Source organism: Dyadobacter sp. CY327 (assembly GCF_021390415.1).
Lineage (GTDB): Bacteria > Bacteroidota > Bacteroidia > Cytophagales > Spirosomataceae > Dyadobacter > Dyadobacter chenhuakuii.
In genome coordinates, this window is record NZ_JAJUXJ010000003.1 from 115,344 (window position 1) to 173,014 (window position 57,671).

General features: G+C 42.5%; 55 protein-coding genes, 1 tRNA gene and 1 pseudogene (1 of these 57 only partly in view). 38 read left to right on the forward strand and 19 right to left on the reverse strand.

Annotated features, from left to right (window positions below):
• The 8 genes from LZG74_RS11305 to LZG74_RS11340 all read right to left on the reverse strand — a co-directional run.
• Positions 1–308, reverse strand: partial view of a hypothetical protein gene (locus LZG74_RS11305; RefSeq protein ID WP_233796691.1) — the 5' portion only. It extends 328 nt beyond the left edge of the window; only the first 308 of its 636 coding nucleotides appear in the window; its start codon is at positions 306–308; its stop codon lies off the left edge, out of view.
• A 779-nt stretch (positions 309–1,087) separates the two neighbouring features.
• The gene (locus tag LZG74_RS11310; protein ID WP_233796692.1) at positions 1,088–2,272 is read right to left on the reverse strand and encodes a hypothetical protein; all 1,185 of its coding nucleotides are present in this window, start codon (positions 2,270–2,272) and stop codon (positions 1,088–1,090) included.
• A 170-nt stretch (positions 2,273–2,442) separates the two neighbouring features.
• Positions 2,443–3,444, reverse strand: coding sequence for a LuxR family transcriptional regulator (locus LZG74_RS26345; RefSeq protein WP_304488683.1), 1,002 nt, complete (start codon positions 3,442–3,444; stop codon positions 2,443–2,445).
• 5 nt (positions 3,445–3,449) lie between these two features.
• A complete protein-coding gene (locus tag LZG74_RS11320; RefSeq protein ID WP_233796693.1) occupies positions 3,450–4,019 on the reverse strand; it encodes a GNAT family N-acetyltransferase in 570 nt (189 codons plus the stop codon).
• Between the two features lie 193 nt (positions 4,020–4,212).
• Complete coding sequence (gene mobC, locus LZG74_RS11325; RefSeq protein ID WP_233796694.1) at positions 4,213–6,207, reverse strand: conjugal transfer protein MobC; 1,995 nt, start codon at positions 6,205–6,207, stop codon at positions 4,213–4,215.
• Between the two features lie 12 nt (positions 6,208–6,219).
• Positions 6,220–7,512, reverse strand: a complete 1,293-nt coding sequence (locus LZG74_RS11330) for a relaxase/mobilization nuclease domain-containing protein (protein WP_233796695.1) — start codon at positions 7,510–7,512, stop codon at positions 6,220–6,222.
• The gene (locus tag LZG74_RS11335) at positions 7,497–7,889 is read right to left on the reverse strand and encodes a plasmid mobilization protein (protein WP_233796696.1); all 393 of its coding nucleotides are present in this window, start codon (positions 7,887–7,889) and stop codon (positions 7,497–7,499) included. Before LZG74_RS11335 ends, LZG74_RS11330 begins: the two co-directional genes overlap by 16 nt.
• 192 nt (positions 7,890–8,081) lie before the next feature.
• The gene (locus tag LZG74_RS11340) at positions 8,082–8,969 is read right to left on the reverse strand and encodes a toprim domain-containing protein (RefSeq protein ID WP_233796697.1); all 888 of its coding nucleotides are present in this window, start codon (positions 8,967–8,969) and stop codon (positions 8,082–8,084) included.
• Between the two features lie 130 nt (positions 8,970–9,099).
• Between LZG74_RS11340 and LZG74_RS11345 the strand changes: the two genes are divergently transcribed.
• The 12 genes from LZG74_RS11345 to LZG74_RS11400 all read left to right on the forward strand — a co-directional run bounded on the left by LZG74_RS11345 (position 9,100) and on the right by LZG74_RS11400 (position 16,997).
• A complete protein-coding gene (locus LZG74_RS11345; protein ID WP_233796698.1) occupies positions 9,100–9,378 on the forward strand; it encodes a hypothetical protein in 279 nt (92 codons plus the stop codon).
• A gap of 195 nt (positions 9,379–9,573) precedes the next feature.
• Complete coding sequence (locus LZG74_RS11350) at positions 9,574–10,101, forward strand: hypothetical protein (RefSeq protein WP_233796699.1); 528 nt, start codon at positions 9,574–9,576, stop codon at positions 10,099–10,101.
• A gap of 54 nt (positions 10,102–10,155) precedes the next feature.
• Positions 10,156–10,548 (forward strand): hypothetical protein, encoded by a 393-nt coding sequence (locus tag LZG74_RS11355; RefSeq protein ID WP_233796700.1) that lies wholly within the window; start codon positions 10,156–10,158, stop codon positions 10,546–10,548.
• Positions 10,549–10,908: 360 nt separating this feature from the next.
• Positions 10,909–11,334, forward strand: coding sequence for a nuclear transport factor 2 family protein (locus LZG74_RS11360; protein WP_233796701.1), 426 nt, complete (start codon positions 10,909–10,911; stop codon positions 11,332–11,334).
• Positions 11,335–11,496: 162 nt separating this feature from the next.
• Positions 11,497–12,006, forward strand: coding sequence for a VOC family protein (locus LZG74_RS11365; RefSeq protein WP_233796702.1), 510 nt, complete (start codon positions 11,497–11,499; stop codon positions 12,004–12,006).
• Position 12,007: 1 nt separating this feature from the next.
• Positions 12,008–12,376: a VOC family protein gene (locus LZG74_RS11370; protein ID WP_233796703.1), complete on the forward strand. Its 369-nt coding sequence runs from the start codon at positions 12,008–12,010 to the stop codon at positions 12,374–12,376.
• Between the two features lie 47 nt (positions 12,377–12,423).
• Positions 12,424–13,065, forward strand: a complete 642-nt coding sequence (locus tag LZG74_RS11375; protein ID WP_233796704.1) for a DNA alkylation repair protein — start codon at positions 12,424–12,426, stop codon at positions 13,063–13,065.
• A gap of 60 nt (positions 13,066–13,125) precedes the next feature.
• Positions 13,126–13,494, forward strand: coding sequence for a helix-turn-helix transcriptional regulator (locus tag LZG74_RS11380; RefSeq protein ID WP_233796705.1), 369 nt, complete (start codon positions 13,126–13,128; stop codon positions 13,492–13,494).
• Entirely contained in the window at positions 13,478–13,981 is a 504-nt protein-coding gene (locus LZG74_RS11385; RefSeq protein ID WP_233796706.1) for an SRPBCC domain-containing protein, read from the forward strand. Before LZG74_RS11380 ends, LZG74_RS11385 begins: the two co-directional genes overlap by 17 nt.
• On the forward strand, positions 13,978–14,595 hold the full coding sequence (locus tag LZG74_RS11390; RefSeq protein WP_233796707.1) for a dihydrofolate reductase family protein: 618 nt from the start codon (positions 13,978–13,980) through the stop codon (positions 14,593–14,595). The genes LZG74_RS11385 and LZG74_RS11390 overlap by 4 nt, the downstream gene beginning before the upstream one ends.
• A gap of 323 nt (positions 14,596–14,918) precedes the next feature.
• A complete protein-coding gene (locus tag LZG74_RS11395) occupies positions 14,919–15,914 on the forward strand; it encodes a hypothetical protein (protein ID WP_233796708.1) in 996 nt (331 codons plus the stop codon).
• A 228-nt stretch (positions 15,915–16,142) separates the two neighbouring features.
• A complete protein-coding gene (locus LZG74_RS11400; protein WP_233796709.1) occupies positions 16,143–16,997 on the forward strand; it encodes a hypothetical protein in 855 nt (284 codons plus the stop codon).
• A 72-nt stretch (positions 16,998–17,069) separates the two neighbouring features.
• Here LZG74_RS11400 and LZG74_RS11405 read toward each other — a convergent pair whose 3' ends face one another.
• Positions 17,070–17,330, reverse strand: coding sequence for a hypothetical protein (locus LZG74_RS11405; protein WP_233796710.1), 261 nt, complete (start codon positions 17,328–17,330; stop codon positions 17,070–17,072).
• Between the two features lie 179 nt (positions 17,331–17,509).
• Here LZG74_RS11405 and LZG74_RS11410 point away from each other — a divergent pair.
• Positions 17,510–17,936, forward strand: a pseudogene (locus LZG74_RS11410) (helix-turn-helix domain-containing protein).
• Positions 17,937–17,939: 3 nt separating this feature from the next.
• On the opposite strand, the gene LZG74_RS11415 reads toward LZG74_RS11410, so the two are convergent.
• The 4 genes from LZG74_RS11415 to LZG74_RS11430 all read right to left on the reverse strand — a co-directional run bounded on the left by LZG74_RS11415 (position 17,940) and on the right by LZG74_RS11430 (position 22,912).
• Positions 17,940–19,019 (reverse strand): hypothetical protein, encoded by a 1,080-nt coding sequence (locus LZG74_RS11415; protein ID WP_233796711.1) that lies wholly within the window; start codon positions 19,017–19,019, stop codon positions 17,940–17,942.
• 56 nt (positions 19,020–19,075) lie between these two features.
• The gene (locus LZG74_RS11420; protein WP_233796712.1) at positions 19,076–20,659 is read right to left on the reverse strand and encodes a hypothetical protein; all 1,584 of its coding nucleotides are present in this window, start codon (positions 20,657–20,659) and stop codon (positions 19,076–19,078) included.
• A 1-nt stretch (position 20,660) separates the two neighbouring features.
• Positions 20,661–22,049 carry a DUF4365 domain-containing protein gene (locus LZG74_RS11425; protein WP_233796713.1) on the reverse strand — a complete coding sequence of 463 codons (1,389 nt, stop codon included), beginning with the start codon at positions 22,047–22,049 and terminating at the stop codon, positions 20,661–20,663.
• 389 nt (positions 22,050–22,438) lie between these two features.
• Complete coding sequence (locus tag LZG74_RS11430) at positions 22,439–22,912, reverse strand: RadC family protein (protein ID WP_233796714.1); 474 nt, start codon at positions 22,910–22,912, stop codon at positions 22,439–22,441.
• 390 nt (positions 22,913–23,302) lie between these two features.
• Here LZG74_RS11430 and LZG74_RS11435 point away from each other — a divergent pair, with 390 nt between their 5' ends.
• The 17 genes from LZG74_RS11435 (at position 23,303) to LZG74_RS11515 (ending at position 35,324) form a co-directional block, all read left to right on the forward strand.
• Positions 23,303–23,785 carry a hypothetical protein gene (locus LZG74_RS11435; RefSeq protein WP_233796715.1) on the forward strand — a complete coding sequence of 161 codons (483 nt, stop codon included), beginning with the start codon at positions 23,303–23,305 and terminating at the stop codon, positions 23,783–23,785.
• Between the two features lie 98 nt (positions 23,786–23,883).
• Positions 23,884–24,210 carry a DUF4134 domain-containing protein gene (locus tag LZG74_RS11440; protein ID WP_138366785.1) on the forward strand — a complete coding sequence of 109 codons (327 nt, stop codon included), beginning with the start codon at positions 23,884–23,886 and terminating at the stop codon, positions 24,208–24,210.
• A gap of 11 nt (positions 24,211–24,221) precedes the next feature.
• On the forward strand, positions 24,222–24,563 hold the full coding sequence (locus tag LZG74_RS11445) for a DUF4133 domain-containing protein (RefSeq protein WP_233796716.1): 342 nt from the start codon (positions 24,222–24,224) through the stop codon (positions 24,561–24,563).
• Positions 24,544–27,009 (forward strand): TraG family conjugative transposon ATPase, encoded by a 2,466-nt coding sequence (locus tag LZG74_RS11450; RefSeq protein WP_233796717.1) that lies wholly within the window; start codon positions 24,544–24,546, stop codon positions 27,007–27,009. The genes LZG74_RS11445 and LZG74_RS11450 overlap by 20 nt, the downstream gene beginning before the upstream one ends.
• Positions 27,006–27,683: a conjugal transfer protein TraI gene (locus LZG74_RS11455; RefSeq protein WP_233796718.1), complete on the forward strand. Its 678-nt coding sequence runs from the start codon at positions 27,006–27,008 to the stop codon at positions 27,681–27,683. The genes LZG74_RS11450 and LZG74_RS11455 overlap by 4 nt, the downstream gene beginning before the upstream one ends.
• A 7-nt stretch (positions 27,684–27,690) precedes the next feature.
• A complete protein-coding gene (locus LZG74_RS11460; RefSeq protein WP_233796719.1) occupies positions 27,691–28,332 on the forward strand; it encodes a hypothetical protein in 642 nt (213 codons plus the stop codon).
• A gap of 5 nt (positions 28,333–28,337) precedes the next feature.
• Positions 28,338–28,973: a TerB family tellurite resistance protein gene (locus LZG74_RS11465; RefSeq protein WP_233796720.1), complete on the forward strand. Its 636-nt coding sequence runs from the start codon at positions 28,338–28,340 to the stop codon at positions 28,971–28,973.
• A gap of 10 nt (positions 28,974–28,983) precedes the next feature.
• On the forward strand, positions 28,984–30,102 hold the full coding sequence (gene traJ / locus LZG74_RS11470; protein ID WP_233796721.1) for a conjugative transposon protein TraJ: 1,119 nt from the start codon (positions 28,984–28,986) through the stop codon (positions 30,100–30,102).
• Between the two features lie 12 nt (positions 30,103–30,114).
• Positions 30,115–30,732: a conjugative transposon protein TraK gene (gene traK / locus LZG74_RS11475; RefSeq protein WP_233796722.1), complete on the forward strand. Its 618-nt coding sequence runs from the start codon at positions 30,115–30,117 to the stop codon at positions 30,730–30,732.
• A 3-nt stretch (positions 30,733–30,735) separates the two neighbouring features.
• Positions 30,736–31,161 (forward strand): hypothetical protein, encoded by a 426-nt coding sequence (locus LZG74_RS11480; RefSeq protein ID WP_233796723.1) that lies wholly within the window; start codon positions 30,736–30,738, stop codon positions 31,159–31,161.
• Complete coding sequence (gene traM, locus LZG74_RS11485) at positions 31,136–32,443, forward strand: conjugative transposon protein TraM (protein WP_233796724.1); 1,308 nt, start codon at positions 31,136–31,138, stop codon at positions 32,441–32,443. The genes LZG74_RS11480 and traM overlap by 26 nt, the downstream gene beginning before the upstream one ends.
• Positions 32,444–32,471: 28 nt before the next feature.
• The gene (gene traN / locus LZG74_RS11490) at positions 32,472–33,299 is read left to right on the forward strand and encodes a conjugative transposon protein TraN (protein WP_233796725.1); all 828 of its coding nucleotides are present in this window, start codon (positions 32,472–32,474) and stop codon (positions 33,297–33,299) included.
• Positions 33,300–33,326: 27 nt separating this feature from the next.
• Positions 33,327–34,121: a hypothetical protein gene (locus LZG74_RS11495; RefSeq protein ID WP_233796726.1), complete on the forward strand. Its 795-nt coding sequence runs from the start codon at positions 33,327–33,329 to the stop codon at positions 34,119–34,121.
• Positions 34,122–34,124: 3 nt separating this feature from the next.
• Positions 34,125–34,415 carry a hypothetical protein gene (locus tag LZG74_RS11500; RefSeq protein WP_233796727.1) on the forward strand — a complete coding sequence of 97 codons (291 nt, stop codon included), beginning with the start codon at positions 34,125–34,127 and terminating at the stop codon, positions 34,413–34,415.
• A gap of 19 nt (positions 34,416–34,434) precedes the next feature.
• Positions 34,435–34,707, forward strand: a complete 273-nt coding sequence (locus LZG74_RS11505) for a helix-turn-helix domain-containing protein (protein WP_233796728.1) — start codon at positions 34,435–34,437, stop codon at positions 34,705–34,707.
• Complete coding sequence (locus LZG74_RS11510; RefSeq protein WP_233796729.1) at positions 34,707–35,003, forward strand: hypothetical protein; 297 nt, start codon at positions 34,707–34,709, stop codon at positions 35,001–35,003. The genes LZG74_RS11505 and LZG74_RS11510 overlap by 1 nt, the downstream gene beginning before the upstream one ends.
• A gap of 66 nt (positions 35,004–35,069) precedes the next feature.
• Positions 35,070–35,324 carry a hypothetical protein gene (locus tag LZG74_RS11515; protein ID WP_233796730.1) on the forward strand — a complete coding sequence of 85 codons (255 nt, stop codon included), beginning with the start codon at positions 35,070–35,072 and terminating at the stop codon, positions 35,322–35,324.
• Between the two features lie 1,726 nt (positions 35,325–37,050).
• Here LZG74_RS11515 and LZG74_RS11520 read toward each other — a convergent pair.
• The gene (locus LZG74_RS11520; RefSeq protein ID WP_310589315.1) at positions 37,051–37,296 is read right to left on the reverse strand and encodes a helix-turn-helix domain-containing protein; all 246 of its coding nucleotides are present in this window, start codon (positions 37,294–37,296) and stop codon (positions 37,051–37,053) included.
• A gap of 97 nt (positions 37,297–37,393) precedes the next feature.
• On the opposite strand from LZG74_RS11520, the gene LZG74_RS11525 reads away from it, so the two are divergent.
• From LZG74_RS11525 to LZG74_RS26535, 8 genes are all read left to right on the forward strand, one after another.
• On the forward strand, positions 37,394–38,428 hold the full coding sequence (locus LZG74_RS11525; RefSeq protein ID WP_233796731.1) for a helix-turn-helix domain-containing protein: 1,035 nt from the start codon (positions 37,394–37,396) through the stop codon (positions 38,426–38,428).
• Positions 38,429–39,048: 620 nt separating this feature from the next.
• Positions 39,049–42,126 (forward strand): BPTD_3080 family restriction endonuclease, encoded by a 3,078-nt coding sequence (locus LZG74_RS11530; protein WP_233796732.1) that lies wholly within the window; start codon positions 39,049–39,051, stop codon positions 42,124–42,126.
• The gene (locus tag LZG74_RS11535) at positions 42,126–44,903 is read left to right on the forward strand and encodes a site-specific DNA-methyltransferase (protein WP_233796733.1); all 2,778 of its coding nucleotides are present in this window, start codon (positions 42,126–42,128) and stop codon (positions 44,901–44,903) included. The genes LZG74_RS11530 and LZG74_RS11535 overlap by 1 nt, the downstream gene beginning before the upstream one ends.
• Positions 44,903–46,990 carry a 3'-5' exonuclease gene (locus LZG74_RS11540; RefSeq protein ID WP_233796734.1) on the forward strand — a complete coding sequence of 696 codons (2,088 nt, stop codon included), beginning with the start codon at positions 44,903–44,905 and terminating at the stop codon, positions 46,988–46,990. The genes LZG74_RS11535 and LZG74_RS11540 overlap by 1 nt, the downstream gene beginning before the upstream one ends.
• 37 nt (positions 46,991–47,027) lie before the next feature.
• Positions 47,028–47,639: a DUF2971 domain-containing protein gene (locus LZG74_RS11545; RefSeq protein ID WP_233796735.1), complete on the forward strand. Its 612-nt coding sequence runs from the start codon at positions 47,028–47,030 to the stop codon at positions 47,637–47,639.
• Between the two features lie 315 nt (positions 47,640–47,954).
• Positions 47,955–49,388 carry an SIR2 family protein gene (locus tag LZG74_RS11550; protein WP_233796736.1) on the forward strand — a complete coding sequence of 478 codons (1,434 nt, stop codon included), beginning with the start codon at positions 47,955–47,957 and terminating at the stop codon, positions 49,386–49,388.
• A gap of 2 nt (positions 49,389–49,390) precedes the next feature.
• Positions 49,391–51,508 (forward strand): ATP-binding protein, encoded by a 2,118-nt coding sequence (locus LZG74_RS11555; protein WP_233796737.1) that lies wholly within the window; start codon positions 49,391–49,393, stop codon positions 51,506–51,508.
• Positions 51,509–52,468: 960 nt separating this feature from the next.
• Positions 52,469–52,693, forward strand: coding sequence for an Arm DNA-binding domain-containing protein (locus LZG74_RS26535; RefSeq protein WP_409014470.1), 225 nt, complete (start codon positions 52,469–52,471; stop codon positions 52,691–52,693).
• 232 nt (positions 52,694–52,925) lie between these two features.
• On the opposite strand, the gene LZG74_RS11560 is transcribed toward LZG74_RS26535, so the two are convergent.
• From LZG74_RS11560 to tilS, 5 genes are all read right to left on the reverse strand, one after another.
• On the reverse strand, positions 52,926–53,732 hold the full coding sequence (locus LZG74_RS11560; protein WP_233796738.1) for a GIY-YIG nuclease family protein: 807 nt from the start codon (positions 53,730–53,732) through the stop codon (positions 52,926–52,928).
• Positions 53,733–53,942: 210 nt separating this feature from the next.
• Complete coding sequence (locus LZG74_RS11565; RefSeq protein WP_233796739.1) at positions 53,943–55,166, reverse strand: site-specific integrase; 1,224 nt, start codon at positions 55,164–55,166, stop codon at positions 53,943–53,945.
• 250 nt (positions 55,167–55,416) lie between these two features.
• A tRNA-Ser gene (locus tag LZG74_RS11570) sits at positions 55,417–55,501 on the reverse strand.
• 84 nt (positions 55,502–55,585) lie between these two features.
• Complete coding sequence (locus tag LZG74_RS11575) at positions 55,586–55,870, reverse strand: hypothetical protein (protein WP_233796740.1); 285 nt, start codon at positions 55,868–55,870, stop codon at positions 55,586–55,588.
• A gap of 340 nt (positions 55,871–56,210) precedes the next feature.
• Positions 56,211–57,473, reverse strand: a complete 1,263-nt coding sequence (gene tilS, locus LZG74_RS11580; protein ID WP_233796741.1) for a tRNA lysidine(34) synthetase TilS — start codon at positions 57,471–57,473, stop codon at positions 56,211–56,213.
• Between the last annotated feature and the right edge of the window lie 198 nt (positions 57,474–57,671).

Genomic DNA, 57,671 nt, shown 5'->3' on the forward strand with positions numbered 1-57,671 from the left:
TCTAAAGCTGCATAAATATTAATATCATTATCATCTGGTACATGCATATCCTCTGGACGCCTTACTTCAATTCCAGCTCTAATTATTCTGTGAAAATCATCGTTTGTCGCTTCTTGATATTTCCAATTCACAGGATCAATTAACAACTTAATATTTTTAAGCTTTGTTGATGCCAATTGTTTAAAATACTCAGGATTATTGACCATTTCTTCTAGATGAGTCACGGCCGATATGGCAAAATGCCGCTGTTCTTCTGTAACAGCTTGATACCCGTTGTCCGGGAATTCATTGAGGATTACCCTTGTCATAGTTGCTATAGATACAGTTTATGGTGGCTTAGAAACATTATACAAAAGTGTGATACACACTGATTTCTACGAGCATATTTCAAAATATATTTCCCGTCAGCTTTCGGAATCGTCTCAAGAACTATTCAATATCATTGAATCAATTCTTTAATAGCATAATTTCGCCGAGAGCAGGACCATCATTTGAAATGGCCTCCTGCTCTTCCTCAAACGTACGGTCATCCTGAACTCGCTGTATTTAGGGACATAGAAGAATGTTTCCTTGGACACTTCCCCTGACTGAGGGGCTGCAACCCACGCGGTCAGGTCTGATCCGGCAAAGGTCGGTGGGAAGAAATCACGGTTCAGCTCGACTGAAATATCCCGTCAATCCCCATCCAGGTGGTAGCAAACTTCAAGCCTTTGACAATCTGGCGTTCAATCACGCCGCATGTTGCTGACAGGACACTGCTCTCACCGCTACGTTTAATCTCGTCTAGAAATTATCCTAGCCTAATGATAGTTGCAAATCCTATATTTCAAGCTGCGAAAAAGCTTGTCGCCTTTTTTATGCTTGTGTGGTTTTAAGGAAGGCGTATTGCCAGGAGATTCCTTATTGTTCCTTGACGTTTGTCTGGCTTGTCTGTCGACTTTGGAACTTTTTTAGGTCCTGTTTTTATTCCCATTTCGATGATTGCGTTGTGTTATAAATAGATAGGATAGCAAAGCTATGCCATCAATTGCACCCTTACTCGGATTACCTGAGCTTTGCGATCAGCCACAATGAATCACGATCAACTTTACATATCCTTGATTTGCTCGGTTAACTTAGTCATTATCTCTATCAGTAAGGTCTTATCTCGTTCCTCAACCGAATAGCTTTTCACCCTGAGGCTACTGTGGGAAATGTCGGTGCGGTGTGGGGTAGATAAATATGGGGCCACTGAATGAAAAATTGCCGATAGTGAACGTGCTGATATAACGTTCGACATATCGGCAGCTTTGAAAAACAGCGAGAGTTGATCAACGGTAAGATTGCACAAGATCTTATCGGAAGTCTTTCTTTCATATTTCTTCCCGGGTTTTTGTGGCTGCTCACTGGGCTCACCTAGCGCAATGCGAATCTTTTTTGATCGGAAATCTATCTCCTGAATAAACCAGGCATTGATGGTAAGGCTCAAATCATCAAATTCCTTACTAAAAATCATATCCTTCATGACCGGAATTTGGTTGAACGTTTTCTGCAAGAAGGCAAGGTTTTCTTCCACTAGGTCGGGATCGGTAGAGATGTCGATTTTCTCAGAGAATTTCGAAGTTAAATATTGCGAAAACAGCGGCGAATTGAAATTGCGTTCTATCATGATCTGTTCTAATTGGTCGAATGGTTCGGTCACTTCTAAAGACACGTCAGCGTAATTGACTGCCTGAATTACATTGGACCAAAAATTAAGCTTACGCATTGTGATTTCACCACCCCGATGATCCACGAAAATATCACAGAACGTTTTAATCACGAGGTTCGCTAATTCAGGATTGCATTTCATGACGTCACTATCTTGAAGCCTCCTTAGGTCATGTGCCCCTTGATCAGAATTGATCATGTCCAAAGACAGATCGGGATCGACTAGATTCTTATAACGGAACGCTATAAACGCAGACACTTTCTGAAGACAGGAAAACACACTTTCCAGTGCGACACGATAATTATCCGCTCTGGCAGGTATCTGATTTAAATTTCTCCCAGCGACTTTCATCAAACTCTCTGCCTCATAAAGATAATGGTTAACTGAATTTCTAATCTGCTTGGTTTTCTGTTCTTGAAAGACGAACTGTTTAAACAATCGGATAAGCCGTTTTTCCTCATTAGCAGCCTTGTCCACGATCGCCATAGCTTGATGATTATCCAAATTCTCCGGCCTTATTCTCTGCGGATCTAGCTCGTGAACCATCTGGTCCAGCCAGTCCAAAGCATACTCTTGTCCCATACCATAAAAGTTAAGTGCGCATCACAACATTGCTCAATGTCTGTAACAAAACTCAATGATTTGGGACAAGAAGTAAATACGAGAAAACAACTATTTGAATGCTTTTGACCTACGCAAAAAGACGCAAATCATCTACGCGAAAACACGTATTTCCGGTCTGGGAGCACTTATCAGCCACTTTCCCAAATGTCCAGCCGATTAAGTAGCTCAACCCTGTTTGACACGCCAAGTTTCTCAAAAATATTTTGGACGTGCTTGCTCACAGTCCGCTCAGATATGAAAAGTTCATCGGCAATGACCTTGTAAGTCTTACCAACTTTTATCAATCGGACGATTTCTTTTTCCCTTGTGGTAAGACCAACTGTATTCAAATTTATCTCGAAGCGCTGTGAAGGAGAAATTTCGCTGGACTGCAATTGTTTGACCATTTGATCAATCAAATCCAGCTTCGATAAAGAAACTTGACCGTCTCCTCCCGCCAGCGTGCTTAATCGATCGTATTCTTCCCGACTTTCCTGGATAGATCTTCTGATAAACAGTATCGTAATTACTATGAAGCCGATATTCGTCAACAACGCTTCGGGAACCTGATGTATCCTGAAAAATGCAAAGAATGGAAGCGATGCCCAAGGTATGACGGCCATATAGACTGCCGTCACCTCGAAGAACCTGCGATCCTGAATGTCTTTCCTATATTTAGCCTGGATTGACTGTTGAATCGTATACAAAAGGACGAGCGCATATCCGGCTGGGATGACCATGCCATAATTAATTGCCTTGTCTATATCCCCGTCAAAAATGAACTTACCAGGGAATATGACAGCAAATGGCAACAGGATAAACAGAGGAACGCCGTATAAAGCATGCCATCGCAGGCGCGTTAGGTCAAAGGCCTTGTAAAAGTAATAGGGGAAATAAGCGCCCATCAGAAACCCCATACCATAGGCTATCGCATATTGAACAACCATCGGAGGGCTGTCAAGATTGGGATCAGGAAAAAATCCGCTGGCAGTATTTTTCAGGATCAGAAACAGCAACAATCCTACGTAGTAGAGCCTACGTCTGTCCTGTGGGTGAGAAAGATAAAAAAACACCTGATACACGAACATAATAAGTTCGAGGATGATGAACACAAGTGTGACAACATGCATGTCTGTACGTCCAATTCTCATCGCTATTAATCATTTTTGATGAGAAAAAGTGTGTATCCAAAGTCAAGTTGATTATACACATTTAAGCCAAATTTCTTGTACCAGGGTATGTTCTTGACCGTCGATGTTTCCAAATAGATTGGTCTTTTAAGACGCTCGGACTCGGCAACAATCTCGTCCATCAGCCTTTTTCCAACACCACTATTTTGGCTGTCAGGTTGTACGCCGATAAACCACAAATAGTATATTGGAGTAGATGGATAGTTTTTTGAAATCGCTTTCTCGCGATTAATTGCCTTTGAAATGTTACCGAACCCAATTCCATTTAAAATGAGCGTGACCTCCAACCATAGCGATTTAAGAGTTGTTTTCTTACGTTCGGGAAACGAAACCAGTGCGCATCCTTTCCGGTCGTCTGACAAGTAAACTTTTCCAAAAAGCTTACATGTCTCATACGAGTAATCCATCAATGCACGAATGCGATTGAGTCTTCGGCCATCCGCCGGGATTAGATAATTTACACTTTGATTGTCTTTAAAGGACTCTGTGAGAATATCAATGATAAGCCCTTTATCTTCTGATTTTGCCTCTATCATACTTAGAAAATTGGTGTGTTACAAAGTTCTATTTTAACAGAGGAGGCGTTGTGAATTCAGCAAAATAATAATCAGATTTGTAATTATTACAAACTTCTTAGAAAAAAGTTAGAATAAATATCATTAATCGAATTACAATGTTGACTATCAGTTACATAAGAGAATGTACAAATCTGTAGTAAATTGGCAGGCTTTATGAGTCCGCTGTCTTGTTAATGATCAAATATCTGAGATCATCATCTTCTCCAATTCTATTCATTTCACTTTGAGCAATCTGCTCTATATCGAGCTTGATTTGGCGAAAGTTTTGTTGAACAATAGATGAACTTACGTTACGTATGACAGGCAGTTCTTGCTGGTTTTTACCCTTTTCGGATTGACTTTCGAGGTTAATAAAGCTGGCGTGAAAACCCTTGAGGTCAATGCGTTCATCAGGATTATCCGCAACAAATCCTACAAAATCCCCGGAGCTTAAAGACGAGATCGTCGATGGCGGAATTGCGGAATCGAGCTGTTGGGATTTACTTACAGAAGTGTCCATTCTGTTTATTGACAGGCTTGTCCTTCCTTGAATGATTTTACCAAAACGCTCAGAAAGTTGCTTAGCTGACTCACCACTCACTTGCCCACTGATAATGTTGCCGGTAATATTCATGATCACCTCCGCATAATCCTTGCCATAGTCTTTTTTAAGCTGGCTAAAATCTTGAATACCGATCGTCGTTGCGACTTCATTGGATCTGGCAGTAGCGATTAATGTGTCCATGTTATTAAGATATACAGTTGGAAACTCATCAAAAATCAGGCTACTTTTCATTCTATTTGGTTGGTTAACAAGCTTTATGAGACGGGTAATATAAAGAGAGAGAACAGCTCCGTAGATTTGAATTTTCTGCGGATTGTTTCCCATGCAGACGATCTTGGGAGCGTCGGGATTGTTGATATCCATCGTAAAATCGTCTCCAGATAATACGTAGTAAAGTTGGGGTGATGCGAGCCGGGCCAATGCAATTTTTGTCGATCCTATTTGTCCCTCTAACTGTTGCATTGCCTCATTTTTGTAAGCTGTGACGAAGGGATTAACCAGGACTTCTATCTCGCTGTCAGCCCGAAGTATAGTAAAAAGACGATCGTAATCTATCTGCATCAACTCGATCACATGCGGTAAAGAACAGAATTCTCCATCTCTGTAACGGCGCAAGAACCATATAACAGCAGTCATGAAGTTGATCGACGATTCGACAAAGAAATCACCCTGCCGCTTGATCCATTCGCGGTTCAATCCCATCAATATTGTTCTTGCGGACTCCACTGCATCCGTGATATCGAACATGCTTTCAGGATTCAGTGGATTGCATCGGTAACTGCGTGAGAGGTCGTCGAAATTGATTGTATAAAAGGCCGGCTCTACCTCGTATTTGGCCTTGTTTTCAAGCCAGGAATTGTAGGCAAGCAAAGACAAATCGCTATACTTGAAGTCGTAGACAAACATTGAAAATCCCTTCTCAATATGCTGGGAGATGATGTGCCGAAAAACAAAATATGTCTTTCCGGACCCAGGCGACCCGCTCACCAATAACCCCCGAAACGGATTGATGATATTGATCCAGCTTTGCCTGACTCTTCCTTTGTACCGGTACTTTGCAGGTAGGTTTATGGAATACTCATTTTCGATTAGCTTCTCGAACTGCGGAAATGTTTCATTCTCCTTGTTGAAAATATCCTTGTTTAAGCGGGCCGTAATCATCCTTGAAAATTGGCTACCACCGGATAGAATTAGCAAGAAGCCCGCTGATGTAAATGCCATATACAAGACTGGTCCAGCTTGTGTATGTTGCACTACTTTCAAGATTAGGCCACTTAAATAATAGACAGCTAGCCCGGAAAATACGGTGATCAACGCATGTTGCACTTTGATATTTTCGCCTTTCTTCCCTTTTACCCCGACAAGGGATATAATTAAAAAAATAAGCGCAATGATCTTCGTTTTGCCGAATGATGCGAACAAACCTGCACTCGCTATCTTGTCCAGAATTCGATCAGAAATTGCAAATGTCAGATGCCAGCTTTGGAATGCCTGGTAGCAGAAATAGTAAAAATGTAAAGCAAGGATCAGGAGGCTGATCATGCGCGTCATGTCTGTAATCTTGCGAAGACTTACGTCATTTTCGCCAGTATTTGAAGCCATAATGTTGTTGATTTATAATGATTGAGAGAACCCTTTTTTCTTTCTTCGCTTGCCTGCTCCAAGCGCGGACGGAGTAAAACCATCTTGCTTTACCGGATCAAAAAGTGCGTCGGCCCCATCGGAAATTTTGTTTTCTTTGAACTGACCAGAAGCCTGTTGAGTATAAGTCTGCTCGCCTACCAAAACATCGATATTGTTGGACGATTGGCCCCGTCTTACATCATTAGCAATGAAGTTTCGGGGTTGTTGTGTAAGTGGAACGCAACGCTCCTGAATGGCTTTTGCGCTGTAATTCTTTCCAAGCGTACTGCCATTGAAAACTGACTTCGATCGATGGTCGACATAAGTAATGCCATAGATGAGCCCGGCATCGTTCTTTCTTAATACAGTGTCGATGCCATCTCGTTTGAGATTATTAATCAGGCGATCTAGCGTTACATTTTGCTTGCCATACAGCGTGAAATCTATGGCATTTTTTACCCTTAACTTGTCAGTCTGCCGCAATTGCTCATTTGTCTCAAACTTTGCTTGCAAGTATTTCAGCGTCGGTTTTTGATGAAAGTCACTCGCTTTAATTGGCACCCCAACGCGCCCGCCTTTGTCGTTTAGTAACCTGTAATGAAGCCCCCCTTTCTTGAAGGTTCTGGAATCCTCACTTCCTCGATCTGCTACCACATTGTACTGGTTCAGGACTGCGTTCAACTCTGGGATCGATGTAAATTTGTACTTATCGATTACGCCCGAAAGGACGTTAGAAATCGCCCGCTTGGTCTCGACTTTGCCATAGTTGGCGCTGACCATCGCTGGTTTTAAATTCTGGATCTGCTGCTGTTTTCTTCCGTCAGCCTTTACCAGATAAAACTCTTTTTCAATTTCTTTTCGAGCCCTTTCCGACTGATTGCGACCGATGTTCTGGGTCTCAATACGTTTGCCATTTGCATCTATTTTTACGCTCACGATATGAATATGTGGGTGGCCGCTATCCTGATGCTGGTACACCAGATACGGCTGATCTCCAAAGCCAATTTTATCCATATAGGCTTGGGAAATTTCTCCTAATAGTGCTTTTGAATGGTGCTCAGAAGGGTCAAAATTTAAAGAGATGTGGACGCTATTTCGGACAACATTCGTGTTCAAGGCGGCCAGTTTCAGAAGCATATTTAACCGCTCCTGCTCATTCAGATTTGCCACATCATCAGGGTAATTTCCTGCCATGATGCACTCGGCTACACCCTCCTTCAACTTGTTTTCGTTGTAGTAAAAAGTGCTTCGAATAGAAGCCCCGGTGTTTATGATCGCAACCATATCTTAGAAGCTTTACTGATGTAAATATTGATCTCTTTCACCAGCTCGATAAACTGATTTTTGTCATGCTCGTAGGCATCCAACCAACTACGAAAGTCGGCGATTTGGGACAAGGCATGTAGCCGTTTGACGGCTTGATTTAGATTATTACCGGCAGCTGTTAGCTCACGTCTGAGGCGGGTCAACTCAACCATCGTTTCATCAAATGACTGGTTTCGATGGTTGATCACGACGGGCTCAGAAAGCAGGATCTTCCTTGCGTACTCACTCGTCTTTCGGCATGTTGTCCCTTGCACTTTCCGAAGAAGCTGCTGAAACTCCTCAGGGGTTAAACGGACATGCAGCCACTTAGTTCGGTTGTGTTTGTCTTCATTCATCACGTTATCATTTTCACATTTCGACATTCATTTTTCGGTCAATCCCGCCAACGACTCCGGAGTGCCCGGCGGGCCAGATCCTTAGGTTGTGATACAACCTGACATCTGGCCGATTGCGGGTAAGAGGCAATCCCCCCAGATTTTTTGTAGTCTGGAGCCTCAAAAATTGATTGCTCTGATTAGTCACCTATTTCACCTGGCCGCTCCACTGGCAAACCATTCGTTGAGATCCTTGTAACCACCATACATTCCGCTGGCATCATTGTATTTTTCACTGATGTCCTTTGCTGTCGAAGTGCACCTAATACCCGCAGCATCCCGATCGAAATATAGGTCAATGTGGTAGTGGCTTTCCAGAAAAGGTCGTGCGCGATCGAAGAGAGAGATGGAGTTCAGGATGACGTAATTCTCGGGTTGCTCGGCCATCTTTCTCATTAAGGTTTTGTAGGACAGAAAATCGAACATGCCCTCAAACACCGAGACTGTCGGAGCACCGACATTGATTGTAGTAATATCCTTCGGACTGCTTGCCAACTTCGAGTAAGAATTCCGTAGCTCATAACCACCAGAATTATTGAGCAAGCCAATTGCAAAATACCTTCGGTACCCGATCTGGTAGTTAACCTGTCGACAGTATTGCCTGGCGATATCGTATGAAACAGATCTTGAAACTATGTAGTCCAACAGTGTTTTACTTGTCAGCGGCCCGGTATACAAAATTTGTATGGGACAATTCACAGCGGCCTTCTCTGTTGAAGGTAAAAGAATCTTAAGCTTGTGAAAGGACCAGTAATCGGAGAAAATCTTGATTACTTCCCCAACAGAGCATTGGTAAAAAATGGTGGCGAAGTCAATTAAATTCCCTCCAAGACTGATTCCGTGATCATACCAACGATTAAGTCTCCTGTTGACTTTAAACGATGCAGTCCGTTCATCCCGCAAGGGGGACAAATACCAGTGATCTGCACTATGCACTTTGACTGGCTCAAATCCTAATTCTGACAGATAACCAATAAGGTCTAATTCTCTAATTTCTGCCAACGTTAACAGCCCGCGGCTTCCCCTCTCTCTTTCGCTCATTTTGCTTTCTGTTTTGGTTCGTGGAGCGAAATTAAAGAACACGAATGTCAGCTACCTATCCTGGGTAAATTCTCCTTAGGATCGTTTCAGGGTCAATTATTATTTTTGTACCGTACTAAAAACAAAAAACATGATGAACGCGAAAGAGCTGGCAAGTGTGTATGATACCATCATGAGTATCCCCGGAATGAACGATCAAATCAAGATCGATTTGAAGATTAGCAGGCGGAATGTTTTGTTGCTGACCCAGGCAGTCAGAAGAGCGTTAAGTATTGCTGGTGACGAAAGCAATCCCGACTTGATAGACATAGCCTCTAATGAGTCGAAGGACGAATTGCTTGCGTTGTCAGCAGATTGTCTGCAAAAGTCCGGTCTGGTGGATTTGAACGACCGCCTCGCAAAGTTGTAAGAAATTTTGGGTCGTAATGGCTACTCAGTCAGTGGGTAACATCTTGAACCAAAATTTAGTCTGCATAATTTCTTACACCGACTTGAATTTGAGACGCCATTTAGATATTTTTGAGATCATAAGATTGATGCTCAAAATATCTCAACTGTTCACTCATCAACAAACTGACCTTTCGCCATGACTACCAAATTCCCAATGACTACGCGAGAACTTTATCACAGCGTGGGACTTTCAACTTCTGACATAACTAAGATTGACGATCCAACATTTGTATGGGTTATTGCCGCGTTCGCTAAAAGGGCAGACGAACCAGCGGCTGCATTTTCTGATTTCGGTTGTGCTCTGAATTTGGTAAAACGCGTGAATGCATTTGTAGAGGGTGGTGTTGGGCTCAGGCCGGTTTTGAAATCCACAAATAAACTCAAAACGGACCGGTACAAACGATTAGTCGATGTTGGCTTAACACCGTACATGGTTAGCTTTGACAATAATCGAAACGGCATTGAATTGATAGATGATCTTTGCGATGATCTTGATGAATTAAGTGTCGATAAGTTGATGCGTAATCTGAATAGGATTGGCGAGACAGTGCCAGTTGATCCCGGCGATAATCTTCACGGAACATTTTGGGCACCAAATGGACACCTTGCAATCAAAAAGGCCAAAGTATTTAAAGCAGTATTAGATTCTTTAAAAGACAAACGACTAGTCGACCTCGTTTAAGACCGGGAATACCCATAGTGACTAAGTTGTAATCTCTAAATTCTAAATCTCATTATGAGCGCAGACATAAAACTGAACATTACACCGTTCCTGGTAGTCACCGATGCTTCGGGCGCATCCGCTTTCTACGAAGCGGCTTTTGATGCAACTATATTGGAAAAATATACCAATGATGGTAGAACAAATGCGAAAATTGGAATAGGAAATGCAGACTTCTGGATTGGGGATGAAGAGCCGGAATTTAACAATCTTAGTCCCACAACAATAGGAGGATCGCCAGTTCGCATGATTTTGATAACGTCGGATCCGGACACAATATTCGTCAATGCATTGAAGGCCGGAGCTACCCAAATTTGTCCGGTGACTGTTGAAGAAGATTGGAAGATAGGGAAGCTCAAAGATCCGTTTGGGCACATTTGGGAAATTGGGTATCCGTTACAAGAATGAGAATTGAGAAATTACTAACCTGGATTACTCCGCTGATGCTGGGAGCATTGTTGGGTCTTTACGAAATTCTGCATGGCTTGTTTTATGTACTTTATGGAACACCGGACCAGAAGCGAGACTATCCACTCGAAATTGTTCTTGGACTGCTAATCATGGCTGTCTGCTTAGGAGGCCATTGGCTAATTAGACGGATTTCGCATTCGAATACGCGCACAATCTGGGTCACTGAATCAATACTTGTAGCCTTAATCATTTACGGTTTTTATAGATCTTAGGAAATCAAACTATATAATTGCTGGCATAAAGGCATAGAGTTTTAATGACTTTTTTAAATTTATTTATGCTCTTAAAATCCAGATTATGTCCAGCGAAGAACAAATTGAACATCTGATTCGCCGACAGGAGGAGGCAGTCCAACGAAAAGATATTGATGCCGCAATGGTCAATTATGCGAATGAGGTAGTTTCATTCGATGTGGTTGAGACTTTGCAAAAGGTTGGCTTGGCATCATGCCGGAAGCGTCTGGAAAATTGGCTTTCTCAATTTCCCGATGCATTTTCATACGAAATTGAGCGACTTTCAATCTCTGCTAGTGAAGATCTTGGCTTTTGTCACTCGTTTAACCACGTAATAGGACAGCTGGAAAACGGTGACGAAATTGATATGCGCTGGCGTGCCACCATTTGCTTGAAGAAAGAAAATGGAAAATGGTCGATTATCCATGAACATAGTTCGGTACCGTTTGATCCGAAAACTGGAAAGGCATTAATAAAGTTAGATGAATAATTGGCTAACATTTAGTCGTCATTTAAATATTGAATAAACAGTTTATAATTCAAGCATTTACAACAACGTCCCGATCTACCCTCGCTGTTGTCTTAAATCCCCCACAATTGTCAATGCCGCAATTGATAGTTTTGTAAACCATCAATCCAGGAATGTACTTATATGGACGGCATTGACGATATTATCTCAAAACTTGAATTTGTCCAGATTTGCTGGGTAGTGAAAGATATTCATGCGGCTGCGGATTTCTTTTCTAAAAGCCTTGGCATCCCCACATTTCCTGCACCTGAGCTAGTTCGTGCGCAGGACCTAGGCATGACTTACCGAGGCGAAGTGGTGGCCGCAGAATGGCTCACTACGCAGGCATACAATGGTCTTAATTTCGTAGAACTCGTGCAGCCTCTTTCCGGGCAAAGCATGTTTCATGATTATTTAGATCAATATCCAGCCGGGGGAGCACAGCATTTTGCATACAGGCTTTCGGTCAGCGATTTCGAAGAGGTCGTCGGAAAATTTCAGGCAAAAGGATATGAAATCATCAGTGAAGTGGATCATCCTATTGCGAGAATGGCGTTTTTTGATACATATAAGATTATTGGCGCTGTAACTGAGATTATGGGAATTACCCCAGAAGGATGGAATGCGGTTGAACAAATGAAAAACAGTAATTGAAATGGATATCAAATTCGAAGGCGGCATCAACATTGCTGTAAAAATTCCGAAAGCTAAATACGAAGCGACAGTTCATTTCTATCGCGACATTCTCAAACTCAACGTGGAAGAAAAGCCGATCACAAATCCGACAGTTTCGCGAACACACCAGGTTCACTTCGGTAGCAACGTCATGTGGCTGGATTGCGTCGATAATTACACACATTCCGAAACCTGGTTGGAGCTCAATGTGGAGAATGTCCCGGCGGCAACTGAATACCTGAAATCCCATGGTATTTCGACCTGTGACGAACTAGAAGAACTTCCCGACAATATGCATTGGATCACCGATCCCGCAGGCTCAGTCTATATTGTCAAGAACAGAGAGTAATCCATTGAAACTGCATGATATTAGGGACCGGTAATCAGAACATAGCAATGAAACTTTCTTCAAAAGCGGACAACATCCTGGAACAAATCAATGGTAATACCAAGCTGGGAGACTTACGGAAAATTGCCAAGGATATTAAGAAAGATCATGAACTGGCTCTTGAACTATGGTCGACCGGGAGATTTTTCCCCAGGCAACTGGCCATTTTAATTATGGACAATAAGCGCATTTCAAAAGAGCTGATCAATGAACTTGATCGTGATATGCAAACCCATCCATCTATCGAGAGGAATCAATTGATAGACTGGTTAATGGCCAATCAACTTCTCAAAGACAAGAACATCGCTGCTTTAATTGAATCATGGGAAAATCGCCCGTCTGCGCTTCAAAGAAGAGTATTCTGGTATCATCAGGCGCGTTTGAGATGGATGGGACAAATGCCACCTAATAACACGGCGGAATTGCTGGCCAAAATAGAAACGAACATTGCCAAAGAAGAACCGGAAGTGCAATGGGCGATGAATTTCACTGCTGGCTGGATAGGCATCTTTGAAAAACAATATCGGGATCGCTGTATTGCTATCGGCGAGAACACCGGTCTTTATAAAGGAGAAATGGTCTCAAAAGGCTGTACTCCGGATTACCTGCCAGAGTTCATAGCGATTGAAAGCAAAAAACGGAATTTATAACTCGCTGGCAAACACCGTCAGATAAATTATTAACGCCACAATTTGCACAACCATCTGGTTGTGCTTAAATTAGCAACCAAATGGTTGTATATGGTAGAAAGAAGGGATGTTTTTCAGGCTATTGCCGACCCTACGCGCCGAATGATCATTCAGCGGTTATCGGGTGGGGTATTAAATATTGGTCAGATTGTTGAAGACTTTGGCATTACCCGCCAGGGCATTGCCAAACACCTGAAAGTGCTGCATGAATGCGGTATGGTCACGCTTACTCAGAGAGGGCGCGAGCAAATGTGTGAGGCGCGGCTGGATCAGTTGGATGAAGTGGCCGACTGGGTGAATGAGTCTCGCAAACTCTGGAATCAGCGATTCGAAAAATTGGACAAATTTTTAGCAGATACAAAAGACAGCAAAAATGAAACCACAGGATAAGGAACTCTTAATTACACGCATATTCCATGCGCCCATTGATAGGGTTTTTGACGCATGGACCGACCCTAAAAACCTTAAAGTCTGGTATGCGCCCGATGGCTGCACGATCGACTTTAAGTATATCGAGGTCGAGGAAGGTGGACGCTTTCATTACCGCATCGATCATCCTAACCACGGCAGTGGATGGGTTGTCGGCAAATACCTGGAAATACTGCGCCCGGAGAAATTAGTATATACTATTAGTCTTTCAAACGAAAACGGCGACGTACTACAACCAGACGATTTAAAATCGGCAGGTTGGCCGGGCGAGATATTGATCAAAGTGACATTTGAATCTCTCGGTAACCAGACAAAGGCAGTGATCTACGAAGCCGTATCAGAGGAGAAAGCCAGGAAAACCGGGGCGTATCGCGGCTGGATGGAGATGTTTGACAAACTGGAACTTCAATTACAAAGCATCCCAAACCATAATTCAGCATCAGCATGAGCAAAATAATATTTGACAGCGGGATTTCTCTAGACGGCTATTTCGCCGGTGACAACAGAAGTCCGCAAAACCCGATGGGCGGCGCTTCGGGCAAACTTCATCAATGGATGTTCAAACAAAAGGCATTTTGGAAACACATCAAAATGGAAGGCGGCCAGGAGGATGGCACAGATGGGACATTGATCGACGATGTGTTTGCCCGGACAGGCTCATACATTATGGGAAAGCGGATGTTCGAGGAAGGCGAAGTGGCCTGGGCGGAAGACCTGTACGAAGCCGACGTATATGTGCTTACGCACGAAACGCGCGAGCCCTGGATTCAAAAAGGAACTACAACCTTCTACTTTATAAATGACGGCCTGCATAGTGCGCTTGAAAAAGCACGGGAGTCGGCAAAGGGGAAGGATATCAGGATACAAGGAGGCGCGAACACGATTCAACAATTTCTCAACGCTGGCTTAATCGACGAATTTTTCATTCACATTGCGCCGGTCTTTCTGAGAGGAGGCATCCGGCTATTCGATGGTATCGAAGACATTTATGATATTCAGATCATGGAAGTGATACCGTCCGAGCTCACCACGCATTTGAGGTACAAGCTGACGAAGAAATGAGATATTGAACAAGCAATCAGCATTTTGCTGGTTGCTTATTTTCTTTGGACTGACCGTTTAATCAATTCCCGCACACGAGAAGTTAGATCGGTTACATCGGATACTTATCCCGAAAGTACACCCAAATCAACCTCCGATGCTTGAAACTCCTCCTCCAACAGTTACGACAGTGATTTGTACGCAACTTCTTGCGGCCCAGCTTCACAAACAACCAAGCTCTTTGGATGATTGTTGACATTCAGAATAACTGCCTCATGGGATATGGGGCTGCTGATTAAACTAGTTTCAATAAGTTGTATATCCATGATAACCATAAATCACAAATGAGCGAATACAAGAAACACGTGGATTCTTTGCCCGATAAGGTTGATAAAACTTCAATCTATGACTATGAGAATGATACGCTTTCGAAAGTTTTCGAAGGTTTTTTTAATTTCTGTTCAACTAATATAAAAACAGAGTGGCCAAAATTTGATGTTGCTAGATGTGGATTTTTCTATCGAGATCAGGCTGTTAATAATGCAATGGCAGTCAAGTCAGGAACAGACATCTGGATTGAAGTCAACAATCATCTTCTTGAAAGTTTGTACAAAAAGTTCAACGTTGAAAAAAAAGCAGTCATAGAATCGTTACCGGAAGCTGCTCTATTGAAAAATGTTGTTCCCGATGACAATCTTCCATATTTGATGTTTCAGAGCACTACGATGTTCCTGTACTATCACGAACTAGGACATATTCTTCAGTATGATAAGACAGACATTAATCAGAGACTCTCTGAGAACGCGGCAGCCGGAACTGCGGCGCAATTTAGCCTGGAACGTCATGCACGAGAAATGGATAGTGATGAGTTTGCTGCCAATTTCTTATACGAGCAAATCAAACACTATTTTAATATTTTGAATGAGGAAACTAAATCAAGGGAAATCCTCATGGCCTTGATAACAACTGGGATTGCGGCCATTTTCGTCTTATTTGAAATGTTGTCGCGCGGTTTCAACTTACCAATTTATTTCGAGGAACGGACTCACCCAAATACTCTGATCAGAGTGATCGGCATATCGGGGATCATTCTAAGTAAGGCGACTGCGGATTTTGGAGAAAAATATGCCGTGACGCAGCCTGAAGTAATCAAACGTTCTTTCGAGATCGTCTTTAATCTCCTTGAATTTGAAGCGTCAATCGGTAATTTCTTTGAAGCTATAAAAAACGAGCGAGTCAACATTGTGGCTTATAGTAGTAAGGTCATGCAACTTCGTAATAGTCTCACATGGATGGCTGGCGTTAAACTGGCAGCCTTAAATTCAAACTCTTCCAATTGATAAGTTGCCAAAAATGGATTGACGTGTTAACATTAAAACAAGGGCTGAGTCATCGCAGCCGTAATTGATTAAAAAGTCTAACTGAAGGTTGAGCACAGTAATTCACGTAAGATGAGGATTTGTTTGTCGTTCTGAATGAACTTAGAGGTTTTATGAGCTGCTTGATTGATTAGAAATTAACAATGATCTTTGATATTTCCCTGTGTTTCCACAATATACTAGACCTTTATGACAAGGTTAAACTTTAAATACTCCATAACTGGTATTTTTCAAGGAACCAAGCGTAAACGAACAGTAATAGAAATTGGCCCAAACCCCGAGTTCTGTTGTGAGAAGCTAAAAGCCATCGGCTACATAGAACCCTTTGAGGTATCCGAACCCTTGTTTGAACCTCCATCTGAGGCGCAATTAAACTATGCTAGAAAACTTGAAATTAAAATTCCAGAACATGCTAGTGCATACGACATGTCAGCCTTACTTTCTCGCAAAGAGGATGAAGATCGCTCTCCAAGCCCTGCTATGTTGGACTATGCTTTTGAGGAAGGTCTTTATTTTTCGAAATACATCGGCCAAAAATCACTATACAATGTCATCTTTCACCAATTACCTTTACACCAGAAAGCTTACTTCTTTGCATTCTGTGTATATGCGTTTCATGCAAACGATAGGAATAGCAATCCTGGAAATCACAGTAAAAAACCTTACTTTGAAGAATTCGCGTCCCAACAGATTACAAATGAATCCTTTGTCCGATCTCTTAACAAACATAGTGGCAGTGAACTTATTGTCTTCGGAGAGTTTCGCGAGTCTGATGGCGTGTCGGTCTTAGGAGCAAGCAAAAATACCATTGCCTACCAGAATGCGTTGAAATTCTTGAAAGAAAAAGGGTTAGTTCGGACATCGCCAATATTAGAGAAAAAAATAATTTCAAATCCCGCTACGCCTAAAACAGCAATGAGGGTAACACAAATTACAAGTCCAAAGCCAGCCCGACCTAAACAGAACAATCAACATCAGCCTACGGGATGCATTATAATTGGTGCGCTAATCCTGACAATTATTTTTTGGATCATTCTTTTCTAACCAGAAGTGTTTGCAAACTTAGAATGCAATTGCCTATTAAATCATCCGGAACTGATCGCCATAATTTCGCTATCACGATTTCATCTTCCCAACATCCTGAAAGAAAAACACAAGTTGTTTGAAAGAAACAAACCTGTTGTGACCCCGTGGATCATACCCGGCTTCCTGGCTGAAATGGGTGAAGCCAGTATACATATCCCAAAGGTCTTCGATCCAAGTCTCTGCGTCACTTTGGCTAAGCAGATCCTTAACTTTCCGGCCGTAGGCGCGATGGAGACGGTCAACCGACTCCGAGTCTTCGGAATCCTTGTCCGAGGGTGGTTGTGTGTCCATTTTGTAATGTCAAAAGTGTGGTACAAAGCTTGCATTTACGTTCTTTGCAAAACACTCATTCTTGCGGACAGTACGCAACACCATCAACGCGGTAACATACATTGCGATCCCGTAAGATATCCGAGCACTTCCCGGGAGATTTATTTAAATTGCTTTTTTTAACCAAACACCCTTTCCACATGGCACATACTACCTCCAATCCGAAGATCCACGAAGGACGTAACTTGAAGAGATTCAGAGAACTTTTTAAAAATAAGCAGGACGCGCTGGCGTTTGAGCTCGGTGAAGATTGGAACCAGCAAAAAATTTCCCTTCTCGAACAAAAAGAGAAGATCGATTCCGATATTTTGGAGCAAGTTGCGGCCATCCTAAAAATCCCCGGCTGAGGCGATTAGGAAATTCAACGGGGATCAAGCAATTAATATCATTACGACTACTTTCAATGATCAGGCTGTTGGCAGCTCTGTGAATTACGGGACTATTCAGAAAGATCCAATTGACAAATTAATGCAGCTTCATGAAGAGAAGATTACATTGTATGAGCGGATGTTGAAGGAGAAGGATGAGATGATGGAGAAGTTGGAGCCGTTGATTGATATTAAATAAATCTTATTTGCTTTGGAAAGACTTAAAAATCTCAACTATCCTATGGGGAGATTCTTCTGTCTCACTTGGGACGTAACCCGTTTGTTGACTATTAAATATTGCTCGAGTAGCTTCAATCAGAACAGCATTTTTTGTCTGATCATCAGCAGACGGTGCATTTACAAATGCCTGAAATGACACTAATGCCGTCTCTCGATGTCTATTCAAGACTTCATTATGCTTACAGGATTTGTAGTTTTTCGAACATAAACTAAGGAAATACAGCAAGGTTGTGAGAATTAACAACTTGCTTATACTTATTTGAATCGTGTCATTCGTACTAAGATTAATTAATATTCGTTTGTGAACCAGATAAAAGTTCAGGATAGCAAACAGAGTTAGTAGAAGAAGAACAACTACGATTCCAATAAGCCACCATCTCGCCTGTTCTTTAAATTTTTTTGATTCAGCACTAAAAAGTCCAGCATAATTTCTTACTCCTTGAAAAGTGGGTAGCATACCAACCTCGTCCAAAGATGCCTTGACTCTAACAATTAGCTCGTCAATATCCTTAACCTTTCTTAGATATCCATCAATTTTCGAATTGTAATTGACCAAATTCTTTGTGACATTTTTCCCAATCAAGGATTCCAAAAAATGTATTAATCTTGGCACAGCGTCATTCAATTGCAATCGAATAGATTTTGCTGACTCTTGACTTAGTTGGTCTAAAAATTCTTTTTGAATTGAAGTGTGTCGAGATTTCCATTCATCTTTATTCAACTTTTCAACAATCGAATCTATGTTTGGAACAGAATTTCTGAATTGAACAGCAATAGAACCAAAATTAGTTACGATGTTTTCAATCTCCGCCCGCTCAGTGTTTGATAACTTCTCGCCCTTCCAATCGCTATCAATTATCGCACCCACAAGTTCGATCGAATATTCCATCAATTCTTTCAAATGAACGTCATCAAGAAATAATTGATTATTAAAGCGTTGCAGAAGTTCTTTGTGAAAGAGAAAGTTTGATGCTAAGCCACTCAACGCGTTCGGAGACTTTTCATAGCGAGATACTTTTGGATATTCTGATGAGTAATACATAATCCTGATGATTCGTCCTTGTGCTTAATCCACAATTATTATTGTGGTGAAACATATTACATATAAAAAAAGTATTTGTCAGGCAACACAGAGTCGTCGTCTGCATATTGAACGATTTCACCGACCTTCTGTGCAAAACGTAATGTGATGGGTAAACTATCAAAGAAATTACAATTATTAAAGTTCAGCTTTGTCAAGGCAAGAATTTCTTCACAGACACGTTTCAACGTAGATTCGCCCTCAAATATGGAGATCTCCAAAGGGTGCGGAATATGAAGGCCCGGATACGTCTCGTAGTAGGGAATATAGCCGGTCGTGTACAAAACACCTGTATATTGATCCAACGGAAGCATCGTTCCCCTTACAACAGGATATCGCCCCTCTCGACGTAGTAACTTTATGATTGAAGTCTTAATTGTTACAAGATCTATGGTAACATCATCTCCAAGCACTTTTCGTATACCATCTTTAAGACCCTCTACTTCTGCATATTCGGCATGCTGTGAAGAGCTCCAGAAATCTGTTGTTTTATGGATCACTACGCGATTAGGTAAGATATTGTTATTAAACCGCTTATATCTTTCAATTACAGATTTAATAAGATCCTCGGCATAATTGTAAGTCAAATGTGGCGCGGGGGTGTTGTGAAAATTAGAATCCCATTTAAATGATTTACCAATAAATACAATGCCTTTCCCTTCATAATTAAATGCCTGCGCAATACTTGACCTAACTAGGTTTGTATCGGCATTAAGTACTTTATGAAAGCTTATCCCAATAAAACATGTGTGCTTATCTTTTAGGGTCAGTGTCCATGGAGTACCGCCATTTTTGTAATAGTTTGCAACGACAAAATTCCATGCCTGCATAGAAAGATCTTGAAGAGACTTTTTCTTACCCAAAACAGTATCTTCCAAAATAATTTGCACAGGTATTGATCCTGGTAACGTAATAAGCTGAGCTTTTAGGTATCGACGCAAATTAAAGAAGGAATTCCCTTTGAAAGGGATAGACGACAAATCTTTAAATACCCTGGCTGGTATAACAATGAAGCATAAATTTGGTAAAGATAAGCTAGTAGTCAATAAGTCAATGTAGGCATCTTTGTATAAGTCGCATATTCTAACAATGCGATCAAAGTCCGTCAAATCATTATCAACTAAAATCGATTCAACTTTTGATTGCTTAATGGTTCGGTTATTTGTCTCATCGTTAACAAAACTACACCGAAAAACAGTTTCCGATGAAAACCCTGGAAAGTCTGGATTTAACCGCTTATTTTGCTCGTATTTTATTTGACCTTCTGTGCTAAAATCTTCAATTTCATCTTCAAAATCACCTCTAAATAGTAAGCCGTCTTCATCACTCTCATCAATAACCTCTCCATCAAATATCTTTGCCTCCGAACTCATTTTAATTTCTTTGGCAGTAGCCTCAACAAGATCGGAAAAACTCTCAATCCATTCCGTAGTCTTCTCTAAGCCAAAACTTGTTCCTATTAGCGCATAATGAAGTTCAGATCGATGTGTGTGCGAACTAGTGGAAAAGAAACCTCCAATTGTGATCCCTTGTTTTGGGTCTTCACTAAGCCGGTCGTTTCCAAATTCAAGCAGGGGTTCACTTAATAATTCAGGTTTCATATCAAAGAAATATGGCTAGTTGTTGTGAATTTTCGTTCACTGGTAGTCTAGTTTTTGCCGGTGATCGCACTGAATCCATTGCGATTCCAAATGGGACATCAAAATAAATCGGTCTACCAACGCTTATATCCGGATGCTGCAAATTCTTTCCATCGAAAATCATCCATTCTGTATTGTTTTTCGCAAAGTGATACCACCAAAAATGAAGTTCATCTAGAACTCCATCATTGTAAGTTCTTGAATTGATGTAATTTGTATATTTAGTTATCTTATCAGGCCTTATGGGAGTCCTTCGGTCTGAGGTAAAAAGGTATTTGTGATTTAGTACTAGGTAGAGCTTATTTTCAATAAAGACGATTTTGACATTGATTGCCCAGTGTCTAAAAAAGTGATCTTTTCCATACTCGTAATAGCCTACCACCTTTTTTTCGGTTTCCTTGGAGATTTTTCTAGTCTTGAAGGGTACTTTGTGCTCCTGCTGATCCTCTTTTAAGAAAAAGTAGTATCGCTTATAGTCTTTCTGCCACCACATGCCACGACGTCTCATGAAATCTGATATGTACGCGTTCATCAGCTCTACATAGTAATTCTTTAATGTAGATGAGCTAACAATATCGTTGAATCTATGCTCTTGGCAATTGCAGCCGTCTTCCGAAGCTTGATCAAAGAATTCTTTGAACCCCTTCCGAGCGTCAGTAAACGTGTAAATGAATGAATCTTTGATTATGAAATATGGTGCTATGCCGGGCTGAACTTCAGAAAAGAGAGCTTTCTTGTTTTTGAACCTACTAGGAAATGCATACATCCATCGAGGTTCTGATCTAAATGGCCATAGGTTTGAGTCAATAAATTCAGAGACAAAGTGATTAAGTCTCGGCTTGAATGACGACGCGAAACGATCCAGGAACTCATTACTTCCAATCGTGAGGAGATTGTTAAGTTTCGAAAATTGAATCGGTGCCGCTTTTTGTCTACCTTTTTTTGTGGACAGCGCTACATCAATATCAGTAATTTTTTTGCAATAAAGATATTCATTCCCTTTGCGCCCGTCAAAGATCACAAGAAGGACCTCATATCCAAAACGCCTATAATTCTTCCAGTATTCCAGGTCAGAATCAGAGGCGCTAAAACAAAAGGAGTCTTCAGTCTCTCGAATCATGTAGCTATTATCATGTTCTGTTGACTTGACCTGAACTTTTAGTATGCGTGAGGTTGGTCTAGTTTTTCCATCATCAGTCTTTTCTGTTAATTCAATCTCGCCATCAATACCAAAATCGTTTTTCGTTTCTTCCCTCCAGATAATATAAGGATTATGCCGATTACAATAATCCGCGAAGACGTTGACTCCTCGCTCCGCAATAATGTGTGACGCACGGACTGTTTTTGACATGATGCTTTAAATTTGCAAAATTGAAGATAACAAATTAAAAAGATATTTCAAAAAATGTAAACTTTTGATAAATTCATTGTTATTAAATCTCTGATTTTCATGAAGTTAAGTTCAAAAATCTGTACACTTTTTTTTGTTTGAATATAGTTTTGATCCTTTTTTTATGATAGTGCATATGTTGTTAGGCTCGTATTTCGTATCTGAAATACAGATGTAAGTAAATAACCGCATATAAGTTTGAGGGAGGCACTACTTGATTCACAGCTTGATGGGCATATAATTATAATGGCATCTAATTACGAAAATCGAGTGGGCTAAAAGGAAAACTTCGGACATCAGGTAGTATATCCATGCGAAGGGTTTCCCCTCAAGGAATTTTGAAATCAATTTTATTCCAAGAGGTTATCATCCGAAAAGGAGCAAAACCCTTCCGAAGTCACGATCAAATGATCCAGAACCCGAATGTTCAATAACTCACCTGCCTTTCTCATATTCTCTGTAACATACTTATCAGCATCACTCGGCACGAGTTGCCCGGAAGGATGATTGTGTGCCAGGATGATCCCTGTTGCATTGGCTTTCAAGGCAGCTGCAAAAACGATCCTTACATCAGCACTTGCTCCTGAAATCCCTCCTTTGGAAACTTCAAAAATACCTAGCACACGGCTGGCATTGTTCAATAGCAGTATCTTGAACTCTTCAATAAATTCAAGTCTGTTGGGGTTCCAGCTTTGGATCAGCACGTTGTATGCATCTGTCGACGATGTTATTTTAGGACGTTGGCTTGCTTGTACATTGGTTTTGTAGATCAGCTCAATTTCTGCTACCTGATACAAGTTTGAGACATTTGCGAAGCTTTCCATAATTACCTTGATTTTGATGTGATTGAATGAATTATGGCGCTTCATTTTGGCACTGGGCAAGCAAGTAGTGGAAGCAACGGAATAAAGGAAAGCCCCGCGCGCAAGCAGGCATTTCATGCCCGTGTTTATGCCGGAATTTCCACTACGCCCCGCAGCCCTGTGCCTAACTTTGGGGCATCATTGATACAAGAAACTCTATTAGGCATTTAAACAGTCTTCATGAAAGTTTTAGCGATTCTTATCACGATCTCATTTTCTATGTAATTGATAATCATTGGGATACAATGTCACGGCGTAGGTACAAGAAAAAGTTGTACTTGAAGCGCCTTGGTTTTGAGTGTTGCTTTGTCAGGTAATCAATGCAGCAGCAACCTTAAAACAACACGAGTTATGGCAACGCATTTATCCTGGACAGGCTACTTTTTTGCAGTGGGTGCCGCAGTGGCGATCTACTATGTGATCATCGGCATCCGATATTACCGGCAGGACATCAAGGCACTGCTCAATTCAAAATCCCGGTTCTGGGACCGACCGGAAAAGCCGCCGCCGTTTAGCAAGCCGGAGGTGAGTCAGCCGGAAGATACCGCTGAACCTGTTGAAGTGAAAAAGCAGCCCTGGCAAAGTGAGGCCTTGTTTGCCAAGGTGGAAGAGCTCAGCTCGCAGCTCAGGACTAGCATCAGAGAAGCTTACGAAAAAGGTTACGAAAAGCGGGATCTGATTTTCCTGATACAGATATTGATCAAAGATTTTTCTGCCGTCAAAGGCACGCCGTTCCGTGAGGCGATCGACAATGTGATCACTTCGGAATCTGCAAAATTTGGCTTCATCAACCTCAGTGCTGTAGAGCTAGAGGAGTTATGGAAGGAGGTTTAATGATGAGCCCGTTCTCCTGCGCTCCCGGGCCTTCGGGCTTGGGAGCCGCAAGGAGATAAACCGAGTAAATAAGTTCAAAACAATAACTAACGAGGCGTATGAAATGTGGGAAAACAGCCCTTTCAAGCAGGGCAAAACAAGTATGGGCAGCAGCGCTGCTCTCAGTAATAGCAACCATCGCCAAAGCGCAGGACGGCGCAGCGGGCATCTCGGAAGCCGATAGCCAGGTGCGCAGCTACTTCGAACCAGGCACACAGCTGATGTATGCCATCGGCGCGGTGCTCGGGCTGGTAGGCGCAGTGAAGGTTTTCCAGAAATGGAATGCCGGGGACAATGATACCGGAAAAGTTGCGGCGGCGTGGTTTGGCAGCTGTATTTTCTTGGTAGTGGTCGCTACCGTGCTGCAATCTTTCTTTGGCCTATAAGGGTAAGCGTTATGGCAAGCACAAGCGTTTACCAAATCAACAAGGGCATCAACACTTCCATTGAGTTCAAGGGGCTTAAAGCGCAGTACATCTGGTATATGGGCGGGGCGGCAATCGTTTTGTTTGCGATTTACACGCTGCTCTACGTCTGCGGCATCCGCTCTTACATCTGCGTAGGCATTGTGATTTGCCTGGGCATCCCGATGATCATGGGCATTTACCACCTAAGCTCAGCCTATGGCGAGCACGGGGTAACCAAAATGCTCGCCCGGCGAAGTGTGCCAAGCTATGTGAAATCTAATTCAAGGCGCATTTTCAAAACCCGCACCAGCAATGGAAAAGTTACTCGATGATTTGATCCCGATCATGGATGTGGAGCATGATTGCATCCTATCCAAGCAAGGAGACATCACGGTGGTATTTCAGGCAGATTTGCCTGAAATATTCACCCTCTCCGACAACGACTACGAGGCATTTCACCAAACCTGGGTGAAAGCGCTCCGCGTGCTGCCAGCACATTCCGTCTTCCACAAGCAGGATTGGTTTGTCGACAGCCGCTATGAGCCGGACTTCTCGCGTGAGGATAAAAGTTTTTTGTCCATGCAAAGCGAGCGCCATTTCAATGAGAGGCCGTTTCTGGATCACTGCTGCTACATCTACATTACCAAAAAGCCCTCAAACCGGAAGGGTTCCAGCTCGCTGGTTTCAAACCTGGTCAGGCCTACGCTGATGCCGGAGGAAACGATGGATGAGAAAGTCTTGCAGGATCTGCATAGCTGCGTAGGTCAGTTTCGGCACATTATGGAAGATAGCGGATTTGTGAAGCTGCGAAGGTTGAAAGACAACGAGCTTTGGAGCCACAATGCGAAGGCCGGAATTATCGAGCAGTATTGTTATCTGTCACCGGGCGACGAGCCGCTGATCAAAGACATACAGTTTGAGGAAAACATCCGGATCGGTAGCCAGCACTGTCAGCTCTATACGCTGGCGGATACCGAAGACTTGCCAGGCACATGCGGCTCACAGATCCACTTCGATCGATACTCGACGGACAAGACCAAATTCAGCATTGGATATTCGTCTTCACTCGGCCAGCTATTGAGCTGTAACCACATTTACAATCAGTACATTTTCATTGATGACGGGCAGAAAACGCTCCGAAAGATGGAAACCAAAAGGTTGAGGCTCCAATCTCTGGCAGCTTATTCGCGAAAGAATGCGATAGCGCTCGATGCGACAAATGCGTTCCTGAACGAAGCGATTTCTGGCCAGCGGATGCCGGTGAGGGCACATTTCAATCTGCTGGTCTGGACTGAGAAAAAGGAAGAGCTCAACGAATTGAACAACAAGGTCTCGGCTGCACTGGCCCAAATAGAAGCTGTCGCAAAAAAGGAGACAACTGGAGCGCCGCAGATTTTCTGGGCGGGAATCCCCGGCAACGCGGCAGATTTTCCGATGAATGAGACCTTCGACTGTTTTGCGGAACAGGCTTCATGCTTTCTGAACTTGGAAACGGGTTACCGTTCTTCGATCAGTCCGGTCGGTTTGCGGCTTGGAGATAGGCTCACAGGAAAACCTGTTCATGTGGATATTAGTGACGAGCCGATTAAAAAAGGGATTTGCACCAACCGGAACAAATTCATTCTTGGCCCCTCAGGCAGCGGAAAGTCGTTTTTTACCAATCACATGGTCAGGAGCTATTATGAGCAAGGTTCGCACATTGTTCTTGTAGATGTCGGTCACTCTTACAAAGGCTTGTGTGACCTTGTGAATGGATATTATTTCACTTACCAGGAAACAAATCCGATCAAGTTCAACCCATTTCACATCACCGAGGGTGACGCGTTGGATACGGAGAAGAAGGAGAGCATTAAGACACTGATTCTCGCACTTTGGAAAAAGGATAATGAGGTTTTCAAGCGAAGTGAATATGTAGCGCTTTCCAATGCGCTGACGCTTTTCTATGCTCATATTGCTGAAACAGGGAAGTTCGCGTGCTTCAATTCCTTCTACGAGTTTCTGCGCGACAAGTTCGTTGCGATCCTTGATGAGGACAAAGTGAAAGACCGGGATTTCGATGTGGCCAATCTGCTTTACGTATTGCGACCCTATTATCAAGGCGGTGAGTTTGACTATCTGCTGAATGCAACCGAAAACATAGATCTATTAAATGAGCGGTTCATCGTTTTCGAGCTGGACAATATCAAAGACCACCCAATCCTGTTCCCGGTGGTGACGATCATCATCATGGAAGTCTTCATTAGCAAAATGCGAAAGCTGAAGGGCATCCGGAAGATGATTTTGATTGAAGAAGCCTGGAAGGCGATTGCCAAAGAAGGTATGGCGGACTACATCAAGTATTTGTTCAAAACAGTTCGCAAGTATCTGGGAGAGGCCATCGTAGTGACGCAGGAAGTGGAAGACATCATCAGCTCACCGGTGGTGAAGCAGGCAATCATCAACAATAGTGACTGCAAGATCCTGCTCGATCAAAGCAAGTACCAGAACAAGTTTGATCAGATCCAGGAACTGCTTGGGCTGACAGAAAAGGAGAAGACGCTGATCCTATCGGTCAATAAAGCCAATGATCCACTTCGCAAGTACAAAGAAGTCTTTATCAGCCTGGGCGGGACGCTTTCAAGGGTTTACCGAGCTGAAGTGAGTTTGGAAGAATATCTCTGCTACACTACCGAAGAGACTGAGAAGATCAAAGTAATCGAATATGCCAGCCGGTTTGGGAGCATGCAAAAAGGAATCGCGGCACTTGCCAGCGAAATGAAATCAACGGCAGGAACATGAGAAAGCACATTCTATTTTTCACATTGATATTTGCCCTGGTAGCTACCCCTGTACAGGAAGCACAGGCTGCAAATCCCTGGGCAGCTATTATCAAGGCTGCGATCAAGAAAGTTGTGAAGGCAGTGGATTTGATGATCCAGCGGCGGCAGAACAAAGTGATCAGGCTTCAAAACGCACAGAAAGCCATTGAAAACACGATGGCCAAATTGCAGCTCGATGAAATCACTGACTGGGTCAAGAAGCAGCGTGACCTTTACAAAAAGTATTATGATGAGCTCAAAAAGGTCAAAGCGGTTATTGCTTATTATTTCAAGATCAAGCAGATCGCCGACAAAAACTCCCGGCTTGTTGATGAGTACAAAAGGTTTTGGGGATTGATCTCCGACGACAACCATTTCACAGCTCAGGAGCGCAACTACATCTTTCAGGTCTACGTGGGTATTCTTGAAAATTCAGCAAAGAATGTGGACTTGCTCAAAATGGTGGTAGAATCCTTAACGATGCAGATGACGGATGCGAAGCGGCTGGAACTGATCGAAAATGCTGCGGATAAAACGGATCAATTGTACACCGATCTTACCCGGTTCAATCAGGAAAATGCAATGCTGAGCATCAGCCGCGCAAAGAATCAGCATGAAGTGGATGTGGTGAAAAAGCTTTACGGACTCAACTAGTATGATCATGAAAGGAATTTTAATTGTACTGACCATGATTTTCATCAACACCACTTCGCAAGCGCAAACATTCAAGGAATGGTTTCGTCAAAAAAAGACCCAAAAGAAATATCTGATCGAGCAGATCGCCCAACTGAAAATCTATTTGGAGCTAACCGAAAAGGGCTACAAAATCGCAAAGAAGGGATTGACAGCAATTGGGGATTTAAAAAGGGGCGAATTCAAGTTGCACAAAAATTACTTCGATTCGCTCAAAGTCGTCAATCCGAAAATTGCCAGCCTACCAAAGATCAAATGGACTGTTGCATACAACGGAGAAGTCAAAAACGTCTGCTCCACTTGCCTTTCCAAACCTGGCCTATCCGAATATCTCAGCGGCGACGAGCTCGCTTACCTAAGAGCAGTTTTTGACCGGCTCGATTCGGAGTGCGACAAAATAGTGGGCATGCTAAAAGAAATCACCATCGACGGTAATCTGGCAATGACCGATGATGAGCGGATAAAACGGATCGAGACGCTATACCAGCAAACACTCTTCAATCTAACGTTTTCAAAAGCTTTTTGTAACGAGTCGACAGTGCTGGCAGCGGCCAGGATGAAGGAGAAAGAGGATGTGACAACCGGCCGCGCACTCCGCGGCATAAACTGAAAACAATGAGAAATGTACTGATATTTTTTCTATTGGGGATGCTGCTGATTCCTCCAAAACGAGCGTTAGCTCAGACGCCAGAAGTCACTCAGCTTATCCTGAATATCCAGAAGCTTAACCAACTTCGGAAGATCCTGAAAGAGTTGAAAGCAGGTTATGATATTCTCTTCAAAGGTTACACAACCATTAAGGATATTTCGAAAGGAAATTTTAAGCTGCACGAAGCATTTTTGGACGGATTGCTGGAAGTGAGTCCTTCCGTGAAACGCTACAAACGGATCGCCGAGATCATCGACTTTCAGCTAAAACTAGTCTCCGAATATAGGGCTGCGTTCGGCCAGTTTCAATCCGGAAAATACTTCAATAAGGATGAGCTTGATTACATGGAGCGTGTCTATGCCAGATTAATCAATCAAAGTTTAAAAAACCTGGATGCACTGACCATGGTTGTTACTGCTAAGAAAATGCGAATGTCTGACGATGAACGTCTGTCAGCCATTGACAAAATCCACGAAGAAATGCAGGATAAGCTTGTTTTCCTACGTCACTTCAATTCCACCGCGGCAACACTTGGCTTGCAACGTGCCAAAGTTTCGGTTGAAGTTGAATCCAGCGCACAGTTAAACGGCATCCAGCTCTAATCTCAAAATTATGAATGCATTTACAAGAGCCGCTTTGATAGCGGTGTTAGCTACCGCTTTGCCCCAAATTTCCTTGGCGCAAGGTTTTCCCGAACAGATCAGCGGCCTTCATAGTGTGCTTGACAAACTCTACGATGAGATGATGCCCATGTGTGCGAAGTTGATTAGCGTGGGTCGAGGAATTGCAGGCTTTGCGGCAATCTGGTATATCGCTTCACGAATTTGGCGACACTTGGCGAATGCGGAGCCCATTGATTTCTATCCGCTGTTCCGGCCATTTGCAATTGGCTTTGCTATCCTGATTTTTCCATCGGTTCTGGCAATGATCAACGGTGTCATGTCCCCGGTTGTTCGTGCCACGTCCGCCATGGTCGAAGGTTCAAACGAGGCAATCACTTTGCTGTTGAAGAAAAAGGAAGAGGCAATCATGAAAACCAATGCCTGGCAAATGTATGTCGGCGCAACTGGGAATGGGGATCGGGACAAATGGTATAAGTACACGCATGGGAATGAAGACCCATCTGGCGAGGGGATCATGGCCAGCGTCGGCAACGACATCAAGTTCTCAATGGCGAAAGCTTCGTACAATTTTCGGAATTCCATCAAAGAATGGATGAGCGAAATACTCAGGCTGCTATTTGAAGCAGCAGCACTTTGTATCAATACGCTTCGAACGTTTCAGCTCATTGTTTTGGCCATTGTCGGCCCAATTGCATTCGGCATCTCAGTTTTCGACGGTTTTCAGCATACGCTTACCGGTTGGATCGCGCGGTACATCAACATTTTTCTGTGGCTGCCAGTCGCTAACATTTTCGGCGCAATCATTGGCAAAATCCAGGAGATGATGCTTACCCTGGATATAAGCCAGGTAGAAGGCGCTGGTGAAACATTTTTCAGCTCAACGGATATGGCTTACCTGATCTTTTTAGTCATTGGCATCGTGGGCTACTTTGCAGTGCCCGCAACGGCTAACTTCATTATCCAGGCAGGAGGTGGTAATCCATTCCTTTACAAAGTCACGACCCTTTTCTCGCAAACGGCAACCGGCTTCGGCAACCGGGCCTTTCCATCGAATGGCGGCTTTGGGTCAATTCCGAGAAACACTGCTATTCCAAAATCTCAAAACTAGTAACAAAAAATCATGTTTACCAAAGCTAAAAATCTGGAAACTGCATTCCGACATGTACGCAGCTTTACATTGCTTGTGATCATCGGCTGCATAGGTTTCTGCTGTTTCGCTATCTACAAAAGTTACCAGCTGGTGGATGAGACGCAGGACAAAGTGTACATCCTGGCAAGCGGAAAAGTGCTTGATGCTTACGCCTCAGAGCGAAAGGAGAACATTCCGGTTGAAGCCCGCGATCATGTTGCCACTTTTCACCGCTTCTTCTTTACGCTTGATCCCGATGACAAGGTGATCCAGTCGAACCTGGTCAAAGCATTGTATCTGGCCGATGGCTCAGCGAAAGCACAGTATGAAAACCTAAAAGAATCGGGGTTCTATTCGAGTATTATTTCCGGAAACATCAGTCAGCAGATAAGTGTGGACACCGTCGAAGTTGAAACGGACGACTACCCATACCGCTTTCACTGCGTAGCATCCCAGCGGATCATCCGCTCAACGAGCATTGTTACCCGAAGGCTAGTGACCGAAGGGTTTCTCAGAACCGTATCACGCAGCGACAACAACCCTCATGGGTTTCTGATCGAACGCTGGACAACACTTGAAAACAAAGACATTAATGTACAAAACAGGTGAACTATGTTTTACAATTTCAATAGGCACAAACAGCAAGCCGCTGAGTCAAAAGCCATCCCAATGGAGGAGTTGGTAAGAAGGTATCGTGAGCACAGACGAGTATGTCAGCGGCGTTTAACTGGCCGGATGATCCGTAAGATGTTCCGTGTGCCAGTCAACCTGCGGCTCCCGATCTTTTTCACTGCATTAGGATTTGGAGCAGGATACTGCATCAACTTAATCCTACCTCACTCTTTCTTACAACAAAGTGAATATTCACTGGCAGAATTAAGGCGCTCTCCCCAAACAATTCATGCGGCGGCGTCAAGCCCAAAGCAACAGGCATTCCAGCAGTACCTGGATAGTTTAGAAAGGGCACTGGTCGCAGACAGTTTATTTCAGTCACAACAAACCATCGAAGATCATGCACAAAAAAGCATACACCCGTAAGTTTTTGCAACAGCGAAAATTTTACACCTTCCTACCGCTAATCGTTTTGCCTTTCCTAACGCTCTTTTTCTGGATGCTGATCCGCAAAAACAATGGAACCGCAGCCCAGGTTAACGGTCAAAAGGGATTGATCCTGAAATTGCCGGAAGCATTTTTGAAGGATGACAAAGATTTAAACAAGCTGGGTTATTACAAGAAAGCTGCCGAGGATTCGGCACGTCTTCGCGATCTGATCGAAAAGGATCCGTATTACCAGGATACCTTACTTGCTTCCAAGACTGGACCATTAGGAGTACCATTAAAAGATTTGGACGGGCCAGGTAAAAGTCGCAGAGCCTCTGGACACTCTACTCAGGCGGACAGCTCCGACAAACCAGACCAGCAAGTGCAGAAAAAGCTAAAAGAGCTTGACAAAGTTCTTTCGCAAACCAGTAACCCGAAATTTGATTCAAAGTCAGACAAGCAATCGGAAAGCGAAAAGAAAAACCTAAGCCCTGAAATGATGCGCTTGGAACAGATGATGGCAGGATTAGAATTGGAAGAGCCGACATCGGAAGAAGACCCGGAAATGACTGAGCTCAGTGGGATGCTTGACAAAATCATGCAGATTCAGAATCCAGCCTTAGCTGAGGAAAAGCTAAAAGAGCAATCATTAGTAAATGGAAAACAAGTATTTCCAGTGATTGCTGCTGGCGAAGATGTCAATTACACATTGCTGACGAGCACACAACCAGATTCGGCTTCTTTACAGAACAGTGCCTCCTCAATGACCGGCTTTTATTCTCTTGATGACCAACAGACAGTTGCCGTGAGTCAGAATGCGATTGAAGCTATCATCGATCAAAATCAGACTTTGGTAACAGGTGCAACGATCAAGCTCAGATTGGCTACCGATGTTTTCATTGCGGGAAACCGAGTGTTGGCAGGAAGTTTCATGTACGGAAAGGTCAGTTTAAACCAAGAGCGGTTGCGTGTGAACATCGAATCAATCAGGTCAAACAACTCTATACTCCCTGTTGATTTGTCAGTTTATGATATAGATGGGATTGAAGGAATCTACATTCCCGGAGCACTCTCAAGAGATGTCGGCAAGCAATCATCTGACAGGGCTATCCAAAGCGTCAACATTCCTATGATCGACCCTTCCATAGGTGCCCAGGCGGCCAGCGCCGGAATTGAAGCCGCGAAATCATTCCTAGGCCGGAAAGCCAAACTCATACAAGTTAGTGTGAAGGCCGGTTACCGGGTGCTGCTCAAAGACGCTAACACCAAGTCTATCTGATTCAATTACATACTAATCAACTGTTATCATGAGAATTTTCCTTTTGTGTCAGCTACTGCTTTGCCTGTTTTTTCAGGTGCAAGGCGTCTGCCAGGTTACTGGAAGCAGCATCATTGCTCCCTTCCCATTGGAAGTGACGACAACCAAGACCACCCATTTGATCTTTCCATTCGGGATCAAAACCGTCGACCGGGGAAGCCGGGACATTCTCGCCCAAAAGGCAACCGGTGTTGAAAACATTTTACAAGTGAAAGCCGCCAGACCCGATTTCGATACCACAAACTTGACTGTTATCACGACTGATGGAAAACTGTTTTCGTTTCTGGTAGGCTTTGCAGATCAGCCCCTATCCCTTAATATACAAGTCAATAGTACAGCAGTTGACGTTGCCAACTTTAGAGATGGCGATCACAACGAAGCCAAGGTTGCGCAATCTGCACTTCAAGTTTGGAACAATCCAGCTCGTAACGTTACTGTTAAAGACAGATCATCCCAGTCAGAACTATTAATGTCAAGCATTTTTGTCGATGACGATTTGCTTCTGTACAGAATTGAGCTTTCAAATAACTCTGCGTTAAAATACGAGATTGAAAACCACAGGGTTTTCGTACGTGACAAAAAGAATCCCAAGCGAACGGCGATTCAAGAAACTGAGATAAAGCCGCTTCATATTCTTGGAGATACAAATGCCGTCTCACCTCAGACGTCGCACACCTTCGTCTTCGTCCTTCCGAAGATGACTATTCCCGACAAAAAGTATTTGGCTATCCAGGTCCAGGAAAAAAATGGGGGTAGACACATGAATCTGAAAGTCAGAAACCGACATCTTCTGAAAGCCCTTCCAATCCGTCAATAATCATCCAACCAACAAATTTTAAAAATCATGAATGAAAAAAATTTCGAATATCTGCGCGATCAAGTCAAATATTCCGGCTTTGGGGAAGGCCTGGAAAACCAGCTAAAAGAAAACATTAAAAGGCAGCCTCCTGAATTTACGCTTCAACATCAGGCCATGTTCGGCAAAGATGAAGTCAATAGCGCTCTTCACTTCAAGCGTTCGGCCACGACTGATATGTATTTCTTTAATAGCTATATGGCTTCTATGAAACAGGAACAAGCTACCGAGAAAATGAACCAGACTTTCTATGTTAGCAAAGACAACAACATTACTTTGAAAGAAGGTTATAACCTGATGAACGGCCGGGCAATCAATAAAGACTTGACCAACAAAGAAGGAAAGATTTACAATGCCTGGCTTCAAATGGACTTCAAGCAAACAGATGCTGCTGGAAACTTCAAGCTCAAACAATTTCACTCAAACTATGGGTTTGATCTGGAAAAAGAACTAGCTAAACACCCGATTAAAGAGCTTCAAAATACGCAGGACAAATCCAGGTTACTGGATTCGCTTCAAAAAGGGAACCGTCAGGCCGTAACTTTTATTGAGAGCGGTGGCGAACAACGCCGCTACATGGAGGCTAACCCGCAATTCAAATCCGTGACGGTCTATGATGCCAGCATGCACAAGCTCCATAACCGGCAATCTCAGCAGGTACAGATGTCGAATGCTAACAAGCAGGAACAGAAAAATGGACGGGAAATTGCGGGGGATGACGAGAAGGATCACCATTCTGGAAAGAAATTCAAGAAAGCAAAAGGCATGTCGATAAGCCAATAAGCTATGGATATTGCAACGCACCTTGACCGGTTTTTCAGGGACATCAGTGTAGACGCCCGTGTAACAGTGACTCACATTAGCGTCTACGCTGCTATCCTTCAAAGCTTGCGGAGACTGGGAACAGACTACCTATCAATGTTTGGTTTTGAATTGATGCAAGTCGCCAAAATTTCTAGCGGAAAAACATACTACAAAGCGGTTCGCGAACTCAACGAGTTCGGGTACATCCGTTACGAGCCGTCATTTAAGAAAAACAGGCCAAGCAGGATTTCACTGCCTGAACCTAATGATTGATGTACTAAATTTTAAACAAATGAATATCGAGGTAATAACTAAGGAAGACTTGCAAGTTTTACGGCGAGAACTTCTAGAAGATTTAAAGAAATTTTTGTCAAGCTCGAAACAAGAGCCAAACAAATGGCTTCGAAGCGCGGATGTCAGAAAAATGCTTAATATCTCAGCTAGCACGCTTCAAAATCTGAGGATAAACGGACAGCTTAAACCTAGCAAAATTGGAGGATCATTTTATTATGCATTCCAGGATATCCAATCGCTGATGCTAGGTGAAACAACAAGAACAAAGTGATGGAAAGATCAATATCGAGATTTTTTAACCAGATCCTAACAGACCCAAGGGTCAGAATCTGGCATGTGGGGACTTACCTCGCTTTGGTCCTTATTTGGGATAAAAATAAGCAATCAAGTCCATTCCAAGTAACCCGGCGGATGATAATGCAGATGTCACGAGCAAAAAGCCCGGCGACATATCATAAGCACTTGAAGGAGCTCGAAATGTTCGGCTACATTAAATACCTGCCTTCCTATCATCCTAAGCAAGGAAGTAAAATATGGTTGGTGGATAAATTCCGCGCAGGCCTGTAGCAGCTCTTGATTTAGTTACAAGCAATTTTTAAATTCGCTTAGATTATCCATCTAACAATCGAAGCTATGTTTTTAGCATTTGGCATCACATCGGTCATGACATACGGAGCGATTCTAGTCTTTGTTGGAATAGGACTACGATTCTTTGTCGGACAGCGCAGGTTTAGCAGAAGAGGGATGGGCGGGACACAGCAATTCAATAGTTACTGGTCGTCGGTATTGGCTTCTACATTTGAAGGCGTGTTGATGATTATCTCAGCGCTTGCACTTGTATCGGGAATACTTTTACTGATCATTGAGTCATTCAACAGCCTCCAATAGGTTAGATTCCAGTATTACAGTCTCTATCGGCGCGGATGTGTAGCTAATTGAAGCTTATCGTCGGTGCCTTTGAAAGAGAATCCGAAAAATACGCTTTGGCACGTCCGGCAGAGGAACTTTGGATCATCCGTATCATCACAGCAAGTTTACAATAAGTTTTAAATTGGCCGGATGTAAATCTGCTTTTCTTAACGCCTGTACATGACAGATAAGCTGCAAGTTTGGGGTGGGCTGTGCGAAGGAAGTGTGTAATGCCGGATAAAGAATTACGATCAGACATCTTCCCTAAGCACAGCTTAAGAGACTAAAATCGTTTGATTTTGTGAAAAATAAGCTGCAAATGTGGTGGAACTAGATTTCATCACTTTCCCCCTACCGGTAGGGATTATTGGATTTTATTGCAGGTTTGCAGACATCTTCTATGAACATAATCACTTCGAGAGTTGTCTTTATCCATCCTTCGACCAACTCCGCTGTCAAACCGATGAGATGACCGTTAACATTTGCCTTATCTTTTCCATGTGCAATTTGGTGCCGAGTGAGAAACAAATCTTTGAACGATCTCCATGTATTAGGGAATTCTTTTTCAAGACTTCTACCACATTCCGCTTCAAGCACCTGACTTAAAACTGAAAGTAATCCGTGTTGGAAGGATTCCGATTCGCGTATACTATGGTATTGTTCCTCACCTGATAATCAAACTTTTCGACAAAGAGCGTTTGTCTCGCCATGTCGATACTTAGACTTAGCATTAAAGTACATTCCCAACAATTATCCCTTGCAAAGCTGTTTTGTGCATTGAAGAAAACTGTGAAATACCGTGGAAAGGTGATGCCTAAAACGGCCTTTGTACATGCCTTTTCAAAAATTTGCCTGTCAATTTCTGTAAACTTCATTTACATAAATTCAACTCTTGCCAAGGGGTTTTCGATACATCTTGACTGTGAGTCAATGCCAAATTGATGTTTCAACATCGATTCAAAATGGTATTCATAACTATTAATCCAAGGCTGGCCCGAGTAACCTCGGAGCCAGTCTAAAAGCGATTTGGAAACCCGGATCAACTCAGCTTCAGGTTGATCACCAAGAACATCAATTCTAAGAGCATTATTTTGTATCAAGTTTTGTCCGTTGTCACCAGTTGATGTAATTACTACGCCCCAGTAGGTTACTTAGACTGTTCGATGGCTGGCACAATAGGTGACCAAGAGAAACTTGGCCAAGTAGCAAGTGGGGGTCGGGATAGATTTTTGAAGTATCAGCATTGATTGCAAATGGCCTGTAGAATCTATATCGAAAAGTCATTGTTTCAATTGAGAAATCCGCCAAGTGTCATTCGATTTCAAGCAAAAAGAGAATCCAAAACTGCCGCCAATTCCCGCAGGAACGATTGTTGCGATAATTTGTTTTGATCCGGCAGATAGTTCGCTTGCGATGAGGCTTTTATATTTCGGCATTTGTAAAAGAACATCAAATGATAATTCATGGGCTGATCTCGAATGTGATTAAGAAATACAAGGGTAGCAGTACAAAACGAAAATCTATTTGCGTTTTTTCTGTCACAACACGTTCTCTTGGTCATGTTTTAGCTTTTCAAAAGCGTGCTCTTCTGATATTGCGTTCTAACCTAAGACAACGCCATAAAGTAAGCGCCTTTGGATTGACTTGACGAATTCAGTATTTTAATCAAAGATCAAGCTCATACTTGGCTAGTTGATAGCCGTCCTTAAAACCTCGTAGGAATTCGGGTGATAGATCTTCTTCCTGTTCTGCCTTGGTTAAACGTTGTTCTGACGTGTCTATTCAGAAATTGATCAATTGATTCCGAGTCATAAAGAATAATCGTTCTCTCAGGTTGTGAGAATTTTATACTTCCTTCATCACGCAGCGTCTGGAGGGTTGTTTTACTTGATATTCGTAACATCTCCATCGCTTCAGCACCTGAAATCCCATTTATCTTCTTTAACGGCATGCTGCTGTTGGGTGCGTTCAACGACTTTATTCAAGAGAGCGTAGAAAGCCTCATATTCCAGGCAAATAACTTCCATCTTGTATTTTTTTGCTAAAATATGAAATCATTTTGTCTTGAAAATGCGATATTGCTAATCGTTGGAGGTTATCATCTCATCTATCGTTTTCGCAATACAGCAGTGCCTACGGACAAAATTAAGTATTTAATTGAACATGAAGCAGAGGGGTCTTTGCTTGATTTTAAGACGGAGCCTTACTCGCTTGGAAAGCAGAAAACTTACGAGTTTTTAAAAGACCTCTCGTCAATGGCTAACGTACTCTCAGACGAAGACAAGTACAGCATCATGGGAGTTGAAGAAAAAGAGGGTTTGGCTGTCGGCTTTAAATCAATTACTAACACACTGGACGAATCAAATTTTCAGAAGTACGTCACCGACAACATCGAACCGGATTTGCAATTTAAAATCAAACAGGTGGGATGTTCAGGACATAACCTTGTCTTTATTCGGGTTTTCGGGAACACTAACAGGCCTTATCTGTTCAAAAAGGAAATTATGGATCAGACAGGCAAAGTGAAGTTCAGGCCGGGGGACGGATATATTCGGAAGGGATCTGCGACAACAAAGATTGTTCGGGCACATCTCGATCAAATATTTTCCGTAAAATGGCAAAAAAAAGATCGAAAAGAAGATCTTGAACTTATCTGTATTGTAAAGCCGGTAAAAGATCTTCCACAATTTGATCACATCGACGTTAACATAATTAATAAATCAAATACCTCGATAAATTTTCATGTTGATGTCAAAATTTTTAAGCAAGATGGTTTGGAAGTTTTTCCGAAGTATTTAATTCAACGTGGCCTAGCTAGCAATTATGAAGAGGTTTACTCTATCCAGCCTTCAATCGGTGTCTTTAACGAAGAACGAAGAGATCATTTTTTAGTGGGGACTGCATTAAAGAAGGGTGTGACAGTATTGCAAAATTACGGCCTGCGCAACCTTTTAGAAGAAAATGCAATCATTGTCATTCAAAGCGAAGCTATGAAAATACGATGTCAAATTGTTGTTCGCAGCGACGAATTTACAGAGGGTAGTCTTGTTCAGGAAGTTGATTTTTCCGTTCGGCGACGATGAATCGGCATGAAGAACCCGACGTGGTATCTACATTCTAAACTTTACCACAGAGTAAAGTTCAACTCCAAGCGCAATTAATGGTTGAGATTTCAGGTCTGACCTAAGCCAAAATGTTGTCCTTATGTTGTCTTAAACAAAAACGAGGCTACGACTATAAATCCGTAGCCTCTTGATAATCAATACCGGGAACGGGAATTGAACCTATACGAGCTTTTCGGCTGGGTAAAGGCTTATATTCCTAAAATAAAAGCTATTCAGACTTTACATTTAAATTAGAAAATGAATCCTAGCACCGGATTGTCGCGTACTCTGAAAATAAATTGTTATAATTCATAGATTTAATGATGTGGGATTATTTTTGCTGCTTTTTAGTAAAAGATAGATAATACTGAGAACTACGGCATACTCGTCCAATCCACCACAACTGTCTGATTCCTTTGAAAGTGAGATTACAGGCCAGCCTTCATCGGGATTTTGATGGTGTCGCTGCTTTAGCTATCTGTTTAATCCATTACCTTACAAGTAAATGGTAGAGTAGATATCTTTTTGAAACGAAACGCCAAAGACAATTAAATGGAAATTATTCTTAAAATTGCCCGTCAAATACATAGAGATAAATTATGGTAAACCCTTTTTTTGACCAACCTATTCTAAATTCACCTTACGAATATCCACTAAAATACTGGGAACTAGACGATCAAGGGCAGCCTACCCAACGAGTTGTTGAAAAACGCCGACCGGCAGAATTTATAACGCCAATTCCTAAACCGCGAAAGAAAAAGAATCAGGGTCAGCAAACTTTGATTTTTAACGAGGGCAAGAGTTTATCTGACGAAAAGCAACGGTATGATCCTACACCTATTATTAATCAAGTGCGTCAGGAAGTTTCCAAATGGAGAAATCTGCCAAATCCTAATCAGTGGCAGGTAACTCCGGAAACAGCTCGACTTTTGCAGCACTGGCGCAGTCATAAATTTAGCAGCATCAAGCCTTTTTTTTGCCAGGTAGAAGCGGCCGAAACCGCTATCTGGCTAACGGAAGTGGCGTCCAGTAGTGGCAAAATCGGAAAAGCGATTCTCGAGCATTTGGCCAATGCTAATCACGAAGCCAATCCGGAACTTACTCGCCTGGCATTGAAACTCGCTACTGGCGCGGGGAAGACCACAGTTATGGCGATGATCATTGCCTGGCAAACTGTCAACGCAATACGCCGACCTCAGAGTAAAAATTTTACGCGTGGGTTCCTGATTGTTACACCCGGCATTACGATTAAAGACCGATTGCGGGTGTTGCAACCCAACGATCCCGACAGCTACTACGCGAGTCGTGAACTGGTACCGCCCGATATGCTAGACGATTTGCAACGCGCCAAGATTGTTATTACCAATTACCATTCCTTCAAGCTCCGCGAGCGGATTGATATTTCTAAGGGTGGCCGGTCTTTATTGCAGGGACGCGGGGAAGCCTTGGAAACGCTCGAAACCGAAGGCCAGATGATTCAGCGCGTGATGCCTGACCTGATGGGGATGAAAAACATCATGGCCATCAATGACGAAGCCCACCACTGCTACCGTGAAAAACCTGAATCTGAAGCCGAAGAAGACCTTTCAGATTTGAAAGGCGAAGAAAAAGCCGAAGTTGAAAAAAACCGGGAAGCTGCAAGGCTATGGATCTCCGGTTTGGAAGCAGTCAACCGTAAATTAGGAATTAACAGGGTAATGGACTTATCCGCTACTCCGTTCTTTCTGAGCGGATCAGGATATGTGGAAGGCACCTTGTTTCCGTGGACAATGAGTGATTTTTCGCTGATGGATGCTATCGAATGCGGTATTGTGAAATTGCCGCGGGTTCCGGTTGCAGATAATATTCCCGGTGCCGAGGTGCCCATGTTTCGGAATCTTTGGGAACACATCCGAACTAAAATGCCAAAAAAAGGGCGTGGAAACAGTGATGCGCTTGATCCACTCAGTTTGCCAACTCAGTTACAAACAGCCCTCCAAGCCCTATACGGCCACTACGAAAAGACCTTTCAACTTTGGCATGACTCCGGAATTAAAGCACCACCGTGTTTTATTGTGGTATGTAACAATACTTCCACATCGAAATTGGTGTATGATTATATTTCTGGTTTCAATCGTACTAATGCCGATGGGTCGGAAAGTTTTGTTGCTGGGCGTTTACCACTTTTCCGGAATTATGACGACAACGGAAATGCATTGGCAAGACCGAATACACTTTTGATAGACAGCGAACAACTGGAATCCGGAGAAGCGCTGGATGATAATTTTCGGAAAATGGCTACTATTGAAATCGAGCAGTTCCGACGGGAGATTATTGAACGTACTGGTAATCCCATGGATGCAGATAATTTGACTGATCAGGCGTTACTTAGGGAAGTTATGAATACTGTTGGACGGCCCGGCAAGTTAGGTGGGGCGATCCGATGTGTTGTGTCGGTTTCAATGCTCACTGAAGGCTGGGATGCGAATACAGTAACTCACGTTTTGGGCGTTCGCGCGTTTGGAACGCAACTGCTCTGCGAGCAAGTCATTGGTCGAGCCTTGCGTCGTCAATCGTATGAATTGAACGATCATGGTCTTTTTAATACTGAATATGCCGATGTTTTAGGTATTCCGTTTGATTTCACGGCTAAACCAGTCATCGCGACACCAGCAACACCTCGCGAGACCATACAAGTCAGGGCTGTTAGACCAGAACGGGATGCTTTTGAAATTACCTTCCCTCGAGTAGAAGGCTATAAAATTGAACTGCCGGAAGAGCGACTGACAGCAGTGTTTAATGAAGATTCAGTCTTTGAATTAACACCAGATTGGGTCGGTGCGACTGAAACACAAAATTCCGGTATCATTGGTGAACAGGTGAACTTAAATTTGATCCACACAGGCGATATTCGGCCTTCTCAGGTTTTATATGAATTAACTTCTCATTTGCTGTTTACCAAATTTAGAGACCCGGATGAACAGCCTAAACTGCATTTATTTGGGCAGTTGAAGCGTATTTGTAAGCAATGGTTAGATACTTGCTTAGTGTGTATAGGCGGCACATTTCCAGCGCAATTGCATTATAAAATACTGGCAGACATGGCCTGTGAACGTATTGTATCCGGTATCAATCGATCATTTGAAGGAAAACAGCCGATCAAAGTAATTCTTGATCCTTATAATCCAGTAGGCTCAACCCAGAACGTCAATTTCAATACCTCAAAATTAGAGCGCTGGGAAACCAGTCCGCAGAAATGCCACATTAATTGGGCTATTTTAGACAGCGATTGGGAGAGCGAATTTTGCCGAGTAGTCGAGAAAAATCCGCAGGTATATGCCTATGTAAAAAATCATAACATGGGTTTCTCAGTTCCTTATCGTTATGGCTCTGAAAACCGCAAATACATCCCTGATTTCATCGTGCTGGTTGACGACGGACATGGGCAAGAAGATCTTTTACATTTGATCATAGAAATTAAAGGCTATCGGGGCGAAGATGCAAAAGATAAGAAAGCCACTATGGAGAACTATTGGGTACCTGGCGTAAATAATAGTCATCAACATGGCCGCTGGGCTTTTGCTGAATTTCGATCCATCTATGAGATCGAATCTGATTTTGTAGCCAAAGTGCATAGTCAGTTTAATAACATCATAAAAACCACCATCACCGCGGCGACGCAGGCAGAAACTATATAATGGCTAAGAAAATCCTGGAAAAAACAATTGGCGCCTTTACACATGATGAGGCAACGCGCCGTAATATTCCAACCGCAGAATACCAATCGATGCTGAATGGTACGACTACTGACCCAATAAAAGTAGCTTATGAACGGCGTAACCGCGACCTTGACCCGCAACTAATATGGCGGGGAAAAGACGAGCAGGATTGGAGCGACTTAATGGTGCAAGCTCCTCCACTCTACATTCAGGAGAAAGTACACCCGAAAGCCCTGATTGATGATCTGTTGCGCCAGACTAAACAACAGAAATACGCATCTGGTGAAATCGTGGCTGATCTGTTTTCCGATTTCAATGGCATTCCACAAGGAGTCGATAAAACGGAATTTTATCAGCATGACCAGCATTGGAGCAATCGGATGATTCTGGGTGACTCTTTACAGGTGATGGCAAGCTTAGCCGAACGCGAAGGACTTCGCGGAAAAGTGCAGTGCATCTATTTCGACCCTCCTTATGGAATAAAATTCAACTCCAATTTTCAATGGAGTACAACTAGCCGCGATGTAAAAGATGGAAAAATTGATCAAATAACTCGCGAACCGGAACAGGTAAAAGCCTTTCGTGATACCTGGCGCGACGGCATTCACTCATATCTTACCTATTTGCGTGACCGCCTGACTGTTGCTCGCGATCTTCTTACCGATTCAGGCTCTATCTTCGTACAAATTGGCGAAGAAAACTTACATCTTGTACGCAATGTCCTAGATGAAGTTTTCGGGCCGTCAAATTTCTTTGCACAGATATCTTTTGTTAAAGCAGGTGCTCTTGGTGCTTCTGGCTTGCCTAGGAGATTAGATTATATTTTGTGGTTTGCCAAATCTGGGGAATCTGCAAAATTTAGGAAGGCTTTGATATCAAAAACGCTTGAGGACATTGGTCAGTATACGCAGGTGGTAGATGAAGATTATAATTTGCGTCCACTCAACAAGGATGAGAAGCAAGGCACATCAAAGCTACCAGTCGACAGACTATCCCGTTTAGTCTCTTTCACGAAGCCTGGGCCAGGAGCAAAATATGATCTTCATTTCGAGGGTAAATCATTTACTCCGGGTAACAGATGGTGGGGCTTTCCTGAAAAGAGTACTGAACAAATTATAAAAGCCGGGCGAATACGTCGTCAGGGAAATTCAGTGGCTAGCCTAAGATATTGGAGTGATTATTCAGCAGAGGAAATTACAAATCTCTGGACCGACACTGCTTCTGGCAGCGGGATGGATAAAGTTTATGTAGTGCAAACAAATGAAAAAGTCATCCAGAGGTGCTTGCTTATGGCCAGCGATCCTGGCGACTTAGTCCTTGATCCAACTTGTGGGTCAGGAACTACTGCAACCGTTGCTGAGCAGTGGGGGCGTCGATGGATAACAATTGACACATCTCGGGTTGCCCTAGCATTGGCTCGTGCCAGAATTATGGGTGCCCGATACCCATTTTATCTACTCTCTGATAGTAAAGATGGTCAATTGAAAGAAGCCGAAGTTACCCGTACTGCGTTGAGTACGCAAACTACACATGGTAACTTACGTCATGGTTTTGTATATGAGCGAGTCCCGCACATCACTCTGAAATCAATAGCATATAACAGTGAAATAGAAGTGATTTGGGATAAGTGGCAGGAGAATTTGGAGCCAATACGATTATCGCTTAACGCCAAACTTAGCGAATCTTGGAAAGAATGGGAAATTCCGCGTGAGGTTAAACCAGCTTGGTCAGAAGATGTCAAGAAACTGCACAAACAGTGGTGGGACGCTCGGATTGCTCGCCAGCGTGAAATTGACACCTCCATTGCCGCGAAAGCTGAGTTTGAATATCTTTACGACAAGCCTTACGAAGATAAAAAGAAAGTACGTGTAGCTGGTCCGTTCACTGTAGAGAGCTTGTCACCGCACCGGATGCTGGGTGTTGACGAAAATGACGAACTGATTGATCCAATTGTAAATCAGGAAAATAAAGCAGGATACGGCATCGAACGCACCTTTGAGCAAATGATTTTAGAAAACCTGAAAAACGCAGGAGTTCAGCAAGCCCATAAAGACGATAAAATAGAGTTCACAGGACTTACAGGATGGCCCGGAGATTTAATTTGCGCGGAGGGAAATTACTTAGAAGGTGATAATGAACGTCGTGCTGGAATTTTCATCGGCCCTGAATTTGGTACTGTTCAACGAGCCGACCTCGTCAGAGCCGCCCGTGAGTGTGGTGATGCTGGGTTTGACGTGCTCATTGCTTGTGCGTTCAATTATGAAGCTCATGCCACCGAGTTCAGCAAATTGGGCAGCATTCCTGTCTTAAAAGCGCGGATCAATGCTGACCTTCACATGGCTGACGATCTTAAAAACACCGGTAAGGGCAACCTGTTTGTTATTTTTGGCGAGCCCGACATTGATCTACTATTAGCAGATGACGGCGCTATTCAGGTCAAGTTGAACGGTGTAGATGTATTTCATCCCAATACCGGTGAAGTCCGTAGCGACGGTGCTGATGGAATAGCCTGCTGGTTCATTGATACAGATTATAATGAAGAAAGTTTCTTTGTGCGACATGCTTATTTTCTCGGTGCAAATGATCCGTATAAGTCGCTTAGATCGACATTGAAATCTGAAATCAATTTGGAGGCCTGGGAGTCACTGAACAGTGACATATCGCGGCCTTTCCCCAAACCGGCATCTGGCCGAATAGCGGTAAAAGTCATCAACCACCTGGGTGACGAAGTCATGAAAGTTTTCAAGGTCAACTAATGGAATTTAGGATAGCAGATACATTTACTGACAGTTTGTCTAAACTCAGTGGTGAAGAACAGAAAGCCGTAAAAACCACAGCTTTCGATTTGCAGTTGAATCCGGCGCACCCAAGTCTAAGCTTTCATAAACTCGATAAAGCTCGCGATAAAAGTTTCTGGTCTGTCCGTGTGAGCCGCGACATTCGTGTCATCGTGCATAAAACTGAAGCCAGTTTTTTGCTGTGCTATGTTGATCATCATGACAATGCCTATAATTGGGCCGAACGACGAAAGCTTGAAGTTCATCCTAAAACCGGTGCTGCACAGTTCGTCGAAATTCGTGAGACCGTTCAGGAAATTCGCGTGCCTGTCTATGTTCCGACTGAAAGCACACCATCCTTCACCAGCAAAAAGCTATTCAGCCACATAAGTGAGGAAACTCTGCTAAACTACGGTGTGCCCGTGGAATGGCTCGCAGACGTTAAAGCTGCTGATGATGAGTTGCTGTACGTATTAGTAGATCATTTACCAGCAGAAGCGGCAGAGGCATTAATTGAACTAGCCACTGGCGGAACGCCTAACATTTCCAAACCAGCACAAAAAACCGAAGACCCATTTGCCCATCCCGATGCGCAGCGTCGTTTCCGTACAATGGGCAACGTGGAGGAGTTACAACAGGCACTGGATTATCCATGGGACAAATGGGCAGTATTCTTACACCCAGACCAACGGGCGACAGTTACCCGGAATTTTAATGGACCAGCCCGTGTATCTGGATCCGCTGGCACCGGCAAAACAATTGTAGCCTTGCATCGCGCCGTTCATTTGGCTAGGGAGCACCCACAGGCACGGTTGCTATTAACTACGTTTTCAGAAATATTAGCCAGTGCACTCCGCGTCAAACTCCGTCGCCTAGTCAGTAGCGAACCGCACCTGGCCGAACGGATCGACGTAGAAGCCATCAACAAAGTTGGGTTACGGCTTTATAAAACAGCCTTCGTACTTGAAAATGTCGGTAAGAATTCTGTTGCCACACCCGATCAGATCTCTAACTTGATTGGTCAGACAGTGAAAGAAACTCCAGATCAAAAATTCAGTCTGTCGTTTCTACTGTCTGAATGGGAACAAGTAGTCGATGCATGGCAGTTGAGAACCTGGGAAGACTATCGGGATGTAAAACGCTTAGGCCGCAAAACCAAGCTACCTGAAAGTCAGCGGGCTAAGCTTTGGTCAATATTTAGCAAGGTGATTGTTGATTTGAAGGCCGCTAGTCTAATTACTCTTGCTGAAGCGTTTAGCAGCTTGACAGACAAAGTCAGCGTTAAGTCGCCCTACGATTTCATTGTTGTAGATGAAGCGCAGGACATTACAGTTTATCACCTTCGATTACTGGCAGCGCTGGGGGGAACACGGCCAAACGCTTTATTCTTTGCCGGAGATATTGGCCAGCGGATTTTTCAGCAACCTTTCTCTTGGAAATCGCTTGGCGTTTCGGTGCAAGGCAGGTCAAAAACACTTACAGTTAACTATCGCACTTCACACCAAATCCGAAGAAAAGCTGACCAGTTACTAAACAGTGAGCTGTCGGATGCAGATGGTAATGTCGAAATCAGAAATAAGACAATTTCGTTATTTAATGGCCCCACACCTGAATTCTGCGGCTTTGATAACCAGGAAGAAGAATCTACATATGTAGGTCAATGGATTGCCAAACGGCATAAAGACGGTTTGTCACCCCATGAGATTGGCGTATTCGTTCGTTCCATCCATGAAATCGACCGAGCAAAAGCAGCCGTTGAGTCTGCTGATCTACCTTACCTGATCCTGGATGAGCGCGTTGAAACTATTAGTACAAAAGTGGCCATCAGTACGATGCACTTGGCCAAAGGCTTAGAGTTTAAAGTTGTAATCGTGATGGCCTGTGATGATGAAGTAATTCCCTCACAAGACCGAATAGACGCTATTACTGACTTTGCAGACTTAGAAGATGTATATAATACCGAGCGACATCTTTTATACGTAGCCTGTACACGCGCACGTGATCAATTGTTGGTTACAAGTGTAAATCCATCCTCTGAATTTCTTGATGACTTTAAGATGAATTAAGACAATAAAATATATAAGTTACTCTTTAACATCCCTTATGCGACTTTACAAATACCGTAGCCTTTCTAACTTCGAAAACTTCGTAGATATAGTATTGAACAAAAGGCTTTATGTTGCCCTATATAAAGATATGAACGACCCGATGGAAGGGCAATATCTTTATCACTCAGGTGCGATCGATCGTATTACGCGGGATCGGATTTACGGAACAAAGCAGCGATTGAAGCTTTGTTCCCTGTCTTCTGATTCGCAAAATGCTTTGATGTGGTCGCATTATGCTGATGGCTGCAGGGGTGTCGCAATAGAGGTAGAACTAGCTCCAGGAGCTCGTCTAAGACGTGTTGAGTACGGGGAATTGGTCGAGATTTTTGAGCCAGGAATAATTGAAGAGACTGCGGAGCATATCTTATCTCATAAATTGGATATATGGAGTTATGAACAAGAATGGAGAGTTTTCGCAGAAGGGACAAATTTTGTGGATGTTAGGATTAGCAAAGTAATTCTCGGTCAGAGGATGAGTCCAAATTATAAGAGCTTAGTTACAAAACTCCTGGGCCGTATTGATGGCAACATCGTCGTTGTCCCTTATGCCGATGAATTTCCTAACCCCGTTTATTTAGAAGATATTGAACATTTAAACCGTGATTGAAATTATATAGTGAGATTATCTATTTGATTCGTCTCTACATTTTCTGCAAGTAAATCCCAACTGATTCCGCACGTTTTAATGATTGGCCAAAAAAACCTGTGTGCTGGGGGATCATTTGGGAGAACAGAACGTGCTATCAGTCCTATCCCCGAAACAGTCACGACTAGCGTTTTTAAGCTCTGTTTTTACATCTAAATTAATGTTATCGTAACGACGTCCGTGTAGCCGCTTTATATCCTAATGTAACACCAGATAGAATTTGCACAGGATAGTTCAAGTAATTCCATTTATATTACCTTTGAGAAACGTGCGAATATGATTGATTTATTTGATCCCTCGAAAAACAAAATATTTATTGGTAGCACTGATAAACTTCCCGAATGGTCTGGTGAGAATGCGAAACCAATAGATAAAATTAAATTATTACTTAAAAATTACCTCGAGCTAGATAACGTAAGTTTTCTTTTTGGGTCCGGTACCTCTATCCATCTAGGAGCCGTAAGTATTCGCAGTTTTCCGATTGAAGTCGAAAAGTATATTCAGACAGCTGATAGCACAGTAGAGCATAAAGGTGTGCATCAGGAATTCTTGACCTCAATTGAGGAACTGCAAGCTCGTTGGCACGCTATTGAAAAAGCTAAGTTGGATGAAGGGGAAACATCATTTGTCGATGAAAACAATTGGGCATATAGGATAGATGGTCACCTTGTTAGAGATGAAAAGTCAAATGAGATCGCTATCGAATTTGAAAAAGTGCTCAACTATCTGCTGGCAAAAGATTATGTTTTTGATGCTAACTCATCTTTGAAAAGGACGGATAGTATCAAAAACTTAATTTTGGTAATAAAAAAAGGGCTTTTTTCTGTTTGTGACGTGGAGAATAGAAACATTCCTGCATGGTTGGTTGAAAAGAAAAATGCTAGTGCATCCGAAATTCATAAGAGACAGGCACTATTGCTAGAAAGGGAAAATAAATACCTTTTTCATGAAAAGTTTCTCAAATCACTTCTTCAAAGACCATTGAATTTAAGGCGTGCAAATATTTTTACACTCAATTACGATCTTGCATTTGAATACGCTTTCGACCGATTGGGAGTACACTACATAGATGGTTTTTCAGGATTTCATAAGAGATTTTTTAAACCTGAAACTTTTGAATATGATATTTTCTACCCAGGTTCAACTACTTCAGGTAAAGTCCAACGAATTGAAAAAGTTGTTCGCTACTTCAAACTCCATGGATCCTTGTCCTGGGTGAATTCGAATAAGATCGATTCCAATAATCTATATGGAATCGAGGAAATGTCGCTTCCAATGATCAATTCTCTCGAAAAGAAAGGTGAGATCATTGTCTATCCAGCGGCAGTGAAAAAGTCTTACACATTGGATCTGCCTTATTCAGAGCTATTTAGACAGTTTTCTGCCACGATAACTCAGTCACAGTCGGTGCTGGTAACCGTGGGTTACGCATTCGCAGATGAGCATTTTAACGATATTATCTTTCAGGCGCTCTCGAATCCAACATTTACGTTAATCATCGTTGATTTCTATGGAACTGAAAATAATCAACATATTGAGAGAATCAAAAATTTGAATGACTCTCGGATCATAATTCTACAAGGCGATTTTTTCGGTGATTTCTTAACGTTAGCTGACACGCTGATGCCGGATTCCAATTCTTTTGATAGCTCAGACAAGGTCGCTGATACGTTGAATGAGTATTTTAATACAAATAAGAAAGATCATTAGCCATGGATGAGAAAAGCATTGGTCGCGTACTTGCTGTTGATAGTTTTCGTGTATCTATTAAGCTAGATGAAGATTTAAAAAGTCTTTATAAGAGTGGATATGAGGATATCTATGAAGTAGCTAGAATTAATTCATATGTTATAATTCCAATAGGCCCAGATAAGATTGTGGCCATGGTAACTAGGGTTCGAGCGATTGATGAGACAGAGTTAGGTAGCGACAAAGAAGCGATTTTCTTAACGAAGTCGGCAAGATATCTAGTTGCAACAATGATTGGTACAATTCGTGACGATGGGAAATATCTACAAGGAGTATATAATTATCCTATATTGGATAACCCAGTATGTTACGTTACTAAAAAAGATTTAGATAACATTTTTGATCAAAAGCCTAAGGATGCAATTGATTTCTCTGAAGACTACTACTTACCGGTTGGCACATCGCCAGCGTTTACTGATTACCGTATTAAAATAAATCCAGATAAGTTCTTCGGCAAGCACGCAGCCATCCTAGGAAACACGGGATCTGGAAAGTCTTGTACGGTTGCTTCTATTTTGCAAAGCTTATTTGATTTTGATTACAATGGTAATAAAATTAAGAATGCACATATAGTCATTTTTGATACAAATGGTGAGTATAAGGCGGCGTTCCAAGGAACCGAAGTCACACCCTATAAAAATCTAGCCTTAGTTAATCCTTATCATATTGATAAAGACGGACTTAAGGTACCATTCTGGTTTATGAATTATTCTGATTTGGATTATTTGTTTGAACCAACGTCTGGTACACAATCACCAATATTAAAACGCGCCGTTTCCCTGGCCAAGGGAAATAAGGTAGCGATTAAACACAACGAAATATCTCCTCAAATTTTAAGCTACATTGATTCACTCGTAAGATTTTGTGATAACATTGATGATTATTGGAAGATTGATAGTTACGATATTGACACAAATGTGAAGCATATTAGGTCTCTGAAAATTGATAATTTTGATCAGTCTCAGATGGCAGATGCTATCGCAAAACTTCAGGCAATTAAGCCAGCTAAGTTTAAAGTGGTTAATCTGAGCGAGTTAACTGCTTCTAAGGAAATTATTCAAACAGAGATTCAAAAGTACCACAGCCTTCAAACTAAATCTAAGAGTGCTGAGGATCAAAATATTGATCTACCAGTCTGGTATGACTTTGAAGATCTCCTGAATTCATGTTTTGATCGTGCCATAGCGGAACAAGAAAGTTCAAGTAACCGAATAAGGGAATTTGTATCTACGTTGCGACTAAGGTTACAATCTTACCTAAATGATGAACGAATTTCCAACCCGTTACTCCTGACGGAGAAATTTGAAATTGATAAAAGCTTAGCAAAGTTTATTGCATTTATTTTAGGGGATTTCTGTAAGGTTTACGAAGAGGATCACGCAGACAAATTTTCTTCCCATTACAAGAAGCAATTAAAAAATAATGGTCATGAAAAGGTTATCCCTGATCTGATCAGTCAACTTACAATAATTGACATGTCTCTTTTGCCTTCCGAGATTCTTGAGACAATCACTGGTCTCGTTGGAAGGCTTATTCTGGAATTCGTTTCAAGGTTTCCTGAAGTTGATCGCGGAAAATTTCCAGTTTGCCTCGTTCTTGAGGAGGCACAGAACTATATACCAGAAAAAAATAGAGGAGATAAAGAGTCTATTGCTAAGAAGGTATTTGAACGGATAGCCAGAGAAGGGAGGAAATACGGTATTTCTCTGCTTATTTCAAGCCAGAGACCATCAGAACTGTCTAAAACGGTTTTATCACAATGCAACTCGTTTATTATTCACCGTCTTCAAAATCCAGAAGACCAAAAGTACGTACGCCAATTGGTATCTGCAGCCAATGAAGACATTTTACAGCAATTGCCAATTTTACCTCAGCAGCATGTAGTTATCATGGGGGATGCAGTCCGTACACCGGTGCAGGCAAGAATAAATACAGCTAACCCACGACCTAATAGTAACAATCCAGAATTTATTAAGAACTGGACAGCTAATAAACCGTCCAATTTCCCTGATTACCATGGGATTGCAGAAGCTTGGGAAAAGGGAAATAAATACGTTAGTACCGATGAAAATGCTGGATAGTTACACTGTATAGAGCATAGAGTTGTTAAAGTCTAATGTCACATTTAGCATAGCAATAATACCTTTTTTGTTGGCTGCAAATGCCCATCATTTGATGAGCTTACCCAAAGTCTTTTTCGATATAGATAGCCGGTGACTGAATTTGATCAGCTGTGAACGGAACAGCCTGTCTGAACAGCGTTGGGTTTTAGTGAAGTTTCATACGATGTTTCATTTGGCGGTTGTGCTGAGAACCTTATTGACGCCAGGAAGCTTATAATTAGCGTTAGGGTTTAACGTTTTATAGAGTGCATCCGTTAAGGGTGTTTCTTTCAAATCATCCAATAGGGCTCCCAGCAGCGCTCGGGTTGCAGGTGGATATTTGAGGGCCAGGCTGACAAGCGTGGTTTTTTTCTCTTTTAACAATTCTTTCAGGATAACTAGCTGAGAGTGGAGGCTTTCAATAACGCCTGCGAAACGGAATTTATCTTACTGGATAAATCGGCTATCTTTTTACTTTTGCCGGCCTTTTCAGATTGTAGACGAGCGATTTCGTCATTTTTTGTTGGATGTTATTGGCATATGTATCAGTAATGACATCTCCTTTATCCGAAACTTTATATTGAACTTGCAATTACGAGGTGGTAAGGTCAACTAGATTTTCCACCAGTCAGCCACCTGTCCTGGGGGACAATTTGGGGGACAAAGAGAGAAAGGTGTATTGTAGACTGTTAAGATTTTAATGAAATAAAGTCAGAGTTGGCATCCTGCTCGAGGAGCCATTCTTTTCTTTTACTGATATTGTTTGTTCTTAATTTTCTTAGAAAAACCCAGGTTTTTCAAGCATTTCGCTGTATTCTTGGATTTCCCAAACACAATCAAGACCACTCTGCATTAACAGGCTTTGGGGGACAAAATATATATGACATAACGTTTTGTCCCCCAAATTTTTAACAGTATATAGAATGGGAGGTATGCAACATGTCTTTGACAGATACACAATGCAAGGCTGCACAGCCAAAGGGAAAGATTTATAAGCTATCAGATTCTGACGGATTATATCTTGAAGTGGTGCCCAAAGGTGGGAAATATTGGCGGCTTAAATATAGGTTACACGGCAAGGAAAAGCGCATCAGCATCGATGTGTATCCTCGTGTTCTCTGCTTACAGCGAGGAAGGAAAAGGAACTTATTAGAGATCAGCTGACCTGCGGTATTGATCCACTTATCCAGAAATCATAGCCTGTTCGTCCGAAATCCACTTTTGTTTATCTTGTGAATTACTTTGTTTTAAGCGAGCAACTACTTCCTCAACTAAATTGTAAAAGGCTGCTTCTGCTGGGCAGATGACTTGCATATATGCGTTGTTATTTCTCGTACTTAAGTACTAGTTACTAATAGAAAATTTAATAACGACAACTAACTCGCCTGAAATAAGCCTAGTTAGAATTATACCCATGCTCTCTTGTTAACATCGCTTCTTTCCAAAAACTTTCACGCTTACGGATGAGGTTATCGTCTGTCTTGAATGGCCAGCATTCAATTAATGTTAATCGAAAATTCTCGCGAGCGTAGGAAGTGGTTACATCGCCAAGTGTGATTAGTTCCTTATTCCACCCATGTCCAGTATCAATGTAGCTGCCCCACCGTGCCCATATACCTGTATCACCTGAAGCAGATCCCACATAAATTTTACCGTTCTTTTTGTCTGCAATCAGATAAATCCCTTTGACATTTGCTAATGCGGTCTGCCAATCGACTCTTCCGTTTTGATATATTATTTCAAGCATTGTGAAGTCAATACTCACATTCTCATAGCCACAAAATGACTCTCCGTTATAAGTATTCTTAAGAATTTCGGAGACGGTTAAGCGATTATATACAGTTTCGAGATTAAAGGATCTTGTACGAGGAAGCTGACCCGTTAGCTTCAACCTCCCTATCAGCTCCTGTCCATGTTCTATTTTTTCCACTTCATAGCTGTGGGTATTCTTCTCTGGGGATCTGCTTACAATTCGATACAATCCCCCAAATAACCAAGTGTCCTGTTCTGGATAAAACTTGATCAAGGACAGAATCAGGTCACGTGTAAATTCATTCCGATATCCCTGCCAGCTGTTCCACTGATCCCATTCGATTCTATTCCTTAAAAAAACATCCAATGGTTCATGTGAGCCATTATATCGGGCTGCATGTAATTTATAATGACGAAGATCGGAAAGGTTCAACAGGGAAGTAAGATTCATGGGAAGCACTTTTGTTATATCAATGGCCTCAAATTACAACATTCGAACGGTTTTAATAGCGATCATTAGTTGTATCTATGTTGTACCAACGAAAAAGAGGTTATACAATTCATTGTATAACCTCTTGATAATCAGTACCGGGGACGGGAATCGAACCCGTACGAGCGTTTCGGCTCACAGGATTTTAAGTCCTGCGTGTCGAAGCTAGCTTCATTGCTTAGATAATATAACTTTTAACTTTGCCATGTCATCACTGATTTTTTTGTCAACAATCTTTGCATATTGCTGGGTAGTCTTAATATTTCGATGCCCCAGCATCTTAGAAACACTCTCAATCGGCACCCCGTTTGTCAAAGTCACAGTCGTTGCGAAAGTATGCCGAGCCAAGTGAAACGTAATATTCTTGTTTATCCCACACAAATCCGCAATCTCCTTCAGGTAGGCGTTCATCTTCTGATTAGAAAGCACCGGCAGCACCCGATTCTCATTTTCGCATTGCGGATGATCTTCGTACTTCTCCATAATTTCCATAGCCATTGGCAGAATAGGTATGCGAGATGGAGTGTCAGTCTTTTGGCGCTTAGTTGTTATCCACTTTCCTCCATCTATCCCTTCCGCAACCTCAGTCCGCTTCAATTTATAAATATCTGCGTAAGCAAGGCCGGTGTAGCAGCAGAAAAGGAAAATATCCTTGACAAGAGCTAGGCGGCCATCGCCCAAATCTTTCTCCCAAACTTTCTTCAACTCCGTTTCAGTCAATGCTTGCCGATCAACCTCTCGCTTAGAAAATTTGAATGCATAGAATGGATCGCGCTGAAGCCATCCCCGTTTTACACAGAGAAGTACAATCTTCTTGAAGTTGGCTAAGTACTTCATCGTAGTGTTATGATTGATCTTCTTGACCGCTTTAAGCCAGAATTCATACTGCGATATGAATTCGTAGTCTAGTTTCTTGATTTCAAAATCGTCTGCCTGGTACTTCCATTTGATGAAGTCGCGGGTATGTTTCATGCATGTCTCATATCGCTCTAAAGTGCCTGGCGCAAAATCGGCTCCGACTAAGGCAGCGATTTGATCATTGTGCTCACGAAAGATAGGCAGGATAGTTTTTCCGCTTTCGGTTCTGCCGAGAAGAATATTCTTGATAGCTTCCGAGGTGACCTCTTTGTTTGCCTCAATTAATGATCGCTTTGCCTCATAAATCTTCGAAGTCAACGTATCAAGGTACGCATTCAATGTTTTAGTGTCCTCCTTGTTCCCGGTCGCCCGCCCAGCACCCACACTCCATTTAGATGGATGCCAGATACGTTTGGTAGAGATGTCCTTTGGAATACCGTTAACAGTGACTCGGCAGTATACATAGCGCATTCCGTCTGCTAATTCTGGATTGGGTCTTTTCAAAAAGAAAATCAACCCGAAGCTTGTTTCTAACATAGTACATAATGTTTAAGATGAACAAAAATCGAATTGTTACCATTGAAACGCAAGATGTTTACGGGGTGAACATCTTGCTAACCAGTTAGTTAAGTGCCTGATCGTGGAAGTTTTTTTGGGATTATGTTACTTCCACGAATCGCTACATTTTTATCGGGATTTTTTGAATATTTTGGTATAACCCAAAAACGCAAAAACCCCGTTTAAAGCGTTTAAACGGGGTTTTTGAATGTTTTGACATCATGTCCTGCAGAGAGAGAGGGATTCGAACCCCCGGACCTGTTACAGTCAACGGTTTTCAAGACCGTCGCAATCGACCACTCTGCCATCTCTCTAAATACTTCGCCGTGTGCGAAACGTGGTGCAAAGGTAAAAACAAATTCTTTCTGCGCAATAGCTCATGTTAAAAAAAATAAAGCCTATGCAAAATATAAAATCTCACACGCACCTTCGATAGATAATCCCGAGTTCTCGTCATCATAGTTAGCTTCATAACTAATTATAATTTTGTCTCTTATCCGGACATTGACCTTTGTGTGGAATTGAACTGCTACAAAGTTGTAATGCTCGTCATCCAATAAATATTCGATGATAGCTGTACCGCCTAAGCTCATCCACACATCAAATTCATCGGTTGCTTTGCAACCAACATTGAACGTTGAAATTAATTGGTCATATTTAGCTTGCAAGGGGTCATAATTCAATATACCGTTATAGTCTCTGACAATGTTTCTTTCAAAGGTTTCAAAGTAATAACCGCAATTGATTCCGCGGACCCTTCCAATACCGACAAATTTAAAAACTCCCAGTCAATGTTGGTGCTAAGCCATTGCTCGTCAAGAAAATTTAGGTGGTTTGCGTGAACCCCATTGAATTGATTCAGAGATCGAAAATATCTTACATCCAGTCCAAGATGTCCAGTCTTGTTTTGCAGACAAGCATGAAGATTAGTGCCTTCTCTATCCCCAAAGTCGTGACATTAGCTGATATAAAACACACTGTGTCTCCTGGATATTTTTGCTAAGTCAAGAACAGAGAGCTATTCTAGCACACTGCTACCTGCAAGATATGCGCTGTACGTCCATGAACCTTGTACCGCTCGTCTAACCTCACTCCTACCACCCAAATAACTTCCCCATTGCCATTCAAAAGTACCAGTACCTGTTCCTTTGCAAATCTATCCATCTTCAAATCGATGAAAAGATCACTTAACTTTTTTCGCGCGCCATTCATGCCCAGTGGTCGGAACGAATCTCCTACTTTCCATTTTCTGATTTTTAAAGGAAAAGCTAGTTTGTCATAATTGATGGAAACTATGCTTTTATTACCAGGAAGCTCATCGTTTGAATTGCGGCTCTTCTTGTATAGCGAGATCCATCGTCCGGCAAAATTAACTTCAGATTGACTTTCTTCTATTTTGATCTCGTCATCAGACGTTGCAATAACCCGATTTTTAAGGATTAGATCTTTTCGATCTATCAGCAATGTATAGGATGCGGATTCGAACAGTTTTCCCGACATCCCATTCAATCCCTCAACAATTTTCTCTACTTGCGCATAAACAAAGCCATATTCCTGCAAAATATGCCATAGCCTATACCCCGGCTCGCTCTCCAAAACAATGTTGTCCTTGCTAATCTTCACCTGCTCCCCCTCCTTCACAACAACCCCTTTCGCCCATTCGTCCAGCATTTCTTTCAGCAACCGATCTGCACTTGACAGTTTTGCGGAGGAGTGAATGAACGTAGCTTCCAATGACGGATTTAGCTGCTGCAAAATGGGAACAACCTTATGTCTGATCAGATTTCTTTTGTAGTCATCCGAAGCGTTCGAGCGGTCCTCTCTCCATGTTAGCGCGTTCTCTTGTGCGTAGGTCAGAATTTGCTCTTTGGTGGCCAGGAGCAATGGGCGGATGAGATGATTGTTGATGCCTGAAATGCCGTGTAGGCCCGATAATCCTGTTCCGCGGGTGAGATTTAAAAGGGTGGTTTCAAGTGAATCATTTGCGTGGTGGGCGGTGGCAATGTATGTGTAGCCGTTGGTGGTTCTTAGCATTTCAAACCATTCGTAACGCAGGTCGCGCGCTGCCATCTGCGTGGAAATGCCCTTTTCCTTTGCAAAGGACTTCACATCAAAATGTTTGGCAAAAAATGGAAAACCGTATGCTTGGGCAAGCTGCTGAACAAACTCTTCGTCTCCATCGGACTCTTCGCCTCTTAACCCGAAGTTACAATGTGCGATGCCGACGGAGAAACCGGCTTTGTGAAACAGATGAAGCAATACAACGGAGTCTACTCCCCCACTCACAGTCAATAAGCAGGGCTGTTTTTCGAGATCCAGCTTGTGTTGGTTAATAAAAGTTAAAAAAGCATCCAACATGAACCTAAGAAACGTAATTGATGTAGTTTTGGCGTATATAAGACATGAATAGTCTTTTACCAGACTCCCCAGAAGGCACTGATTTCAAAGGTAAAAGAAAGAATGGCAACATGAATAAAAAAAAAT

Bases quoted from the DNA above. Each gene is read 5' to 3' on its own strand.
- LZG74_RS11530 (WP_233796732.1), top strand. From the start codon at position 39,049: ATGGTAAACCCTTTTTTTGACCAACCTATTCTAAATTCACCTTACGAA.
- LZG74_RS11460 (WP_233796719.1), top strand. From the start codon at position 27,691: ATGAAAGGAATTTTAATTGTACTGACCATGATTTTCATCAACACCACT.
- LZG74_RS11545 (WP_233796735.1), top strand. From the start codon at position 47,028: ATGCGACTTTACAAATACCGTAGCCTTTCTAACTTCGAAAACTTCGTA.
- LZG74_RS11340 (WP_233796697.1), bottom strand. From the start codon at position 8,969: ATGAGCGAAAGAGAGAGGGGAAGCCGCGGGCTGTTAACGTTGGCAGAA.
- LZG74_RS11450 (WP_233796717.1), top strand. From the start codon at position 24,544: ATGGAAAAGTTACTCGATGATTTGATCCCGATCATGGATGTGGAGCAT.
- LZG74_RS11350 (WP_233796699.1), top strand. From the start codon at position 9,574: ATGACTACGCGAGAACTTTATCACAGCGTGGGACTTTCAACTTCTGAC.
- LZG74_RS11505 (WP_233796728.1), top strand. From the start codon at position 34,435: ATGAATATCGAGGTAATAACTAAGGAAGACTTGCAAGTTTTACGGCGA.
- LZG74_RS11440 (WP_138366785.1), top strand. From the start codon at position 23,884: ATGAAATGTGGGAAAACAGCCCTTTCAAGCAGGGCAAAACAAGTATGG.
- traK (WP_233796722.1), top strand. From the start codon at position 30,115: ATGTTTACCAAAGCTAAAAATCTGGAAACTGCATTCCGACATGTACGC.
- LZG74_RS11495 (WP_233796726.1), top strand. From the start codon at position 33,327: ATGAATGAAAAAAATTTCGAATATCTGCGCGATCAAGTCAAATATTCC.
- LZG74_RS11360 (WP_233796701.1), top strand. From the start codon at position 10,909: ATGTCCAGCGAAGAACAAATTGAACATCTGATTCGCCGACAGGAGGAG.
- LZG74_RS11395 (WP_233796708.1), top strand. From the start codon at position 14,919: ATGAGCGAATACAAGAAACACGTGGATTCTTTGCCCGATAAGGTTGAT.
- LZG74_RS11385 (WP_233796706.1), top strand. From the start codon at position 13,478: ATGAAACCACAGGATAAGGAACTCTTAATTACACGCATATTCCATGCG.
- LZG74_RS11455 (WP_233796718.1), top strand. From the start codon at position 27,006: ATGAGAAAGCACATTCTATTTTTCACATTGATATTTGCCCTGGTAGCT.
- LZG74_RS26345 (WP_304488683.1), bottom strand. From the start codon at position 3,444: ATGAGAATTGGACGTACAGACATGCATGTTGTCACACTTGTGTTCATC.
- traN (WP_233796725.1), top strand. From the start codon at position 32,472: ATGAGAATTTTCCTTTTGTGTCAGCTACTGCTTTGCCTGTTTTTTCAG.
- LZG74_RS11320 (WP_233796693.1), bottom strand. From the start codon at position 4,019: ATGATAGAGGCAAAATCAGAAGATAAAGGGCTTATCATTGATATTCTC.
- LZG74_RS11375 (WP_233796704.1), top strand. From the start codon at position 12,424: ATGAAACTTTCTTCAAAAGCGGACAACATCCTGGAACAAATCAATGGT.
- LZG74_RS11555 (WP_233796737.1), top strand. From the start codon at position 49,391: ATGGATGAGAAAAGCATTGGTCGCGTACTTGCTGTTGATAGTTTTCGT.
- LZG74_RS11515 (WP_233796730.1), top strand. From the start codon at position 35,070: ATGTTTTTAGCATTTGGCATCACATCGGTCATGACATACGGAGCGATT.
- LZG74_RS11335 (WP_233796696.1), bottom strand. From the start codon at position 7,889: ATGAATGAAGACAAACACAACCGAACTAAGTGGCTGCATGTCCGTTTA.
- LZG74_RS11535 (WP_233796733.1), top strand. From the start codon at position 42,126: ATGGCTAAGAAAATCCTGGAAAAAACAATTGGCGCCTTTACACATGAT.
- LZG74_RS26535 (WP_409014470.1), top strand. From the start codon at position 52,469: ATGTCTTTGACAGATACACAATGCAAGGCTGCACAGCCAAAGGGAAAG.
- LZG74_RS11355 (WP_233796700.1), top strand. From the start codon at position 10,156: ATGAGCGCAGACATAAAACTGAACATTACACCGTTCCTGGTAGTCACC.
- LZG74_RS11415 (WP_233796711.1), bottom strand. From the start codon at position 19,019: ATGTATTACTCATCAGAATATCCAAAAGTATCTCGCTATGAAAAGTCT.
- LZG74_RS11560 (WP_233796738.1), bottom strand. From the start codon at position 53,732: ATGAATCTTACTTCCCTGTTGAACCTTTCCGATCTTCGTCATTATAAA.
- LZG74_RS11480 (WP_233796723.1), top strand. From the start codon at position 30,736: ATGTTTTACAATTTCAATAGGCACAAACAGCAAGCCGCTGAGTCAAAA.
- LZG74_RS11550 (WP_233796736.1), top strand. From the start codon at position 47,955: ATGATTGATTTATTTGATCCCTCGAAAAACAAAATATTTATTGGTAGC.
- LZG74_RS11420 (WP_233796712.1), bottom strand. From the start codon at position 20,659: ATGAAACCTGAATTATTAAGTGAACCCCTGCTTGAATTTGGAAACGAC.
- LZG74_RS11425 (WP_233796713.1), bottom strand. From the start codon at position 22,049: ATGTCAAAAACAGTCCGTGCGTCACACATTATTGCGGAGCGAGGAGTC.
- LZG74_RS11370 (WP_233796703.1), top strand. From the start codon at position 12,008: ATGGATATCAAATTCGAAGGCGGCATCAACATTGCTGTAAAAATTCCG.
- mobC (WP_233796694.1), bottom strand. From the start codon at position 6,207: ATGGCTTCAAATACTGGCGAAAATGACGTAAGTCTTCGCAAGATTACA.
- LZG74_RS11525 (WP_233796731.1), top strand. From the start codon at position 37,394: ATGAAATCATTTTGTCTTGAAAATGCGATATTGCTAATCGTTGGAGGT.
- LZG74_RS11400 (WP_233796709.1), top strand. From the start codon at position 16,143: ATGACAAGGTTAAACTTTAAATACTCCATAACTGGTATTTTTCAAGGA.
- traM (WP_233796724.1), top strand. From the start codon at position 31,136: ATGCACAAAAAAGCATACACCCGTAAGTTTTTGCAACAGCGAAAATTT.
- LZG74_RS11445 (WP_233796716.1), top strand. From the start codon at position 24,222: ATGGCAAGCACAAGCGTTTACCAAATCAACAAGGGCATCAACACTTCC.
- LZG74_RS11540 (WP_233796734.1), top strand. From the start codon at position 44,903: ATGGAATTTAGGATAGCAGATACATTTACTGACAGTTTGTCTAAACTC.
- LZG74_RS11345 (WP_233796698.1), top strand. From the start codon at position 9,100: ATGATGAACGCGAAAGAGCTGGCAAGTGTGTATGATACCATCATGAGT.
- LZG74_RS11365 (WP_233796702.1), top strand. From the start codon at position 11,497: ATGGACGGCATTGACGATATTATCTCAAAACTTGAATTTGTCCAGATT.
- LZG74_RS11310 (WP_233796692.1), bottom strand. From the start codon at position 2,272: ATGGGACAAGAGTATGCTTTGGACTGGCTGGACCAGATGGTTCACGAG.
- LZG74_RS11435 (WP_233796715.1), top strand. From the start codon at position 23,303: ATGGCAACGCATTTATCCTGGACAGGCTACTTTTTTGCAGTGGGTGCC.
- LZG74_RS11500 (WP_233796727.1), top strand. From the start codon at position 34,125: ATGGATATTGCAACGCACCTTGACCGGTTTTTCAGGGACATCAGTGTA.
- LZG74_RS11430 (WP_233796714.1), bottom strand. From the start codon at position 22,912: ATGGAAAGCTTCGCAAATGTCTCAAACTTGTATCAGGTAGCAGAAATT.
- LZG74_RS11405 (WP_233796710.1), bottom strand. From the start codon at position 17,330: ATGGACACACAACCACCCTCGGACAAGGATTCCGAAGACTCGGAGTCG.
- LZG74_RS11565 (WP_233796739.1), bottom strand. From the start codon at position 55,166: ATGTTAGAAACAAGCTTCGGGTTGATTTTCTTTTTGAAAAGACCCAAT.
- LZG74_RS11390 (WP_233796707.1), top strand. From the start codon at position 13,978: ATGAGCAAAATAATATTTGACAGCGGGATTTCTCTAGACGGCTATTTC.
- traJ (WP_233796721.1), top strand. From the start codon at position 28,984: ATGAATGCATTTACAAGAGCCGCTTTGATAGCGGTGTTAGCTACCGCT.
- LZG74_RS11510 (WP_233796729.1), top strand. From the start codon at position 34,707: ATGGAAAGATCAATATCGAGATTTTTTAACCAGATCCTAACAGACCCA.
- LZG74_RS11465 (WP_233796720.1), top strand. From the start codon at position 28,338: ATGAGAAATGTACTGATATTTTTTCTATTGGGGATGCTGCTGATTCCT.
- LZG74_RS11520 (WP_310589315.1), bottom strand. From the start codon at position 37,296: ATGCCGTTAAAGAAGATAAATGGGATTTCAGGTGCTGAAGCGATGGAG.
- LZG74_RS11330 (WP_233796695.1), bottom strand. From the start codon at position 7,512: ATGGTTGCGATCATAAACACCGGGGCTTCTATTCGAAGCACTTTTTAC.